We start from the raw sequence: 42,378 nt of genomic DNA on the forward strand, positions 1-42,378 counted from the left end.
GCTTCACTTCGCCATCTTCGCCCCGCGCCTCCGTCACGCAGCCGGGGAACAGGTCGCGGATGCGCGCGATGTTGGCGGCGGTCAGGTCGGGGGAGTGCATCTTCAGCTTGTCCATCGTGAGGCTTCTCTTTGCCGGCTTTCTGCAAGCCAAGGCGTAAAATGGTCGTAAGTGATTGATTTACCGGCCAGCTGCCGGCGCGGGCTTTCTGCAGCTTTCTGCGTTCATTCTGCAAGCGCCCAAGCCGGCTGGCCACGGCTGCCAGCGTTGTGGATGCGGCCCGCGCGTCGGAGCTTGGTCAGCAGGTTGTCGATCTTCTTGACCTTCTGCTCCTCGGTGAGCGCGTCACTGAGCTTGTCCAGCAGTAGTTGGTTGATCTCGGCGCGATTGGCGCGCTGATACTTCTTCAGGTATTCGGTGAGCAGCTTGGCGTAGTGCTCATCGTCGAAAGCGCGCGTGCGGATGTAGTCGGCCTTGCTGGCCGTTGCTGCCGCAATCTCCGCCGACACGAAGTAGTTCGGCTTGCGTCCTTCGATCAGCCCGGCCTTGCGCAAGCGGGTGGCGGCGACATCGGGGATCGGCAGCTTCTTCTGCACCCGGTCGAGCGCCAGCACGTCGGCGAGCGGCAGGTCGGTCTTCTGGATGAGCAGGCGCGAATAGGCGATGTCCACCACACCGCCGTAGAGCGTCATCCTGACTTCGCCTGGCTCGCTCAGGTCGTAGTCCGGCATAGGGAAATAGCGGCGGGCCTGGCCCAGATACATGTCGCGGATGCCGTAGCCCATCGTGTCGATCATGTTCAGCTCGACCATCGCCTGGACGAGGAACGGATTACGGTAGCGATGCGGGGTCTTGTGGCCGGCAACGTAATCATCCGGCTTTCCCTCGAAGAAGCTGCCCTGGTTCTCGAACACCAAGCGGTCGGGCTGTTCCTTCACCACTACCCGGCCGTTGCGTCGATAGTCCTGATGCGCAATGCAGTTGTGCAAGGCTTCAAGCACGATCTTCTGGTCGTACTTCGGCACTTCCACCGGTACCAGCTCGTTCTGCGGCAGGATGCGCAGCTGGATATTGCGGATGCGCTGGTAAAGCGCTGTGGTGGTGAGCAGAAACGGCAGGCCGAAGTGTTCGTAGGCGCGCTCGCTGCCCTCAAGACTCCAGGTCATTTGCGCCGGATGCGGCGACAACAGGTAAGCAGCCTCCGCTTTACCTAGTAGCAGCAAGGCGGTTCGGGTGATCTGACCTCCTTGTGTAAGTCGGGCACGATCCAGGAAGGTGGACAGAGGCCAGCCCATCACTTCCGGCAGGCCGATGCGGTTGGCGTATTTTCTGGCGAACGACTCGCGCGCCTTGGCGACGGCCGTTTCGTCCAGGTCGGCCAACGTGGCGGCAGGAACGACTTGCGCGGACCAGTCCTGTGACAGCGTCTGACCACGGATCTCATCCAGCTTGTCCAGGCCGAGCGGGCTCAGGCTCTCTCCAGCACGGGCGTAGTAGTGGCCCTTCCACGCAATCGGCATGCCCAGCGGAGCGGCAGGAATTTCGAACAGGAGCACGCGGCCGTCTGCGTGCTGCAACTCATGAATCTCGCGAAAGGTGACGCGAGGTTCGGCATCGGCGGCGATCTGCTGTTTGAGGCTTTGCAGGCGATCCATCTGCGTGCGGTAGTCGGTGCCGACGACCGCACGGGTCTTGTTGTTGACGCCGAACACCAGCCAGCCGCGCTCGGCCCCACGCAGATTGGCTTCGTTGGCCAGCGCGGAGAAATACTTGCCGATGTCGTCGGTGCTGTAATCGTTGCTGGCCTGCTTGAACTCAACTACCTCGTTCTCCCAGGTGGTGATGAGTTCCTGCAGCAAGGCAGTGAGGTCTTTAGGGGCCATGGTGTTCAGGAGGTATGGGTCAGGCTATTCGGCAAGTGCGTAGTCAGGTGACCGACGATCACTTTTCCACTGGCTTCGTGATAGTGGAAATACAGGCGGAACAACGTGGCCGGATCGAAGCCTACGCCCCACTTCAGGTGGTCTTCCAGCCATATCGTTTTCCCCTCATAGAGACGGCGATATGACTGCTTGTAGCGGTGATTGTTCAGCGCCTCGCCCACAGGTTCGCGCTCCATTCCAAGTTCTGCGAGCGCAGCGATTTCGGCGTGGAACGGCGCATCATCCCCCGGGTCGCGCTGCTTCATGGGAATGAAATATCGGACCAAGTACTCGAGTGCCTTGTAGGCAAAAGGAATGTCCTTGAATGGGGACGTCCTTACCGCCTTGAGTGCCTTCTCGTGGAGCACGAGTTTGCCGTCTCCGTAGCTATCAACCCATTCCTCAAGTTCGTCCCAGTTGTCCGGGTAATAGCTCTCTTCGTTCTGGGAAGTGTCATCAAGCGCCTCGTCTGCCCACTGGTTGTTGAGCCTGTAGTTCAGCTGACGAACCTCTTCCGCAGCGGCGCTGCATTCCAGTCGCTTAGCCTGCAATTCTTCCCTGAGCTGTTCAATCTGCAGGGTGAGCTTGGCGTTTTCTTCTCGGTACATGCCGAGCATTGACTGCTGCTCGTCGCGTACTTCCTGAAGCTGGCGGATCTTTTCGTCTTTGCTGGAGACAGCATTCTCGGTTTGCTGCCGAAGCTCGAGAATGCGCTGCTCCGAGGAAGCCATGCGCTTGGCTGCCAGCAGATTGCGGATGGATTGAAACGATGGCGCACGCTCATCCAGATCTCCCGCCTCAAGGCTGATCGCGCAAGCCTCCTCGAAGATGTTGTTGGCCAACCACGTGGGCAGCTGCACACCCTTCAGGGCCCAGGTGGGGTGTTCATAGGGGCTGGCATCTGCGGTGAAGCCAGGGCGATACAGGCGTACGGCATTGCCGAACACCGAGCGCTCACGCCCGAACACACGAACCATCCTGTTGGATATGGCGTGATCGATGCAGATCACATGCGCAACCCCTGCAAGCCGCCGGGCAAGGCGATCCGCTGAAGTGTCCACCTTGCCTGAGATGACGATTACCGGCTGCGTGCGATGAGGGTTGAGAAGAAGGCGGCCAAGCCAAGTGCTGTCGCCTTCCTTCTTCAAGTGCAGCGCGGTATTGCGCAGTTGCTCGCCGGCATCCTGCAAGCCAACACTCTCGGAGATGGCAACGACCAAACGCGGCACACCGCTGATGACTGGGGGCGGTGCATCCTCGCTGCTGCGCACCTGGATCAGACGCAAGCTGATGGCAGGTACTGGATGCCCGATCAGGGTTGCCTCTACACGCCATATCGCGCCAGTGCCCATTGTGCTGCGGTTGTCGAACCGCATCGTCCAGATGGAATGGCCATCGGTCTCAACGGTCACTTCACCGGCAGAAGACTCGATATGGGTGTTCTCAGTGGAGCTTTCGAGGCTGACACCGCCACTTCGCAACCATGCAAGGATTCGATCCTTGGCTGCCTCGAAGAGGGTACTCGAACTTTCACCGCCCCTTCCCAGCTTAGCCGCGAGTGCCAGCACGTTGACCGTGCCGGCACTGCGGGAGAGCCTGGAGCGGTTGCGGACAAAGATGCTCGAACCCAATTGGGTGCCTGCCTCTTCGACCGGCGCGGACGAAGAGGCGACCACAAGGGCTTCGGCAGATTCGATCTTGGCGCTTTCAGCAGGCTTTTCAACAGATGCCGGTTCAATCGCCGCTTCGGGCATGGCCAGACTTTCGACAACCGCAGCAGAAGCCGATTCGGTGGATCCTGCGCTTTCGGCTTTTTCAGACTGGGTAGCGACATCCTCGACCGTCATTTTCTTCAGTTCACGCTCTGTTTCTTGGGCTGCGGCGTGACTGAACCAGAGCAACAACTGAAGACGATCTTCATCTTCAGAAGCCTCCGTATTGGCGGGCGGTTGTAGCGCCAGTAGGTCGGCGCTCATGACGTTCTCATCCCAAACGAAGCTGTCCGTACTCGCCTCCTCTTCGATCTTGAAGAAGCGGCCCGATGCGAGATCAACTCCGCTGTTGCCAGACAGCCTGACGGTTTGTACCGCCTCGCCTTCGACGATGTCGTTGCTTCGGCAGGCAATCACCCTGGCGATGTCCCCCGCATCCTCCTTGCTATCGGCCAAGTGCAAGAACTGCGACAACCTCGAGTATCCGTCCCGGAGCCTGGCGAACAGCTCGTCGTCTGCGGCTATGTACTTTCCGGTCTCGGGGACGGAGGCGGCGAACCACCAAGCACCGGGAGCACAATGTTGGGGCTCCTCCTGAGATTGACGAAAGTCAATCGGGTCGCCAACTGAGTAGCCACAGGAAGCCAACATCCGGCGGGCAATCAGCGCCCCCAGACGGGTGGGAACTGCCACAAGCAACTTACTGCCAGGCGCGCGCGTGATCAGCTCGCTATGGACGGCCGTGAGCTCATCGAAGTCCTTTGGGTAAAGCATCACTACATCGGGAGGTGAGCCCAAGGACTGAAGATGCTTTTGCCAACTCCTGACGATCTGTTGAGGCGGCTGGAACAACAGCGGCTTTGGCGCCTTTCCATTCGGAGGCCTGTGGGGAAAGCACACCGTCAGACTGAATTTGCTTGGCTTGTGGATCTTTGCGTAGAGAGACCACCAACGACCACCGTCTGCAGCATGACCAGGGTCAGATGTGATGAGCAGTAGACTGCTGTCGTTTGAAGCAATGACTTCGGGCGCAAGCGTCGACAAGGCAAACAACGGAGCACCGAAGGTTGATGCGAAATAGTGCTGCCCACTCTCGCCAAGCCTGCTGATGAATTGTCCGGAGCTTACGTGCTGAATCGCCGCGACGTAGTCGGCCACGGTTGATAGATTGGCGGATTCGTTGTTGGCCTTGGTGTCCATCATCACACTCGAATCAGTTGCCCCGGGACGGAAATCGTTCGAGGGTGTAGCCACCAATTCCGTTTCCGGTGGCGGTCAACGGACGTTGCATCGGATGGATGATGTTCTTGCGAGCTCCACCAAGGGATACCGCAATACGCGAGTATGGCGTTTCCAAGTCGGGGTAGTCTTTTTCAAGCCATGACGGGAAGGCCTTGGCGGGAACAACCGGAATGGTGATGCCATGTGCAGTAATGGTTCCCTCGGCCAATTTCTTCGCCATTGGTAGCGCGGCACCACCGCCGGTTAGTACGATGGTCAGGTATCGGCTGGGATTGGCGCGCACCCAGTGCACCCAATCAGGATGGGCATCCTGCATGGTTTTCACCAACTCAGAGCGAAGCGAATCGCCGAAGGCTTTCACCGCGTCCAGTTGCAGGAAGTCATCCAGCGAAACATCAACGGCATCGTTAGTGTAAAGAACCACCAATGCAGAGCCTCGGTTGAACAAGACTTCCTTGTAGTGGCGAATATCACGATCCAGTGCATGGATGATATTTATGTAACGTGGGTGCTGGGCATTCACCTTGGCTTTGCTCAGAGTGTAGGCCTTCAGGATGTTGTCCAGATGGTTGCCAGCCTCGGTGATGCCGTGAGCAGTGCCATCCACCTCGCCAGCAACGGACTTGAAGCTGCCGTCCTCGTTTTCGGTGACATGGAGACGGTACAGGCTGAAGTCACTGGTGCCGGCGCCGATGTCCACCACCAGAGCCAAGGAGTCATGCGAGCCGCGCCAGCTCAGCAGGGAGCCTGCAACGCCCAGAGGTTCGGTCACGCTGCCATCAATGAAGGGATAGTTGCGCTTTTCCGAACGTAGTGACTTAAGAGCGGCGAGAAAGCTTTCCAGCGGGAGGCCTTGATGGAGATCATCGCCGAAGGTGTCAGCCAGCACTTGGGCTTCACCCAGGAGTTGCTTCAGCTTTGCTTCCACCAACCTAGCATTGACTCTTGGAAAGCACGGCATGGCGAAGCGACGCTTGAAATTGGGTGCGACCTCAGCGGCATCAACGTCATGCAAGACTGCGTAGTTGACTGCCCACGTGAAGAAGCTGAGGTAGGCGAGGACAATATCCTCGTAAGTCAATAGATACGATGTCGGATTGAATCGAGAATCAAGCACCTCTCCGAGATTTCCCTCAGAGAGAGCACGCTTGATGTTGTCCATGCGCAAATGATCGCCTTCAGTCACTTTCTGCGACTGTTCGACTGCCTTCTGTCCGAACCAAAGCACGCCATCGGCATCAATGAGAACAGACGACACCAGCATGTATTCGTCAATATTTTCCTGATCACCGGGAACGCCAAGTTTCAACACCTTAATGTCTTCAAGGTCATCGTCATCGTCGTCGTGGACGAAGGTTGCCTTGGACATGGCTGTGCCGAAGTCAAGACAGACGCGGTAATCCGCATTGCTATCCGGCAGAGAAAGCGTGGAAAGATTCAAGTGGATTTCAGGCGCAACAGGCTGCGCCGGATCGGGCTTGAATTTTTGCGGCTGCTCATTGGCTTCCGCCGCTGTGGGATCAAGCCTTCGGGTCGGAGCAATGGGCTCTGGTGCAACTTCATTGATGAAATGATCCAGTGCCTCCAATTCCTTCAGCGTGATGAGCCCGGCAAGTCGGTACTTGCCATCGCTGCCAATTTCGATGCGCTCACGCAGGTTGGAAAGAATAACTTTTGCGGTCGTGTTGTCCATGCTTATTCCTCTGGCTCCACGCGAGGCTTGACCAATGTTTTCTTCTTTCCGCCGAACTCTTTTTGGATGCCATCGCGCACGACTTTGACCTGGCGAATACCAGATCGATGGCCGCCCTCCATGTCATGTTCGATGGGGTTGTAATCCACGATTTTCCCGAGCAGGTCTGTTTTGCTCAGCTTGCGCATACGTGCCAACCGCTCGGCGGCCTGCGCAATGCTTTCATAGCCTGTGGCTGCACGCTGTACAGTCGGCGCTTGGTATGGGTCGGAGATTTTCAGGATCGGCACCACGGCCCGATTGAGCTTATCCATGATGTCGCGGTTCGCATCGAGCTGAATGAGCAGCTCCCCGATCTGCTGATCTTCTGTATTACCTAGCTTGTGCTCGGCAGCGCGCTCACTTTCGGTTACACGACCGAGCTTCATCCAGTAGTCGGCCACATCTGGAGAGATATCGACTGCATCCTTGAAGTGCTTCTTGAGGGCGCGGGTAATGTCGGCATGGGTAGGCCAAGCGGCCTCCATGGCCTTCAGGATTTCCTTGTCTGTGCGATTCTGGCGAGAAAGAACGAGCGCAGCCTCGAGCAGGTTGACTTGAACTTTGTGGATCAGGAGCGAGGATTCAATGAACCGTGTCCATGAACCCGTAGAAAGCAACTTCTTTCCATCCTGCAGAAGCCGGTAGGTTTCAGCTTGCAGGGCGTGGGAGAAGCGCAGTTCGATCAAGCGCACCAAAACCCCTAATGAGGCCTCGATGCTGGCGTTGAGCGCTTCCGAATCTGCATCAACTGCGCCTCGCACGAAGGCTTGCACGCAGGTGGAAAGTGCTGATCCAGGCTCCTGTCCGACATCGCCATCGTAGTTGCGGGAGACTTCAGCCAACGATTCGAAAATGCGGCGCACGCGCTTGATGCGTGTGTCGGCAGACTCTACGGTTTTGAGGGTGCCTTGCGGCTCAGTAAGCTGACGGATGCCGTCTGCCAGATTCTCACTCTTGCTCAGCAAAATGCGGAGCAATTCCTTGCGGGTATTGTTGGCCGTGTCGATCGCAAGCGCCTCGCGGGCGCAATAGGCCAGAAGCCATGGCTCATCTGTATAAGCCAAGGCCTTGGCGGCGTATTCCTTTTCGTCGCCGTCGGACAACGTCTCGATACTGGCGGGTTCCTCGGAGAAAATTTCGCTCACGCGGGAATAGACTTCCGATTCCCGGCCTCGCGCGACGGCCGCCAATCGCCCCAGAATTGCAGCGGCGAAGAGTTCTTCTCCGCTAGGCGCTGTCTCCGTTAGGTTGACCACGGCTTCGACCACCTGGCCCAACTGCTTATCTCTCAGCAACGCCTGATGCTGCTGTTGCTTCATGGCCTGGGTAAGCAGGCCATTGAGGGTTTTCAGGTCGGCTGCTTCGAGGATCTGGTTGACCGTAACTTCAGCAGGGGCATTCATAGTGGGCAACTCATTGGCCTTAAACGTCGGATCCAGCTTGCGGTAGCCCAGCTGATCCAGTTGAGTGCGCAGCTTCCGCACAGTGGCATTGAGCTCAATCTTGCGATTGAACTGTTTTTCTTTCTCAAGAGCTGAGACGATCTTGTCCAGTTCGCGCTTTGCGGCTCCAATCTTGTCAAAACGCTCAATCAGGGCGCGCAACGGCTCATTGGGACGTGCAGGCAGGGGAATCAGGCACAGCAGCAGGCGTTCGTAGAGGACGGCCAGGTTCAGCGCCGTCGGAAGGTCGGTACGCCCGCTGTCCGTGGGCAACCATGGCGTGGCGAAATACTCCGAGAGCAGCAGCTTGCCCGTGACATCGCCGCCCCGAGGGCGCTTGAAGCTGGCGATGACCTGCACGCGGCCATCATGGTGGAGCTCGAACAGGATCGGGTGGTTGATCGCCCCATCAATGCAGCGCAACACGTCTTGATGCAGCTCCGGTGTTTTGAGCTGGATACTGAAAATCTGGATTTCCGACACGCCGTCCTTGGCTGAGAGATTGATCGTCTCCGTCGCCAGCTTGGCGAGCCAGGTGATCTGCTCGACTTCCTTCACGAACAAGTCTTTCAGGCGCGAGCTCACCGCCGCATGTTCGTAGAACTTGGTCTTGGGAACGACACGATTGACGGCTGCTTTCGCAGGCCATGCGATCAGAGCCGGGGACGCCTTGCCACTGCTCACGCTGTCTCCTGTACCACGAGGAAGGAGATCAGCTCGAAATCATCCAGCCCGCTGATGGTCTGGGTCAGGGCGCTGGTCTTGCCGCCGGAGAATAGGCTGTCGATGTCCTTCTCTTCCTTGAGTTCGATCATTGAGCGGATGGCTTTTCCCAGCAGCTCGGAGTAGGGCTGCATCTTGCGTCCATCTGCCGTGGCTTTGTTGAACTTCTGACACAAGTCCGCGATGGGTTCTGATTGACCCTTGCAGCAGGTACGCGCCAGATCGAGAAGGCGCTTGACCTCGGTGTGGTCATGGATGGTCCGGCCATCGTTGCCCATGTAAATCAGGTAGTACGGATGCAGGCGATTGTGCTGCGGCAGGTTTGCTGGTGGATTCACTGCACCATTGCGGTTGCGCAGAGTAAAGAACACGCCTGGCTGCAAGCCACGCTCCGGGTTGGCCGCAACAATCGCGTGCAGGCCATTGGGCGCGCTCTCCAGGTCGCCATGGGTCTTGACGTAATTCAGCAAGTCCATGCGGAAGTCGTTGAGACCAAGATCGGTGATGGCTACGCCCGTCTTGAGATCCTCCAGTTCGATCACTTCTTCCTGCAAACGCCGCAACTGCTCCTTGCGATAGGACATGTCGTTCGCTTGCGCAGAGAGGACGTTGTCATCGCCGGTGGCGGTCACATCCACTAGGGTCATGCGGCTTTCGACGCGCTCCTTGAGGCGGATGTACTCGTCCAGCGAGATGTCAGGCCAATAGTTCGCCAGCTGGATGCACTGATTGGGTGAACCGATGCGATCCACGCGACCGAATCGCTGGATGATGCGCACCGGGTTCCAGTGGATGTCGTAGTTGATGAGGTAGTCGCAATCCTGCAGGTTCTGACCTTCGGAAATGCAATCCGTACCGATCAGCACTTCGACATCGTTTGGCTCGTTGTGTAGCACCAGCGCTTTGTCTTTCGAGCGTGGCGAGAACAACGTGAGCAATTCCTGGAAGTCGTAGCCACGGCCCAGCGTGGACTGTGGCGCACCCTTGCCTGTCACCTTGGCGGTGTGCAGCTTGAGATCCGTCAGGGCTGGCGTCAGGTTCCTGTAGAGATAGTCCGCGGTATCGGCGAAGGCGGTGAAGATCAGCACCTTCTTGTTGCCGGGGTTGATCGGGTTGGCGATTTTTTCCAGAACATGTGCCTTCAGGTGTTGCAGCTTGGCATCGTGTTCCGGCGTGATGTCACGCATGGCCTCAAGCAAGGCTTCGATGTGCTCGAGATCCTGGTTCAGGTCGAATTGCCAACGCGGCAGATCCATGTCAGCCAAGTTGATCTTGACCTTGCCTTCGATGCTGCGGTCCAGTTCGTCGTCCGGCAGATCGTCTTCGTCGCCCTCCAGTTCATCGAGGACTTCGGTGTAGTCCTCGACGCTGCCACCTTCCACCTGGCGGAAGTTGGCGATCTTGTCCAAGGTGCGGACGTGATTCTTGCGGAGGGACTCAAGCGTCAACCGGAAGGCCTCGACCGAGCTTTCCAACCGTTTGAGCAGGTTGACCGTCATCAACCGCTGCAGGCTCTTTTCGCGGTCAGCCTGGCGCAGCGTGCCCTTGTTGCCGCCGACCTTGGTGTCGTAGATGTCTTCGTACTTCCTGATCCTGCTGGGCAGGATGTAGCTGACTGGCGCGTAGACCGACATCCTGATCTGGGTAAGCAGAGCGAAGATGTCATTGAAGCTCATCGTCCCGTCTTTCTCGGACAGGGGTTGATGGAAGGAGAGAGGCTTGCGGCGTTCCGGGAATTGGCCGATGTCGCTGGTGTCGTAGAAGGTCTGGATGTGCTTGCGTGAGCGCGCGATGGTCACGCTGTCCAGCAGCTCGAAGAAGTCGAAATCCAGTCCGTCCAGAATGGCACGGGGCGTGCGTTCTTCCGGAGGCAACTTCGACCAGGTGTTGAAGGCCTTCTGCGCGTTGCGGAACACCTCCTCCACCGTCTTGCTGGTGCGCAGCTTCTTGCTCAAGTTCTCCGAGTCGCCCTCATAGGCCAGCGCCAACTGGTTGCGCAGATCGTTGAAGCGGTTGTTGACCGGGGTAGCGGAAAGCATCAGTACCTTGGTCTTCACGCCGGTACGAATGACCTGATTCATCAGGCGCTGATAGCGGGTTTCTCGCTCCTTGACCGCATCGTTGTTGCGGAAGTTGTGCGATTCGTCGATGACAACCAGGTCGTAGTTCGCCCAGTTGATCCGATTGAGCGGGATGCCATGCGAATCACCGCTGGTGCGGTTCAGGTCGGTGTGGTTCAACACGTCGTAGTTGAACCGGTCACGCGCAAGAATGTTCGTCTTGAGGTTGTGGCGATACGTCAGCCAGTTGTCCGCCAGCTTTTTTGGACAAAGCACCAACACGGACTTGTTGCGCAGCTCGTAGTACTTGACCACCGCCAATGCGGTGAAGGTCTTGCCCAAGCCCACGCTGTCGGCAAGGATGCAACCGCTGTACGTCTCCAGCTTGTTGATGATGCCGGTGGCCGCGTCCTTCTGATAGTTGAAGAGCTTGTTCCAGATCAAGGTGTCCTGATAGCCGGTGCGGTCGTTCGGGAGAACGTCCTCGTCAACCTCATCGAGGAATTCATTGAAGATGTTGTAAAGCATCAGGAAGTAGATGCTTTCCGGTGAGTTTTCCTTGTAGACCGTGTCGATGTGATCGCAGACCTGCTTGGTCACGTCCTCGAGCTTGTCCGAGTCGTTCCAGATCTGCTCGAACAGGCTCAGGTACGTGGCGGTGAAGCTGGGCTCGTCGATCTTGTTGACCAGATTCGATACCGCATTGCCTTGCTGGTAGCCCAGATCGACAGCTGTGAAGCCATGCAAAGGCATGTAGGCTGCGGCTGCGCCGTTGGCCTCACTCTGCACGCAGGCGAATTGCTGCATGGGTGACTTGCTGCGGTTGCTCTTGAACCTGGCCTTGCGCCGCAGCCAATCCGCACACTCGCGGGCGATGGCGCGCTGGGTGAGCTTGTTGCGCAGCTGTATCTCGAATTCGCTGCCGTACAGGCTGCGCTCGCGTTCCAGCTTGGGGATGTGGAACTCGCGACGCTCCTTGCGGATATTGTCCATCATCTCCTCGGCCACGAAGGACGGCGAGGTGAAGATGAACTCCAGTTCGTCGATCTGCTCAAGCTCGGCCTTCAGGGCTTCGTAGGCATACATCGAGAAGCAGGACGCCGCCACCTTGAGCCTGGCTCCAGGACGGAGACTTTGCTTGAGGTCATCGCCGAGCAAGTGGCTGATGTTGTCGATGATCTCCATCAGCGCCGCCCTTTCTTCGCCGTGGCTGGCTTGGCAGGTGCGCGCTGGTTGGAGTTCTGGTCGATCCAGTGCTCCAGCTCCGAGCGGCGGAAGCGCCAGGTGCCACCAAGCTTGAAGGCCGGAATCTCGCCACTCTGGGCAAAGCGATAGACCGTGCGCTTCCCGGCCTTGAGGAAGGCAGCGACCTCATCCAGTGTCAGGATTTCCCCTTCCAGGTTGGTTGTCCCCATGACCGACATCCGCTGTTTGGCAGGAGTTGCCAAGTCTGGCCAATCCTACATCGACAGCCGCCACTGGGGTCTACTGCAAGCGAGGTCTATCTGACATCCTCGGAGCCTCGGAGTCTCTGCTGCCTTGAACGTACGGCAGGTGAAGCAGGCACTCCAAGCGTGTCCACCGTGATCCAGCGCTATCTCCTCAATCTGTGAGTCAGATAGTGAGTCACAACCAAATCCACATAAAGACAATAACCAGTAGAAACAATAGGTTATTCGATTCAATTTGGATGCTGGTGGGCCCACCACCGCCCGGCGCCGCTCGTCGACCACCGCCGGGCACGCTTGCCGGTCCCCGGATGCGGCGGACCGTGGAGCCCATCCTCACGTGATGCGGCTGGATGTCCATTCCACGAGCCAACAGCCAGGAGAAAGCCACGAACAGCAATGCCAGCAGGGCGGTGCTTGTGCCGATCTTCGTATCCGCCGGGGGGCTCGCCGCCTGCGCCAGCACCCCACGCGATGCCAACACCTTCGGGCGCGGCGTGTCGGGCGAGGTGCAGAGTGTGGAATGAGGAACGATCGAGGCGGTGCGCGCCGTGGCGATCGAGAGCGGGCGCCGCCTCACCAGCGACACCCCCGCGGTCGAGTTCACCGTGCGCCTGGAGTCGGGCAAGTCGATCGTGGTCGTGCAGCCGGGTTCGGTGGGCGACTACCGCGTCGGCGACCGCGTGCGCGTCACCAATGACGGCTCGCAGACCCGGGTGGCCCGCTGAGCCGCACGCCCGCGTAAACACGGCGTTGATCCGGAAGCGTGGCCGGCACTTGCAGCCGGCCGCGCGTCCTTGATACGGGCCAGTCCCGCTAGAACCACCAGCGCACGCCTGCCACCCAGCGGGTCTCGCGCGTGGCTTCGCCCTCGTCACGGCGATAGTCGGCGGTGCCGCCGAACGTGCGCTCGTGCACCACGCCCAGGTAGGGCGCGAAACGCCGGGTGACCTCGTAACGCAGGCGCAGGCCGGCCTCGGCCGAGGACAATCCGGATCCAATGCCGCGCACCGGGTCGTCCTGGCCACGCAACTCGAGTTCCAGCACCGGCTGCAGCACCAGGCGGTTGGTCAGCAGCAGTTCGTACTCCGCCTCGGCGACGAGGGCGCTGTGTCCGCGCTCGCCGATATAAGCGGTCGCCGATACCTCGAACTTGTATGGCGCCATGCCCTGGACCCCGATCACAGCCCAGTCCTGCGATGGTCCTGGCGCGAAGTCATGGCGGATGCCGGCCACCACGTCCCACCACGCGCTGATGCCGCGGCCGTAGAGCACTTCCAGGTCGGCAGCGGCGGTGCGGCCATGTTCGCGTTCGCCCTCGCTGCGCAGCCACAGCCGCTGCGTGTCGCCGCCGATCCAGGCGCTGCCCTCCCAGGCCTGGCCGGTGCCCGGATCGGCGTCCCAGGCCTCGAACCGGTTGAAGCGCACCAGGCTGTTGATCGATGCGCCATGCGCGTGGCCTTCGTGCAGGTGCGGGAAGGCCGCGGCCCGGTCGGCCTCGGTCGGCACCGGGATTGGCTCGCGCGGCAGCGAGGCCGCTGGCGACGGCGATGCGGCATGGCCGGCATGCGGGACATGCGCGGCATGGGGATCGGCATTGGCTGCTTGCGGGGCCAGGGTTGCGTGATCGCCCGTGGCGGCCGCGCCATGATCGCCATGCGCGTGCGCCGTCCGGGGTTCTGCCTCACCAGAGCCTGCAACCGCCGCTGTGTCGGCTGCGTGCGCGTGCGCCGGATCCGCCTGACCCTGGCGGTGCGCGGCGTGCGTCGCAGGTTCGCCATGATGGTCTGCGTGTGCGGCGTGATCCTGTTGCTCATGGTGGCCCGCGTGGCTGGCGTGGCCGGCGCCGTGCGCCTGGGGCGCGGCCGCAGCGGGCAGCGCGACCAGTGCGCCGATTGCCAGGACGAGCATCGATGGCCGGCTCATGCGCGTTCCTCCACGCGCACTTCGCGCATCATGCCCGCTTCCATGTGGTAGAGCAGGTGGCAGTGGTAGGCCCAGCGGCCGAGTGCGTCGGCACGCACGCGGTAGCTGCGGCGCGTGCCAGGCGGCATGTCGATGGTGTGCTTGCGTACCTGGAACGCACCGTCGGCATCCTCCAGGTCGCTCCACAGTCCGTGCAGGTGGATCGGGTGCTGCATCATCGTGTCGTTGACCAGCACGATGCGCATGCGCTCGCCGTAGTTGAGCCGCAGCGGCTCGGCGCTCGAGAACGGGATCCCGTCGAACGACCAGGCGAACTTCTCCATGTGCCCGGTCAGGTGCAGCTGCACTTCGCGGCCGGGCTCGCGGCCGTCGGGGTCGTCGAACAGGCTGCGCAGGTCGGCATAGGCGAGCACGCGGCGGCCGTTGCCGCGCAGGCCGATGCCGGGATCGTCCAGGCGCGGCCCGGTGGGCGAGGACTGCATGTCCACCAGCGGGTTGCCGCGTTCGCTGGGCGGATGCACGACCGCACCGGCGCCATGGGAGGACGCCGCGTGCATCGAGTGGCCCGGACCGGCTGCAGTCGCTGCGTGGCTGGCGTCGGCAGGCGGCGACATCGCCGCGCCGCAGCCGCCTTCCGCGCCATGCGCCATCGCCGCACCACAACCGCCTTCGCCGCCGTGCTTCATCATCGCGCCGCACCCGCCCTCGGCCGTCGAGGGTCCATGGCCGGCGTGCGCGCCGTGGGCCATGTCCTCCATGGTCAGCAGGGGACGCGGATCGTTGGCCGGCACCGGTGCCGCCAGGCCATGGCGTACCGCCAGCGTGCCGCGGGCGAAGCCGGTGCGGCCCATGTCCTGGGCGAAGATCGTGTAGGCGTCCTGGCCGGACGGTTCGACGATCACGTCGTAGGTCTCGGCCGCGCCGATGCGCAGCTCGTCGACCGTCACCGGGTGCACGTACTGCCCGTCGGCCGCGACCACGGTCATCTTGAGCCCGGGGATGCGCACGTCGAAGTAGGTCATCGCGCCGGCATTGACCAGGCGCAGCAGCACCTTCTCGCCGGGCCGGAACAGGCCGGTCCAGTTGCCCGCCGGCGGTTGCCCGTTGAGCAGGTAGGTGTAGGTGTGGCCGTTGACGTCGGACAGGTCGCTGGGGGTCATCCGCATGCGGCCCCACATGCCGCGGTCGGCGAGCGTGGCGCGCAGGCCGTCCTCGCCCACGTCGCGGGCGAAGTCGCCGACGGTGCGCTTGTAGTAGTTGTCGTAGGACGGGGCTTTCTTCAGCCGCCGGAACAGCGCCGCAGGTTCCAGGTCGGTCCAGTCCGACAGCAGCAGCACGTGCTCGCGGTCGTAGCGGTACGGGGGCGGCTGCATCGGATCGACGATGATCGCGCCGTACAGGCCGGCCTGCTCCTGGAACATCGAATGGCTGTGGTACCAGTAGGTGCCCGACTGCCGCAGGGTGAAGCGGTACAGCCAGCTCTCCCCCGGCGCGATGCCGTCGAAGCTCATGCCCGGCACGCCGTCCATGTTGGCCGGCAGCAGGATGCCGTGCCAGTGGATCGAGGTAGGCGCGTCGGCGAGCCGGTTGGCCACGCGCAGGGTGACCGTGTCGCCCTCGCGCCAGCGCAGCAGCGGCGCGGGCAGCCGGCCGTTGACGGTGATCGCCTGGCGCGGTTGGCCGGTGATGTTCACCGTGGTGGCACCGATGTCCAGGTCGAACTTGGTGCCGGTTAGGACGCCGGTGGCGGCGGGCGAGGCGAACGCCGGCGCGCGCAGCAGGCCGCTGCCCCCGGCAAGCCCGGCGAAGGCCAGGCCCTGGACGAAGCGTCGGCGCGACAGCGCCGCCGGAAAGGAAGGCGGGAAGGAACGGGTATCGGTCATGACGGATCCAGCGGTGTCCCGCGCAGTCGATGCGCAGGCTCGGGACGAGGGACCGCGCGGGCGCGCGGCGGCGGCTCGGGGACGTGTCAGCCGATCGGCGGGCGATTGGGTGGCGCCGATGCCGGTCCGCCACGGGCGACCGAACCGCGGGCCTGCGGGCGGTTGAACGGCGTCGCCGTCGGCACGGCGCATGCCATGCCCGCCAGCGCGGGCGCTGCGGAGGGGCAGGCGCATGCGGGGCCGCAGGGGTGGGTGCCGTCGCCATCCGCGCAGCAGTCGCCGGCCGACTTCGTCCCGGCGGGCTTGTCCTGCCCATGGTGCAGGTCCATGTCCGCGGTGGTCGCCGGTGCCTGGTGGCAGGGGGACGACACGTGCCGCTCGACCGCTGTGGGCGCCGCCGACGTGCTGACGCCGGCCGCCGCATGGGCGTGCGCCGGCGCGCCTGGCAGCAGGGCCAGGACGAACACGAACACAGCGAGGCGCGACAGGAGGTTCATCGGTGGGGGCAGGACGGCTGCCGCCACGGTAAGCCAGGAAGGTCGATCGATCAACGCACGGCGCATGAACAACGTGGCCAGCCTGCGGCGGCCCGCGTACCAGCGGGGCCCCCTCTGGCGGCGCTCACGCGTCGGCGCGGGCGTTCTGCGTTGCCGGTACCTGGGCGGCCAGCCAGGCACGCAGCGAGGCCGGCTTCACCGGTTTGGTCAGCAGTCGGTAACCGCGCTGGCGGGCGTGGCGCTTGAGGTCGTCGCGGCCGTCGGCGGTGAGGAGGGCGCCTGGAATGGCCCCGCCGGCGGCGCGCAGCGCATCGAGCGCATCGAGGCCGTCTAGGCGGTCGTGCAGGTGGTAGTCGACCAGCATCGCCTGCGGCGCGCTGTCGACCACCCGCGCCAGCGCCTGGTCCACGGTGCTGGCGGTGATCGCGGTGGCCTGCCAGCGCGAAAGCAGGGCGCGCATGCCGTCCAGGATCTCCTGGTCGTTGTCCACACACAGCACCCGCAGTCCGGCCAGCGAGCCCGGATCCGGCAGGCCGGAGGCCGACCGTGGCGCCGGCATCGGCGGGGCCGCGGCGGCGCGCGGCACGGTGATCGAGAACATGCTGCCGCGCCCCACCGCGCTGCGCGCGTCCAGCCGGTGCTCGAGCAGGCGCGAAATGCGCTGGCAGATCGACAGGCCAAGCCCGAGGCCGCGCTCGCCCCAGTCGAAGGGCTGCTGGTAGCGGTGGAACTCGTCGTAGATCTGGCGCATGTGCTGCTCGGGAATGCCCGGACCGGAATCCCAGACCTGCAGCGCGACTTCGTCGCCGTGCACGCGCATGCCCAGCACGATCCGGCCCTGGCGGGTGTAGCGCAGGGCGTTGGCGAGGAAGTTCTGCAGCACGCGGCGCAGCAGGCGACGATCGCTGCGGACATGGCAGGCACGGGCGTGCACGCGCAGGTCCAGCCCGCGGCCGGCCGCCACCGGCGCGTACTGGGCGGCCAGTTCGCGCAGCAGCTCGCCGGCGTCGAACGCGCGCACGTCCGCCTGCAGCGCGCCGGTGTCGAGCCGGGAGACGTCGAGCAGGCCGTCGAGCAGTTCCTCGGCCGCGCGCAGCGAGGCGTCCACGCGCTCGGCCAGGTGCTGCTGCTCGTCCGGCTGGCCGCTGTCGCGCAGCGCCGAGGCGAACAGGCGCGCGGCGTTGAGCGGCTGCAGCACGTCGTGGCTGATCGCGGCCAGGAAGCGGGTCCGCGACTGCTGGGCGTTCTCCGCCTCGCGGGTGCGCTCGGCCACGCGCTGCTCCAGGTTCTCGTTGGCTTCGCGCAGCGCCTGCTCGGCATGCTTGTAGGCGGTGATGTCGTTGTAGCTGGTGACGTAGCCGCCGCCGGGCAGGGCCTGGCCGCGCATCTCGATCACGCTGCCGTCGGCGCGCACCCGCTCGAACACATGCGGCCGGCCGTTGCGCATGTGCTCGATGCGCCGGCGCACCTGGACCTCGATCTCGCCGTCGCCCAGTTCGCCGCGTTCGGCGTTGTAGCGGATCAGGTCGGCGACCGGACGGCCGACGTAGAGCATGCCCGCCGGATAGCCGAACATCTGCTGGTAGCGGCGGTTCCACGCCACCAGGCGCATGTCCGGATCGACCACGCTGACGCCGGCGCTGATGTTCTCCAGGGTCGTGGAGAGGATCTCGCGGTTGAAGCGCAACTCCTGGCCGGCTTCGTCGAGCAGCGACATCACCTCGCTCAGGTGCATGCCCGAGCCGCGCAACACGCTGGTCAGCACCAGGCGCGCCGAGGCGGCGCCGATGGAGGCCGCCAGCAGCCGCTCGGTGAACTGGATCCAGGCCCGGTCGGCGGCGGCGGCCGGCTGCAGTTCGCGGCCGAGCGCGATCGCCTGCTCGGCGAAGGCGCGGCGTGCATGTCGTTCGCCGACGATCCGCACCGCCAGCGCGAGCAGGTCGCCGATGCTGACGTTGCCCGGCCACTCGGTCGGCACCAGGGTCTGCCGCTCGGCGTAGGGATCGAGGAACGGCGCGATCCGCAGCCGTTCGTCGACGCTGGGCCGCCAGCGCGCGGACACCAGCATCATCACCGCGCTGTTGAGCAGCAGCGACCAGAACGTGCCGTGGGTGAGCGGGTCCCAGCCGCTGAGGCCGAACAGCTGCTGCGGGCGCAGCCAGTGCAGCCCGAACGGGCCGGCCTCGATCCAGGCCTGGTCGAAATGCCCGGAACTGGACAATGCCGGCAGCAGCAACGTGTAGATCCACGTGGCGAAGCCGACCAGCAGGCCGAACTCGACCCCGCGCCGGCTGGCGCCGCGCCAGTACAGGCCGCCGATCAGGCCGGGCGCGAACTGCGCCACTGCGGCGAAGGCCATCAGCCCGTAGGCTGCCAGGGTGGTGTCGCCGCCGATCCAGCGGTAGTACGCGTAGGCGGCCAGCGCCAGCAGCAGGATCGACAGGCGCCGCACCCACAACACCAGCGAAGCGACGTCGGCAGCCGCATGGCGTTCGCCCCAGCCGCGGCGCAGCAGCACCGGCATCACCAGGTCGTTGCTGACCATCGTGGCCAGCGCGATGCTGGCCACGATGACCATGCCGGTGGCGGCGGAGAACCCGCCGACGTAGGCCGCAAGCGCCAGCGCATCGCGGCCCTCGGCCAACGGCAACGCCAGCACGAAGGTGTCGCTGGACACGCCGCCGTTGCCGCCGAACAGCGCCACGCCCGCCGAAGCGATCGGCACCACCATCAACGAGATCACCAGCAGGTACGCGCCGAACATCCAGCGCGCCTTGCGGATGTCTGCGACGTCGCCGCATTCGACCACCGCCACCTGGAACTGGCGCGGCAGGCAGACGATGGCGAGGAAGCTGAGCAGGGTCTGGGCGAGGAAGCCGACCGGCGGCGACTCCTGGAACAGGGTCCTGGCCGAGTCGGCGATCCGGATCTGGTGCCCGCCCAGCCAGCTCCAGGCGAACAGGCCGACCGCCACCATCGCCACCAGCTTGACCAGCGATTCCAGCGCGATGGCCAGCATCATGCCGTGGTGGTGCTCGGTGGCGTCGACCTGGCGGGTGCCGAACAGGGCCGCGAACAGGGCCATCAGCAGGGCCACGTACAGCGCCGGGTCGGCGGCGATCCCGACCTGGCCTGCATCCTGGCCCGACAGCACGGTCAGGCTCATCGCCACCGCCTTGTACTGCAGCGCCACGTAGGGCACCACGCCGACCAGCGCGATCACGGTGACCAGCGCGGCCAGGCGCCGGGAACGGCCGTAGCGGGCGGAGATGAAGTCGGCGATGGACACCGTGTTCTGGCTGCGCGCGATCAGCGCCAGCCGTTCGATGGTCCGCCAGCCGAACAACAGCAGCAACAGCGGCCCGAGATAGATCGGGAGGTAGCCGATGCCGTTGCGCACGGCGCTGCCGACCGCGCCGTAGAACGTCCATGACGAGCAGTACACGGCCAGCGCCAGGCTGTAGACCGCCGGCCGCAGCCACGGCCGGTCCGGATACATCGGGCGACGGTCGCCCCACCACGCCACCGCGAACAGCAGCGCGGCGTAGCCGACCGACACCAGCAGCAGGATCCAGCTCGGGACCAAGGCGGCCCTCCCTCACCCGGGGCCTGCGAGTGTACTGCGGCGCATGGTCGTGGCGTCCGCCGGCGCGCTTGCCTGCACGCGCCAGCGGCGGCAAGCTCGCCCCTGATGTCGAACCAGGCGCCACGCCGGGTGGGCCCGGTGGCCCGCCAATGCGCGCGCCACCGCAGGGGCGAAGCGCATGCAGCACGACGGCACGGCCACTACGACGCATCCAGGGAAGGGCGACGGCGATCCGCGCCTGCCGCTGCGCGAGAAGGCCGGCTACGGCATCGGCGATTTCGGCTTCAACCTCTACTGGGCCAACATCTCCGCGTTCCTGCTGATCTTCTATACCGACGTCATGGGCCTGGCCGCGGCGGCGGTCGGCACCATGCTGCTGGTGACCAAGATGTTCGACGCGGTCACCGATCCGCTCATGGGCGCCCTCGCCGACCGGACGAGCACGCGCTGGGGCCGCTTCCGGCCATGGATGCTGTGGGGTGCGCTGCCGCTGGCGGTGGCCGGCGTGCTCACCTGGACCGTGCCGGGCCTGGAGGGCGGCGGCCGCCTGCTGTGGGCCTATGCCACCTTCAGCCTGATGATGCTGGCCTATACGGTGCTGGCGATGCCGTACTCGGCGCTGTCGGGCGTGATGACCGCCGACAGCCAGCAGCGCACCACCCTGATCAGCTTCCGCTTCATCGCCGCGTTCGCCGGCACCACCGTGGTGAACTGGCTGACCCTGGACCTGGTGCGCTTGCTCGGCCGCGGCGACGAGGCCCTGGGCTGGCAGCTGACCCAGGGCCTGTACGGGCTGGTCGCGATCGCCTGCTTCGCCACGGTGTTCCTGTCCACGCGCGAACGCATCGAACCGCCGCGCCAGGCGCAGCGCACGCCCGTGCGGCAGGACCTGCTGGACCTGCTGCACAACCGGCCCTGGCTGGTCCTGTTCGCGCTCGCGCTGATCATCATGGTCACCATCGTCATGCGCAGCGGCTCGCTGGTGTACTTCCTCAAGTACCACGTCGAGCGGCCGGAACTGACCGGCGCCTTCCTCGGCAGCTACTCGATCGCGCTGGCGATCGGCGCGGCGTCGACGCCGCTGCTCACCCGGTTCGCCGACAAGAAGCGGCTACTGGCCTGGCTGATGGCCGGCGTCGGCGTGCTCAGCTGCGCGATGTACTTCGTCCCGCGCGACGCCATCGGCGCGCTGCTGGTGCTCAACTTCGCGATCGGGCTGCTGCTCGGTCCGAAGTCGCCGCTGGCGTTCTCCATGTACGCCGACTGCGCCGACTACACCGAGTGGAAGACCGGGCGGCGGGCCACCGCGATGACCTTCGCCGCGGCGACCTTCTCGCAGAAGCTGGGCGGTGCGCTGGCGTCGGCGCTGATCGCCTGGGGCCTGGCGGCAATGGGCTACGTCGCCAACCAGGCGCAGAGCGATGCCTCGCGGCTGGGGATCGTGCTGTTGCTGACCGTGGTCCCGGGCGTGGTGGCGCTGCTGGCGGCCTGGGTGATGCGGTTCTATCCGCTCGACGACCCGGCCCTGGCCCGGATCCAGTCGGACCTGCGCGCGCGGCGCGAGGCGGCGGCATGAGCGCCGCGCCCTGCAGGTTCGAGGCCGACGGGCAGCGCGTCGTGCTCGACAGCCCCACCGCCATGCCGCAGGCGTCCACGTTCCTGTGGAACCGGCGCATGCTGCTCCAGCTCAACTGCCGGGGTTACGCCACCGCGCAGTTCATGCAACCCGAACCGGCCAAGTACGCGCATGCGCCGACGCTGGAAGCCAGGACCTTCATGCAGCCGGAGCAGCCGTACTACGCCCACCACCCGGGGCGCTTCTGCTACGTCAAGGACGAGGACGGGCCGCTGCTGTTCTCCGCGCCGCATGCGCCGGTCAACCGCGCACCCGACAGTTTCGCGTTCTCGGTCGGCACGGGCGACGTGGCGTGGACGGTGGCGTGCGATGGCATCGAGGTGGAACTGGCGGTGCTGCTGGCCGCCGATGACGTGGCCGAGCTGTGGACGCTGCGCGTGCGCAACCGTTCCAGGCGTACCCGCCGGCTCAGCCTGTATCCGTACTTCCCGGTCGGCTACATGTCGTGGATGAACCAGTCCGGCGCCTGGCGCGCCGACCTGGGCGCGATCGTCTGCCAAAGCGTCACCCCCTACCAGAAGGTCGCCGACTACTTCCGCCAGCGCGATTTCCTCGACCGCACCGTGCTGGTCGCCGAGCGCATGCCTGATGCCTGGGAAGCCAACCAGGCTGCGTTCGAGGGCGAAGGCGGGCTGCACGCGCCCGATGCGATCACCGGGCAGGAGCGCCTGTCCTGCGGCGATGCCCTGTACGAGACGCCGGTGGCGGCGCTGCAGTACCGGGTGGCGCTGGAGCCGGGCGAAGAGCAGGAGTACCGCTTCGTGTTCGCGCCGGCGCGCGACGACGCGCAGGTCGCCGCGCTGCGCGCGCGCCACCTGTCCGCGCGCGATTTCGCCGAGGCCGCCGCCGCCACGGCCTCCTACCTGGACGAAGGCCGTGGCTGCCTGCGCATCCGCACGCCCGATCCGTGGTTCGACGGTTTCGCCAACCACTGGCTGCCCCGCCAGGTCTACTACCACGGCGATTCCAACCGCCTGACCACCGACCCGCAGACGCGCAACTACCTGCAGGACCACATGGGCATGGCCTACCTGCGCCCGGCCACGGCGCGCGCGGCCATCCTGCATGCGCTGTCGCAGCAGGAAGCCAGCGGCGCGATGCCCGACGGCATCCTGCTCGTGGAAGGCGCGGAGCTGAAGTACATCAACCAGGTGCCGCATACCGACCATTGCGTGTGGCTGCCGGTGTGCCTGCAGGCGTACCTGGACGAAACCGGCGACGACGCCCTGCTCGACGAACCGGTGGTCGACCGCGATGGCCGCGGCGCCAGCGTGGCCGAGCGGATTGACCAGGCCATGCAATGGCTGCTGCGGCAGCGCGACGAGCGCGGGCTGAGCTTCATCGCCCAGGGCGACTGGTGCGATCCGATGAACATGGTCGGCTGGCAGGGGCGCGGGGTCTCCGGCTGGCTGTCGCTGGCCAGCGCGCATGCGCTCGGCCTGTGGGCGGACATCTGCGCGCGCCGCGGGCGCGCGGCGGAGGCCGCGGAGTTCCGGCAGGGCGCACAGGCGTTCAACGACGCGATGAACGCCCACCTGTGGGACGGCGACTGGTACGGCCGCGGCATCACCGACGATGGCGTCGCCTTCGGCGTGGCCGCCGATGCCGAGGGTCGCATCTACCTCAACCCGCAGAGCTGGGCGATGCTCAGCGGCGCGGCCGATCCGCAACGGCGCGGGCGGTTGCTGGCCGCGGTCGATGCGCAGCTGGTCTCGCCGCACGGCGTGGCGATGCTCGATCCGCCCTACACCGGCATGCGCGACGATGTCGGCCGGCTGACCCAGAAGTTCCCCGGCTCGGCCGAGAACGGCGCCGTGTACAACCATGCCGCCGCGTTCTACCTGCACAGCCTGTACCACGTGGGCGAGGCCGACCGGGCCTGGCAGGTGCTGCGCGCGATGCTGACCTGGCCGGATGCGGCCGAGTGCGTGCAGCGCGGCCAGCTGCCGGTGTTCGTGCCCAACTACTACCGCGGTGCCTGGCGCCTGCATCCGCGCACCGCCGGCCGCTCCAGCCAGCTGTTCAACACCGGCACCGCGGCCTGGCTCTACCGCTGCCTGGTGGAGCGTCTGTTCGGCCTGCGCGGTGATGGTGCGGGCCTGCGCATCGAACCCCAGCTGCCGTCGCACTGGACGCGTGCGTCGGCGTGGCGGCGGTTCCGCGGCGCCGAGTTCGAGGTCGAGATCGAGCGCGTCGCCGACGCGACCGAAGCGCGGGTGTGGGTCGGCGGCGCGCTGCTCGCCGGCGGCCGCCTGCCCTCGGTCGAGGCCGGGCGCCGCTACCGGGTGCGGGTGGAACTGCCGGCATGAGCGGAACCGCAGCCGTGGCCGTGGTGATGGGCGTGTCGGGAAGCGGCAAGACCACCCTGGCGCGCGCGCTGGCCGCTGCCTGGACGGCGACGTTCCTGGACGCGGACGACTTCCACAGCGACGAGGCGCGGGCATGGATGGCCAGCGGCCGGCCGCTGACCGACGCGATGCGGGTTCCGTGGGTCGAGCGCATCGCCGCGGAGCTGCGGCGGCGGGTCGCCGCGGGCGAACGGGTCACCCTCGCCTTCTCGGGACTGCGCCGCGGCCACCGCGACCTGCTGCGCGCCACCGGACTGCCGATGCGTTTCCTGTTCCTGGAGGGCGATGCGTCGCTGATCGCCGAGCGCATGCGCGCACGCAGCGGCCACTACATGCCGGTGTCGCTGCTCGACAGCCAGTTCGACGCACTCGAGGATCCGCGCGGCGAAGCGGATGTCACCGCGCTGGCGGTCGCACTGGCGCCGGAGGAGCAGTTGGCGCAGGCGTTGGCGGCGCTGGTGTAGGGTCGGCGCAGGCGCGGCGACCGCCAGCGTGCGCGCGAGCAGCATTGCGGGCATCGCCTTTGCATAAGGCACGGGCAGGCCAGCGGAAGTCGATCTGGCATCCACCTCGGTGTCGCCGATGAGGATCGGCTCCTACACGGGGGGTGCGGCGGGGTCGTCGCCGAGCCAGTCGCGGGCAATGGCTTCGGCCTGCACGCGCAGTTCGGGGATGGCGATGCTCTCCCAGGCCTCGCCCACGCGCAGGCTGCCGATCACGCGCAGGTCGTCCTGCGCATCGCCGGTGGCGTCGAGCATCCGGCCTTCCCGGTCCGTGGCCAGGCCGATGCCATGCGCGCCCGCGCATGCATGGCCATCGCCGAGCAGCTGGTCGAGCAACGGGTTGCGCATGGCCTGCACGCGCATTTCCAGGCCGGTGGCATTGATGACGTGGTCCACGTCCAGCGCCAGCAGGCCGCCGTTGCGGGTGCGCGCGGTGAGCTGCACGCAGCGCTCGCCGGCCAGCGCCATGTCCAGCCGCGCGCGGTGCAGGTGCAGGCGGCCGGCTTCGCGCAGGTCCTGCAGCACCGCATGCACCGCCGGGGCGACCCGGTGCCGGTGGATGTCCCAGTGGCGTGCCGCATGGCGCAGGAAGCGGCGCTGCTCGGCCGCCGGCAGCGAACGCCACAGCGCCTGGCCATGCGGCCGCACCCGCTCCATCACCGCCTGCCATGGCAGGCCATGCGCTGCGGCGGCGCGCATCTGCCGGCGCAGTGCGCGCAGCCGTTCGCGCGTGCCCAGCGGATGCAGCGCGTCCACCTCGAACGCGTGTACTTCGTGCGTGCATGCGTGCGACAGCGGCAGCAGCCCATGGCGCGACAGCAGGTGGACCTGGCCACGATGGCCGTTGGCGGCCAGCGTCACCACCGCGTCGGCCATGCTCAGGCCGGTGCCGACGATGCACACGTCCGCGGCGGCGTCGATCGTGGCGACCCCGGCATAGTCCCAGGCATCGACCAGGCGCGGCCGCGCGAGCGAACCGGACCCGCGCACCGGCAGTGGCCGCGGCGCGTTGCCGGCGGCGAGCAGCACGCGGGTCGCCTCCGCCTGCCCGCCCGGCCATTCCAGCCGCCAGGTGTCGTGCCGGCGTTGCAGCGTGGCGATCCGTTGCGGCACCACCTCCAGCGTGGCGACGCTGGCCGCGCGTGCGGCTTCCAGGCGATCGGCCAGGTAGGCCGCATAGTCGCGCCGCGGCGCATAGCCGCGCGCCAGTGCTTCCCGGCCGCTACCGGCGTGGCCGGGGCGCGCCGCCAGCCAGTCGAGGAAGTCGTCGGGCCGGTCGGCGAACGCGCTCATCCGCCCGCTCGGCACGTTGAGCAGATGCTCGGGACGTTCGGTCGAGTAGGCCACGCCGCGGCCAGGTCGCCCGCCCGGCTCGAACAGGACGATCCGCAGCGGCGAGGCGGCCCGTCGCAGGCACTGGATCGCGGCCAAGGTGCCGGAGGCGCCTCCACCGACGATCGCGATGTCGAAACCGGACTGCATGCGGACGATTCTACCGGTCGGCCCCGCGGCGGCGGGACTACATGAACGAATCGGCCAGGCGCGAGAGCCCTTCTAGGCTGCGCCGCCAGGACGGCCGCCGGCGCCACTGGTCCAGCGACAGCATCTCCGAGTGCAACAGGTAATCGGCCTCGATCTCGTGCATCCGCGCCACCACGCGCGCGTCGTAGCAGAGCAGGCCGATCTCGGCGTTCAGCGCGAACGAGCGGATGTCCAGGTTGATCGAACTGACCAGTGCGACCGAGTCGTCCACGCTCAGGTGCTTGGCGTGCATGAAATGCGGCTGGTACAGCGCGATCCGGACCCCCGCCTCGAGCAGCTCCTCGTAATAGGACTGCTGCGCCAGCAGCAGCAGGCGCTTGTTGTTGGTCGCCGAGAGGATCAGCTGCACGTCCACCCCGGAGAGCGCGGCAATGCGCAACGCGCTCATGGTCGCGTCGTCGGGGACGAAGTACGGCGTGGTCAGGACCAGCCGGTGCTGGGCCAGGTGGATCAGCGAGTTGACGGTCTCGCCCGCGTTGCCGAACGGATAGGCCGGACCGCTGGGCAGCAGCTGCGCGGCCACGTCGTCGGCGTGCACCGGGCGCAGCGGCGAGACCTCGAGCGTCTCGCCGGTCTCCAGGTACCAGTCGCTGGCGAACACGGCCTCCATGTGCGAGACGATCGGCCCGCGCGCGCGCGCGACCAGCTCGCGGTTCGGATGGCCGGGGACGAACACCGCGTCGGCCAGGTTCTGCGAACCGACGTAGCCCACGTGGTCGTCGATCACCGCGATCTTGCGGTGGTTGCGCAGGTCCATGCGGCTGCTGCGCCGCCAGCGCAGGCCGCCGGGCATCATCCGGTGCACGTCCACGCCGGCCGCGCGCAAGGGCGCGGCGAAGCGCCTGTAGCCGCGCTTGGCGCCGACCGCGTCGAGCAGCACCCGGCAGCGCACGCCACGGCCGGCCGCGCGCCTGAGCGCATCGGCCACCGCGGCGCCGACCGCGTCGTCGAACATCAGGTAGTACAGCAGGTGCACGCGCTCGCGCGCCGCGTCGATGTCGGCGATGAGCGCGGAGATCGAGCCGTCGTAGTCGTCGAGCAGTTCGACCGCGTTGCCGCGCACCGGCATGAAGTCGCCCATCCGCTCCACCAGCGGCACCGTTTCCGCGGCAGGCCCGGTCGGCGGCGGCTCCCAGCGCAACGCGCGCTGCGGCAACTGGCCCTCACGGATCGCCGCCGAGGCCTGGTCCTGGCGCCGGCGGCGCTGCCTCGAGATCCACGGCTGGCCGACCAGCAGGTACAGCGGCAGGCCCAGCAGCGGCAGGAAGAACACCAGCAGCAGCCAGCTGCGCGCCGCGGCGGGCACCGAGCGGCTGGGGATCCACCACAGCGCGGCCAGGCGGATGCTCCAGTCCAGTGCCAGCAGGGTGGTGCCGAGCGTCCAGTAGTCCATGGCGCGGCCGGTTCGGGGCGGGAGCCCCGATTCTGCCCGGAAACCGCGCCGCCGGCGCCACAACGCAAAAGCCCGCCTGGAGGCGGGCTTTGCGGATCGAACCGGGCGCGGGCCCGGCAGCCGGAAGGCTTATTTGATCTTGCCTTCCTTGTAGATCACGTGCTTGCGGATGGTCGGATCGTACTTCTTGATCTCCATCTTGCCGGGCGTGTTCTTCTTGTTCTTGTCGGTGGTGTAGAAGTGGCCGGTGCCGGCCGAGGAGATCAGGCGGATCTTGTCGCGCTTGGAAGCCATGGTCGATTACTCCTCAGATCTTCTCGCCGCGCGCGCGCAGCTCGGCCAGAACGGAGTCGATGCCGTTCTTGTCGATGGTGCGCAGGGCAGCGGTGGAAACACGCAGCTTCACCCAACGGTTCTCGGAGGCCACCCAGAAGCGGCGCTCGTGCAGGTTGGGGAGGAAACGGCGGCGGGTCTTGTTGTTTGCGTGCGAGACGTTGTTGCCGGTCTGCACGCCCTTGCCGGTAACTTGGCAAACGCGGGACATACGCACCTCGAAAGGTCTGGTGTCGCCCATAGCCCGGGAGACGGCGGCCCCGCGGCCTTTCCCCCGTTGCCTGGCAAAGGCGGGATGGGCCGTACGCGATGCGGGAAGGGATTCGACCGTTGTGGCGGCCCCGGATCGCGCTCCCGGGCCGCCGATCCGGACGGGCCGGACACAGCGAGCCGCGCATTATGCCGGGGCAAGTGGCTGATTGCAACCGGGAATCCCGCCCGGACGCAGGCCGGCTGGCCGTGCTTCAGGGCGCCCGGGGCGACCCGCCAGCGGGCTCGCCGGCCCTGGCCGCATCGATGAAGGCGCCGATCCGCGCCTCCAGCACCGGCAGCGGCACCGAGCCCTCGGCCAGGATGGCGTCGTGGAAGGCGCGGATGTCGAAGCGCTCGCCCAGCTCGGCCTCGGCCCGGGCGCGCAGGCCGACGATGGCGATCTCGCCCAGCTTGTAGCTCAGCGCCTGGCCGGGCCAGGAGATGTAGCGGTCGACCTCGGTGGTGATCTCGTGCTCGGACAGGGCGGTGCGCTCGCGCAGGTAGGCCAGGGCCCGGTCGCGGCTCCAGCCGTAGTGGTGGATGCCGGTGTCGATCACCAGGCGGCTGGCCCGCCACATCTCGTAGGTCAGCCGGCCGAAGTCCTCGTACGGCGTCTCGTAGATGCCCATCTCCTTGCCCAGCTTCTCGGTGTACAGCGCCCAGCCCTCGCCATAGGCGGAGATGTAGCTGTCGCGGCGGAACGCCGGCAGCGCCTCCTGCTCCTGGCTCAGCGCCGCCTGCAGCGCGTGGCCGGGGGAGGACTCGTGCAGGGTCAGCGCCGGCAGGTTGTACAGCGGCCGCGAGGGCAGGTCGTAGGTGTTGACCCAGTAGGTGCCCAGGCCGCCGCGGCCGGCGGTCCAGAACGGGGCGATGTCGTCGGGCACCGGCACGATGGTGAAGCGGCCGCGCGGCAGGGTGCCGATGTAGCGCCCGATCTGGCCGTCCACGCGCTTGGAGATCCAGGCGGCACGGTCGAGCAGCTGCTGCGGCTCGGCCACGTAGAACTGCGGGTCGGTGCGCAGGAAGCGCAGGAAGTCCTGGAACCGGGTCGCCTCGCTGCCGCCCTCGAAGCCGAGCTGGTCGATGATGGCGTCCATCTCGCCCTGGATCCGCGCCACTTCGTCCAGGCCGATGCGGTGGATCTGCTGCGGGGTCAGGTCCAGCGTGGTGTAGCGGCGGATCTGCTGGCGGTACCAGGCCTTGCCGTCGGGCATCGCGCTGGCTGCCAGGGTGGTGCGGGCCCGTGGCACGTATTCGTCGTGGAAGAACACCCGCAGGCGCGCGAAAGCCGGGATCACCGACTCGGCGATCGCCGCCCGCGCCGCTTCGCGCAGCGCCTGCTGTTCGGCGGTGGGGATCCGCGCCGGCAGGTCCTTGAACGGCGCATACAGCGCCGATGCGGCCGGGTCCTCCAGGTCGGCGACCGCGGCGATCGAACCTTCGCGTCCCTCCAGCACCGGGCGCGGCACGCTGAAGCCGCGCGCCAGGCCGTCGCGCATGTTCGCCACCTGCTGGTCGAAGTAGCGCGGGACGTCGTGGAGGCGTGCGATGTAGGCGCGATATGCGGCCGCGGTCTGCATCGGCCGGCGGGCCATGAAGTTCAGGTTGGACCAGAACGAGCTGTCCGAGTTGAACGGCATCTGGTAGCCGCGCAGGCGGACGTCGTCGGCCAGGTCCTGGACCTGGGCACGGTAGATCGCCAGGTTGATCCGGTTGGCTTCCGACAGTTGTGCGGTGTCCAGCGCATCGAGCTGGCGCAGCACGTCGCTCCAGACGTCCAGGCGCGCCTGCTGCGCCGCGGCCGAAACGTCCGGCAGGCGCGGATTGAGGTTGCCTTCCTCGGCGACGCTGTCCTCGTCGCCCAGGCCGTTCTGCGCCTGGCGCCAGGTCCATTCCTTGCCGTAGATCGCCTCGAAGCGGGCGTCGACCTCGTTGGCGGTGGCTGCGACGGGCGGCCCGGCATGCGCCGCGATCGCTGTGGGCAGGGACAGGGCGAGCAGGAGGGCGACGGCCAGGGGACGGATCATGGAAGGTCGGTGCAGGCGGGCAGGCCCCGATGATCCCATCCCCATGCATCCGGGCCCATGGCCCGAAAGTCGTGAGGGCCCGTGACCGCGGTCGCGTCGCTACCGGCGGATCGCGCGGTTCGGGTGCCGCGGACCTGCATGCATGCGCAGCGCGCGGCCCCCGTTGATCGCAATCAATGCGCGCATGCGTACGGGCGATATGGTCGGGCCATCGTCCGGAGGGCCAACGAAATGCACCCCATACTGCGGGAAATCCTGCTCGAACCCGTCGGCTGGCTTGCCATCGGCGGCAGCCTGGTCATGTTCGGCCTGGGCATCGCCCTGGCGGTGTTCATCCGTCGCAAGGTGCGCGGTTCGCGCCGCGGCGACTAGCTAGTGCGTGCCGCGGTCGCGCCGCCAGCCGCGATGGCGGATGTCGAGCATGAGGTTGTACAGGGCGACGAAGGTCGGGAACAGGTTCTGCAGCACGCCCACCGAGTCCTGCTTCGCCGAGAACAGGAAGTAGCTCAGCGTCATCACGCTGCCGACCACGCTCATGTACCAGAACAGGCGCGGGATCACCGGCCGGCCGGCGCGCCGGGTGGCGACGAACTGCACCAGCCAGCGCGCACCGAACATCAACGCACCGGTATAGCCGATCAGCTTCCAGCCGGTGACGTGCAAGCCGCTCCAGGCCAGCCATTCCAGCTGCCGGTTCAGGTCGAACAGCCCTGCCTCCATCTCAGCGCTCCTCCACCGCCGTGCGGCGGCTGCGGGTGATCAGCCAGGCCACCCCGCGCAGGTCGCGGATGCCGACCAGCGCCCGGCCCAGGTTGTTGTACTTGGACACGCCGGTGGTGCGCGGCCGGTGCGCGACCGGCACGCTGACCGTCTTCCAGCCCGCGCGCTGGACCAGCGCCGGCAGGTAGCGGTGCATGTGGTCGAAGTACGGCAGGTCGAGGAACACCGCGCGTTCGAACAGCTTGATCCCGCAGCCGGTGTCGGGGGTGTCGTCGCGCAGCATCCGCGCGCGGATCGCGTTGGCCCAGCGGCTGGCCCAGCGCTTGGAGCCGGAGTCGCGCCGGTCCACGCGCCAGCCGGCGAACAGCTTGACCTCCGGCGCGGCGGCATCGCGGGCGGCCATCAGCTTCGGGATGTCGGCCGGGTCGTTCTGGCCGTCGCCGTCGAGGGTGGCGATCCACGCCCCGCGCGCGGCCTTGACCCCATTGCGCACGGCCGTGCTCTGCCCGCTCTGGCTGGCATGGTGCAGCACGCGCAGCTCCGGCACCTGCGCCTTGAGGGACTGCAGCACGGCGAGGGAGTCGTCCTTCGAATGGTCGTCGACATAGACGATCTCGAACGCGGCGCGGCCGCGCAGGGCGGCGACGATCTCGCCCACCAGCGGGGGGATGTTGTCGCGTTCGTTGAACACCGGGACGACGACGGAAAGCTCGGGTGGGTTCATGGCGTCGCTTGCGAAGGGGAGGGGATGTGGTTCAGGCCGCGTCGCCGAAGTAGTCGCGGCACCAGTGCACGACCGGCGGCAGGCCGGCTTCGATCGGGGTGCGCGGGTCGAAACCGAACGCCGCGTGCGCCCGCGAGGTGTCGGCCATGGTCTCGACCATGTCGCCGGGCTGCATCGGGCGGTACTCCTTGAGCGCGGGCCGGCCGGCCGCCTGTTCGATCACGGCGATGAAGCGCTCGAGCTCGACCGGCGTGTGGTTGCCGAGGTTGAACACCTCGTGCGGCACGCCTGCGCCGCCCGCCTGCCGGTCGAGCGCGCCCAGGATGCCGTCGACGATGTCGGAAACATGTGTGAAGTCGCGGCGCATGCGGCCGTGGTTGAACACCTCGATCGGCCGCCCGGCCAGCACCGCGCGCGAGAACAGCAGTGGCGCCATGTCCGGCCGGCCCCAGGGGCCGTACACGGTGAAGAAGCGCAGGCCGGTGGCGCGCAGCCCGTACAGCTGGGCGTAGGTGTAGGCCATCAGCTCGTTGGCGGCCTTGGTCGCCGCGTACAGCGAGCGTGGCCGGTCGATGCGCTGGTCCTCGGAGAACGGCGGGGTGGCCGAGTCGCCGTAAACCGAGCTGCTGGATGCGTAGACCAGGTGGGTGATGCCGCGGTGCCGGCACAGTTCGAGCACGTTGACGAAGCCGTCGAGGTTGCTGGCGACGTAGGCATGCGGGTTCTGCAGCGAATAACGCACGCCGGCCTGCGCGGCCAGGTGGACGACGCGGTCGGGGCGGACTTCGTCGAACAGCGCGGCCATGCCGTCGCGGTCGACCAGGTCGAGGTGGCGGATGTCCAGGCCCGGGCAGAGCGCGGCGACCCGGTCGCGCTTGAGCTGCGGATCGTAGTAATCGTTGTGGTTGTCCAGGCCGACCACACGCTCGCCGCGTGCGGCCAGGGCCTGGCAGGTGTAGGCGCCGATGAAGCCGGCGGCGCCTGTGACGAGGACGGTCATGGGGGAGCCCGTGGCAGCTGCCGGCATTGTCGCAAGCGCCGGATGAACAGGGAATCGCCCGTTGCGCCTGCGCTACACCGGGTTCAGCCCTGCCGCGGGCGCAGCCGTTCCAGCACGCCGTCGAGCGTATCCAGGTCGGTGTAGTGGATGACCAGCTTGCCCTTGCCGCCCTTGCCGTGGGCGATGGCGACCTTGGTGCCGAGCGATTCGGACAGCTCGGTCTCCAGCGTGGCGATGTCCGGCTGTTGCACACGCGCGGCGCCCGGCTTGCGCGCCGCGCCGCCGCCCGACGGCACCTTGCCGGCCGCGAACTGCTGGGCCCGGTGCTCGACCTCGCGCACCGACCAGCCGTTCTCGGCCGCCTCGTAGGCCAGCTTGCTGGCCAGTTCGGGCGACAGGGTCAGCAGGGCGCGGGCGTGGCCCATCTCCAGCCGGCGCGCCTCGACCAGGGCGCGGATCGCCGGCGGCAGGTCGAGCAGGCGCAGCAGGTTGGACACCGCCGCGCGCGAGCGGCCGACCGCGGCGGCGGCCTCGGCGTGGGTCAGCGAGAACTCGTCGATCAGCCGCTGCAGGGCCTGGGCCTCTTCCAGCGGGTTGAGGTCTTCGCGCTGGATGTTCTCGATCAGCGCCATGGCGATGACGGTGCGGTCGTCCAGCTCGCGCAGGACCACCGGCACCTCGCTCAGCCCGGCCAGCTGCGAGGCGCGCCAGCGGCGCTCGCCGGCGACGATCTCGTACTGGCCCGGCGCCAGCTCGCGCACCACGATCGGCTGGATCACGCCCTGGGCACGGATCGAGGCCGACAGCTCCTCGAGCTTGTCCGGGTCCATGTCCTTGCGCGGCTGGTACTTGCCCGGCTGCAGCTGCGCCACCGGCAGGGTGCGCAGCACGTCGCCCGGCTGCGGCTGCTCGACCTGCGCCGGCGCGGTGGCGGTGGCGGCGCCCTTCGGGCCGAGCAGCGCCTCCAGCCCGCGGCCCAGGCCGCGTTTCTTGGCCGTGCTCATCACGCCACCTCCGCCGGATGCGGGCGGCTGGCGCCGCGTTCGCGCTCGGTCTGGCGGCGGATCACCTCGCCGGCCAGGCCCAGGTAGGCCACGCCGCCGCGCGAGGCGGCGTCGTAGCCGACGATGCTCTGGCCATGGCTGGGCGCCTCGGCCAGGCGCACGTTGCGCGGCACGATGGTGCGGAACACGCGATCGCCGAAGTGGTCGGTCAATTCGGCCGACACGGCGTTGGCCAGGTTGTTGCGCACGTCGAACATGGTCCGCAGCACGCCTTCGATCTCCAGGCCCGGGTTGAGGCGCTGGCGCAGCGCCTCGATGGTCTCCATCAGCGCGCTCAGCCCCTCCAGTGCGTAGTACTCGCACTGCATCGGCACGATCACCGAGTCGGCGGCGGTCAGCGCATTGAGGGTCAGCAGCGACAGCGCCGGCGGGCAGTCGATGATGATGAAGTCATAGTCGCCGCGCAGCGGCTCCAGCGCTTCCTTGAGCTTCTGCTCGCGGCCGTCGAGCTCCATCAGCTGGATCTCGGCGGCGGTCAGGTCGATGTTGCCGGGCAGCAGGTCGAAGCCTTCGGCGGTGGTGACCCGGATCGAGCGCGCGTCGCGCTCGCCCAGCAGCACGTCGCAGGTCGAAGCGTCCAGTTCGCGCTTGTCCACCCCGCTGCCCATGGTCGCGTTGCCCTGGGCATCCAGGTCCACCAGCAGCACCCGCTTGGGCGCGCGGGCCAGGCCGGCGGCCAGGTTGACGGCCGTGGTGGTCTTGCCGACGCCGCCCTTCTGGTTGGCGATGGCGATGATGCGGGCCATGCGGGAGCTGCCTCGGTGCGGGACCGCCCAGGGTCCGGAACGGGCCATTATGCGGATTTCACGGCCCTCGTCCCACCTCGACCAGGTGCCGCTCCGCGCCCAGACCCGGCACGGCCAGCGGATGCACCGCCAGCGCGGTCCAGCCGGGCGGCAACGCGGCGATTTCCTCGACCGGGTTCACGCCTTTCATCGCCAGCAGGCGTCCGCCGGGGGCCAGCAGGTGCCCGCCGACCTCGAGGATCCCGGCCAGGGTGTCCATCGCGCGGGCGGTGATCTGGGCGTAGGCGCCCGGCTCGTCGACCGCCTCGGCGCGCGCTTCGGCGACCCGGGCATTGCCGAGCTTGAGCTGACGCACCGCCTCGCGCAGGAACCGGGCCTTCTTGCCGTTGCTCTCCACCAGGGTGACCTGCACATCGGCGCGGGCGATCGCCAGCGGAATGCCCGGCAGGCCCGGCCCGGTGCCCAGGTCGGCGAGCGCGCCGGGCTGCACGTAAGGCTGCATCGCCAGCGAATCGAGCAGGTGGCGGACGACCATCTCGTCCGGATCGCGGATCGCGGTGAGGTTGTAGGTGCGGTTCCAGCGCAGCAGCAGCGCCAGGTAGTCGAGCAGCGGCACGGCCAGTGCGCGGTCCAGGCCCAGCGTGGCCAGGCCATCGTCCAGGCGCTGGCGCAGGGCGGGGGAGAAGGGGGTGTCCATGGGAGGAAGTATCGCCGATGGCCTGCGTTGGCCGGAGCGCGTCCTGCACGAAGCTCGATCGCCACCGGCGACCCGACGCCCCGCGCCGGCGGCTGCGCCGGAATTTCCGCTTCGGCTGCGGGCGGCTCGACGCGCCGGCTGCAGCCCATGGCAAGTTGCGAAAGCTGGCCACGCAAGGGGCCCCTGGACCGTCGGGCTTCCGGCGGAAAAGGGTCGCCGATGGAGACTGGCTCCTACGGGGAGCGCGGGCGCCAGGCGAGGGCGGCGCGGTAGCCCGGCTGCGGCTCCCACTCCTGCAGTTGCCAGTGCGCCGGGTCGCCCAGTGCCGGATCGCACGCCAGCAGGCGCAGCGGCGCTTCGACGGAGTCGTCGGCGCCGCTGAATTCCAGCCGGTGCAGTCCGAACGCCAGGCCGCGGCCGTGCGCCTTGAGCAGCGCCTCCTTGGCGCACCACAGGCGCAGGAATGCGGCCTCGCGCACGGCCGGCGCGAGTGCCTGCAACCGCCGGGCCTCGGCCGGCGCGAAGAAGCGCGTCGCCAGTTCCAGGGCGCGCGGGCGCGGGCGCAAGCGCTCCAGGTCCACGCCCAGGACCACGTCGCGTCCCACCGCCAGCAGCAGCTGCTCGCCACTGTGGCTCCAGCCGGCATCGCGGTCCTGGTACGGCGCCAGCAAGCGCGGCCGTCCCCATTCATCGCGTGCCAGTGGCGGCGGTGCCTGTGGATCGCCCAGCCAGCGCGCGAGCCGGTCGCGCACCTGCGGCTCGCCGCGCAGGCCCGGTACGTGCGGCAGTGCCATCACGTCCACCGGGCCGAACCGCCACTGCTGCGTTTCCGGCTGCATGCTCAGCGGCCCCGGCCGATGCCCGCGCACGGATATACGGTCGCTTCACGCCCCCGCGCGTCTGATGTCCCGGCACATCCTGCGAGGCGGGATGGATTCCGTGGAAAAACCGAGGAGAGCGAGAGCATGGGTATCATCATCTGGTTGATCGTGGGCGGCATCGTCGGCTGGCTGGCCAGCCTGCTCATGAGGCGCGACGCACAGCAGGGCATCCTGCTCAACATCGTGGTGGGCATCGTCGGCGCGGTGCTGGCCGGCTGGATTTTCGGTGGCGGCATCAACGAGGCCATCACCATCCGTACTTTCCTGTTCTCGATCGTCGGTGCGGTCATCCTGCTGGCGATCGTCAACCTGTTCACGCGCGGCCGGGTGCGCTGAGGCCAATACCGGACAGGGGATGGCGGGGCCCGGCTTGCCGGGCCTCCGCTTTTACAGCGGCCCGACGCCTCGTGCGAAGGGCCCGTTCCACCGGCGCCGCCCGGTGCCACTCCACCCCGCGCGCGCTCACCGCGCCAGCTCGATCCAGGCTGGGGCATGGTCGCTGGGACGCTCCCAGGTCCGCGGTTCGCGATCGATCCCGGCCGCCGCGAGCTGCGGCCGCAGGGCCTCCGACACCAGGGTCAGGTCGATGCGCAGGCCCAGGTTGCGACGGAAGGCGGCCTGCCGGTAATCCCACCAGCTGAACACCCCGCCCTCCTCGTGCAGCAGGCGGTAGCCGTCGTGCAGGCCGGTGGCGAGCAGGTCGGCCAGCGCGGCGCGCTCGGGCGCCGAGGTGAGGATGTGGGTGTCGTTCCACACCGCCGGGTCGTGCACGTCGCGTTCGTCCGGGGCGATGTTGAAATCGCCCAGCACCACCAGCCGCGGATGCGCGCGCGCTTCCTCGCGCAGCCAGGCGTGCACCGCGGCCAGCCACTGCAGCTTCAGCTCGTACTTCTCGGTGCCGACGTCCTGGCCATTGACCACGTACAGGTTGACGATGCGCAGGTCGCCGATCGTGGCGCTGATCGCCCGCCGGTGCTCGTGCTCGAAGCCGGGCACGCCGACGACGACGTCGCGCGGTTCCTCGCGCGACAGGATCGCCACGCCGTTGTAGGTCTTCTGGCCTGAGAACACGCTGCGGTAGCCGAGCCCGGCCAGCGCCGTGTCCGGAAACTTGTGGTCCTCGAGCTTGGTTTCCTGCAGCCCCACCACGTCGGGGCCGAACGCGCGCAGCCACTGTTCCAGGTGCGGCAGGCGCACGTTGAGCGAATTGACGTTCCAGCTGGCGATCTTCATGGAGCCGATGCGCGTGGGGTCGGGCGCATAGCATAGCCCCGCGCCCGCACGCGGCGCCGGCTCAGCGCAGCAGCAGGTCGATCATCCGGCGGATGCGCGGATACGGCGGGTGCAGCAGGTCGGTGGCGCTGCGCCGAGCCTGCCACAGCACCGGCACGGCCTTGGTCATCGCATCGAAGCCGGCGCGGCCGTGGTAGGCGCCCATGCCGCTGGCGCCGACGCCGCCGAAGGGCAGGTTCTCGGCGGCGAAGTGCAGCAGCGTGTCGTTGACGGTCACGCCGCCGGCCACGGTGGCGCGCAGGATCGCCTCGACCTGGCCGCGGTCGTGGCTGAAGGGATACAGCGCCAGCGGCCGGTCGCGCGCGTTGATGAAAGCGATCGCCGCGTCGAGCGAATCCACGCAGCGCAGCGGCAGGACCGGGCCGAAGATCTCCTCGCGCATCAGCGCCAGGTCGTCGGGCGGATCGAGCACCAGCACCGGCGCGAACAGGCGCTGCGCCGGGTCGTGCAGGTCGGCCAGCGGCAGCACCTCGCAGCCGCGCGCGCGGGCCTCGTCGAGATAGCCCTGCAGCCGGGCGAACTGGCCGTCGTTGATGATGCGGCTGTAGTCGCGCGCGCCGTCGCCCAGGCCGCCGTAGCGCTCGGCGACCTGCGTCCGCAGTTCGCGCACCAGCGCATCGCGCCGTTCCGGTCCGACCAGCAGGACGTAGTCGGGCGCGATGCAGGTCTGCCCGGCGTTGAACCACTTGCCCGTGGCCAGGCGCGCGGCAGCGCGGTCGAGCGGATAGTCGGCGCAGACGATCGCCGGCGACTTGCCGCCCAGCTCCAGGGTGAGCGGGGTCAGGTTCGCCGCGGCGGCGGCCATGACCTTGCGTCCGACCGCGGTGGAGCCGGTGAACACCAGGTGGTCGAACGGCAGCGCGGCGAACGCACCGGCCAGGTCGGCACCGCCCTCGGCCACGGCCACGCGCGAGGCCGGAAAGACCTCGGCCAGCAGCGAATGCAGGAAGCGGGTGGTGCGCGGCGTATGTTCGGAGGGCTTGAGGAACACGTGGTTGCCGGCGGCGATCGCGGTGGCCAGCGGGATCAGCGCCAGGTTGACCGGGTAGTTCCACGGCGAAATCACCCCGACCACGCCCAGTGGCATGGGGCGCAGCTGCGCGCGCGCCGGCCACAGCCGCCAGCCGGCGCCGACCCGGCGCGGCTTCATCCAGCCGCGCAGGTGCCCGAGCAGGTGGTCGATGGCCGTCAGCACGGTCATGCCGTCGGCGAGCAGGCTTTCGTCGTGCGAGCGGTGGCCGAAGTCGGCCGCGACCGCCTCGGCCATTTCCGTCAGGCGCCGCTTGAGCGCGGCGCGCAACCGGCGCAGGTCGTCGCGACGCTGCGCGTAGCCGGGCGGGTGGGCCTGCCAGGCCTCGCGCAGCTGCCGCAACGCGGGCCGAAGGGCGTCGACGGAGGTCACCGGCTCCTGCTGCGGCCCGCCATCGCCGCCGTCGCCGACGGCGCGCCCGGTGGCGGTAGCCGCCGTGATCGCGGCGTTGGCTGCGGTGATCGCCGCGTTCGCGGCGGCGGTGGCGGCAGTGGCGGAGGTCGTCATCGCCGCAGTCTACGGCCAGCCATGGAGGGGAATTCAATACAATGGGCCATGGCCGGATTCCCCCCCTTGCGACCCTATCTCGACCAGGCCCCACGCCTGGGCGCGCGTGTCTACGTCGACCCCGCCGCCACCGTCATCGGCGACGTCGAACTGGCCGACGATGCCTCGGTCTGGCCGGGCTGCGTGCTGCGCGGCGACGTCAACTACATCCGCGTCGGCGAACGCACCAACATCCAGGACGGCACCATCGTCCACGTCAGCCACCACAGCCCGTTCAACCGGGCCGGGCATCCGACCCTGATCGGCGCCGACGTCACCGTCGGCCACGGCACGATCATCCATGCGTGCACGATCGAGGACCTGTGCCTGGTCGGCATGGGCGCCTGCATCCTCGATGGCGCCACGGTGAAGAAATACGGCTTCGTCGGCGCCGGCGCGGTGGTGGGCCCCGGCAAGGTGGTCGGCGAGGCAGAGCTGTGGCTGGGCAACCCGGCCCGTTTCGCCCGCAAGCTGAGCGACCGCGAGATCGAAAGCCTGCACTACTCGGCCGCGCACTACGTGCGGCTCAAGGATCGCTACCTGGGCATCGGCGACTGACCGTCCGGCGCGGGCTGCCGGCGTCTGGCGGTACCGAGCTGCGACTGCCGGTCCGATCGGCTGCAGGCTGCCGACGCAGCGCGTTGCCTGTTCCGCTCAGGGCGCAGTCGCCGCTTCCAGCGCGGCCAGGATCGCCATCGCCGCCTCGCGGCTGCCGCCGCACATCTCCGGGCCCGGTCGCAGCGACGCGCAGAACGCGGGACGTTCCGGGCGGCCGAACAGCCGGCAGCGCAATGCCTCGTCCAGCTGCACGCAGGGCACGCCCGCCGGCTTGCCCTGGGGCATGCCGGGAATGGGCGAGTTGATCGAGGGCGCCGTGCAGCAGGCGGCGCAGCCGCTGCGGCAGGCCGGTGGGGTGTCCATGGCGCACAGTCTATGCGCTGGGCAAGCGGGTGGCCGGGCCGCTAAAGTCGCGACCGGGGAGAACGACGAGGGAACGCATGCCGCTACAGGCCGTTGCCGGGCACGGGGGTGTGCAGGCCACCGCGTCGCCGGCCGTCGCCATGCTGGACACGTACCGCGAGGTGCTCACGCCCGAGGGCGTGGTCCTGCACCTGCCGGCCGCCGGGCCGGTGCCGCGCGCGCTGGCCTGGCTGATCGACCTGTTGCTGCGCGGGGCCATCCTGCTGGCGCTGTCGATGGTGCTCGGCGCGCTGGGCGGACTGGGCGGAGGGCTGTACCTGGTCGCGCTGTTCCTGGTGTTCTGGGCCTATCCGATCGTGCTGGAGGCGGCCTGGCACGGCCAGACCCCGGGCAAGCGCGCGCTGGGCCTGCGCGTGGTCGCCGGCGACGGCGCACCGGTGGGCTGGCTGCCGGCGGTGGTGCGCAACCTGATGCGGACGGTGGACATGCTGCCGTTCGCCTACGCCACCGGCCTGGTCGCCTGCCTGTGCGACCGCCATGGCCGGCGCCTGGGTGACCTGGTCGCCGACACGCTGGTCGTGCACGTGGCGCCGAGGCGCATCGATCCGGTGCTGCCGCCGGTGCCGCCGCAGGCGCCGGGCCAGTCGCTGTTGCCCGACGAACAGGCGGCGATCGTCGCCTTCGGCGAGCGTGCACCGCGGCTGTCGGCCGCGCGCCAGGCCGAGCTGGCCGCGTTGCTGCAACCGCTGACCGGCACCGCCGGCGGCGAGGGCGTGCGCCGCCTTTACGGGATCGCGAACTGGCTGCTGGGGCGCCGCTGATGTCGCCTCGAAGCGGAGCGGACCGGTGAAGCAGGAGCAGTTCGTCGTCCGCCACCGGGCCGAGTGGGACGCCTTCGAGCTGTGGCTGCAGGCGCATGGCGACGGTGGCCGCCGCCGGCCCGGCACGGCCCCGGTCGGACTGGACGACGGCGAGGTGCCGGCGCGTTACCGGCGGCTGTGCCAGCAACTGGCGCTGGCGCGGCGCCGCGGCTACAGCACGCCGCTGCTGGAGCGGCTGCAGGGCCTGATGCAGCGCGGCCACGCCGTGCTCTACCGCGCGCGGCCGCCACGCTGGCGTCGCGCCGCCGAATTCCTGGTCGCCGGCTTCCCGCAGCTGGTGCGCAGCCAGGCCGGCTGCATGTGGGCTTCGCTGGCGCTGTTCGCGCTGCCCCTGGTCGGGCTGTTCGTGCTGCTGCAGTGGCGGCCGGAACTGGTCCACCACGTGCTCGACCCGCGCCAGATCGCGCAGATCGAGGCCATGTACGACCCCGCGGACGCGCGCCACGCGCTGGGCCGGGACGCCGGCAGCGACTGGCAGATGTTCGGGCACTACGTGATGAACAACATCAGCATCGGCCTGCGCACCTTTGCCGGTGGGCTGCTGGCCGGGGTCGGCACGATCCTGGTGCTGATCGCCAATGGCGTGAACATCGGTGCGGTGGCCGGCCACCTGCAGGCGATCGGGCACGGTGATCCGTTCTGGCGCTTCGTCGCCGGGCACGCGCCGCTGGAGCTGACCGCGATCGTGATCGCCGGAGGCGCCGGCCTGCGCCTGGGCCTGGGCCTGGTCGCGCCGGGGCGGCGCCGGCGCCGCGACGCGCTGGTGCACGCCGGCCGCATCGGCGCGCGCCTGTGCCTGGGAATCACGGTGATGCTGCTGCTGGCCGCGTTCGTCGAGGCGTTCTGGTCCTCGACCCAGTCGGTCCCGGCCTGGGGCAAGTACGCCGTGTCGGCGGTGCTGTGGCTGGCGGTGATCGGCTGGCTGTGGCGCGGCGGCCAGGGCGCGCCCCCGGGGGAGGACGCCGATGCGCCCTGAAGACCTCGACGTCGCCTTGCGCCCGCGCTCCCCGTGGGAAGCGATGGAACTGGGCACCGCGCTGCTGCGCCGCCACGCCGGCGCGATCTGGCGGCCGTGGCTGCTGGCCACGCTGCCGGTGCTGGCGCTGCTCAACGCGCTGGCCTGGTGGACGGACCTGTTCTGGCTGGCGGCGGTGCTGCTGTGGTGGCTCAAGCCGGCGTTCGACCGCATCCCGCTGTACGTGCTCTCGCGCGGCGTGTTCGGCACCAGCCCCACCACCGCGCAGGTCCTGCGCGCGCAGTGGCGGTTCGGTCGCGGCGCGCTGGCAAGCTACCTGCTGTGGCGCCGGTTCTCGCTGGCCCGCTCGCTGCTGATGCCGGTGGACATGCTCGAAGGCACCGCCGCCGCGCAACGCCGTGCGCGCCGGCGCGTGGTCGGCGGTCCCGCCTACGCGCAGGGCGCGCTGCTGACCTGGACCTGCTGGCTGTTCGAGTTCGCGCTGACCCTGGGCGTGCTGGCGGCGGTGTTCATCGCCATTCCCGCCGACCTGCTGCCCGACTCGGTGCGCTCGTTCTGGCGGGTTGACCTGCCGGGTGATTTTCGGACCAGTTGAAAGTTGAGAGGATGGCTCCCGACAGAGCGAGGAGCCCATGCGCAAGTCCCGATTCACCGAAGACCAGATGGTCAAGATCCTCCGCGAGGCCGACAA

General features: G+C 67.6%; 38 protein-coding genes (1 of these 38 cut by a window edge). 12 read left to right on the forward strand and 26 right to left on the reverse strand.

Annotated elements, in window-relative coordinates; genetic code table 11:
* From CSC66_RS17565 to CSC66_RS04190, 7 genes are all read right to left on the reverse strand, one after another.
* Positions 1-115, reverse strand: partial view of a site-specific DNA-methyltransferase gene (locus CSC66_RS17565; RefSeq protein ID WP_162376113.1) — the 5' end (the start) only. 1,898 nt of this gene lie to the left of the window's left edge; the window shows 115 of its 2,013 coding nt (coding positions 1-115); its start codon is at positions 113-115; the stop codon falls past the left edge of the window.
* Positions 116-222: 107 nt separating this feature from the next.
* A complete protein-coding gene (locus CSC66_RS04165; RefSeq protein ID WP_162376114.1) occupies positions 223-1,881 on the reverse strand; it encodes an RNA-binding domain-containing protein in 1,659 nt (552 codons plus the stop codon).
* A 5-nt stretch (positions 1,882-1,886) separates the two neighbouring features.
* Positions 1,887-4,832 (reverse strand): hypothetical protein, encoded by a 2,946-nt coding sequence (locus CSC66_RS04170; RefSeq protein WP_162376115.1) that lies wholly within the window; start codon positions 4,830-4,832, stop codon positions 1,887-1,889.
* A 13-nt stretch (positions 4,833-4,845) separates the two neighbouring features.
* On the reverse strand, positions 4,846-6,567 hold the full coding sequence (locus tag CSC66_RS04175; RefSeq protein WP_162376116.1) for a hypothetical protein: 1,722 nt from the start codon (positions 6,565-6,567) through the stop codon (positions 4,846-4,848).
* 2 nt (positions 6,568-6,569) lie between these two features.
* Positions 6,570-8,735, reverse strand: a complete 2,166-nt coding sequence (locus tag CSC66_RS04180) for a DUF4391 domain-containing protein (protein ID WP_162376117.1) — start codon at positions 8,733-8,735, stop codon at positions 6,570-6,572.
* The gene (locus tag CSC66_RS04185) at positions 8,732-12,019 is read right to left on the reverse strand and encodes a helicase-related protein (protein ID WP_162376118.1); all 3,288 of its coding nucleotides are present in this window, start codon (positions 12,017-12,019) and stop codon (positions 8,732-8,734) included. The genes CSC66_RS04180 and CSC66_RS04185 overlap by 4 nt, the downstream gene beginning before the upstream one ends.
* Entirely contained in the window at positions 12,019-12,282 is a 264-nt protein-coding gene (locus tag CSC66_RS04190) for a helix-turn-helix domain-containing protein (protein ID WP_425501026.1), read from the reverse strand. Before CSC66_RS04190 ends, CSC66_RS04185 begins: the two co-directional genes overlap by 1 nt.
* Before the next feature lie 353 nt (positions 12,283-12,635).
* On the opposite strand from CSC66_RS04190, the gene CSC66_RS04195 reads away from it, so the two are divergent.
* Positions 12,636-12,809 carry a hypothetical protein gene (locus CSC66_RS04195; protein ID WP_162376119.1) on the forward strand — a complete coding sequence of 58 codons (174 nt, stop codon included), beginning with the start codon at positions 12,636-12,638 and terminating at the stop codon, positions 12,807-12,809.
* A 24-nt stretch (positions 12,810-12,833) separates the two neighbouring features.
* Positions 12,834-13,010, forward strand: a complete 177-nt coding sequence (locus CSC66_RS04200; protein WP_162376120.1) for a hypothetical protein — start codon at positions 12,834-12,836, stop codon at positions 13,008-13,010.
* An 88-nt stretch (positions 13,011-13,098) separates the two neighbouring features.
* Here the strand turns inward: CSC66_RS04200 and CSC66_RS17780 are convergent, their stop codons facing one another.
* Positions 13,099-13,710 (reverse strand): copper resistance protein B, encoded by a 612-nt coding sequence (locus CSC66_RS17780; RefSeq protein WP_379655865.1) that lies wholly within the window; start codon positions 13,708-13,710, stop codon positions 13,099-13,101.
* A 21-nt stretch (positions 13,711-13,731) separates the two neighbouring features.
* On the opposite strand from CSC66_RS17780, the gene CSC66_RS17785 reads away from it, so the two are divergent.
* A complete protein-coding gene (locus tag CSC66_RS17785; RefSeq protein WP_379655866.1) occupies positions 13,732-14,259 on the forward strand; it encodes a hypothetical protein in 528 nt (175 codons plus the stop codon).
* Here CSC66_RS17785 and CSC66_RS04210 read toward each other — a convergent pair.
* The 3 genes from CSC66_RS04210 to CSC66_RS04220 all read right to left on the reverse strand — a co-directional run bounded on the left by CSC66_RS04210 (position 14,205) and on the right by CSC66_RS04220 (position 20,174).
* The gene (locus CSC66_RS04210; RefSeq protein ID WP_162376122.1) at positions 14,205-16,091 is read right to left on the reverse strand and encodes a copper resistance system multicopper oxidase; all 1,887 of its coding nucleotides are present in this window, start codon (positions 16,089-16,091) and stop codon (positions 14,205-14,207) included. The genes CSC66_RS17785 and CSC66_RS04210 overlap by 55 nt on opposite strands.
* Positions 16,092-16,177: 86 nt before the next feature.
* Positions 16,178-16,588, reverse strand: a complete 411-nt coding sequence (locus tag CSC66_RS04215) for a hypothetical protein (RefSeq protein WP_162376123.1) — start codon at positions 16,586-16,588, stop codon at positions 16,178-16,180.
* A gap of 124 nt (positions 16,589-16,712) precedes the next feature.
* The gene (locus CSC66_RS04220) at positions 16,713-20,174 is read right to left on the reverse strand and encodes a hybrid sensor histidine kinase/response regulator (protein ID WP_162376124.1); all 3,462 of its coding nucleotides are present in this window, start codon (positions 20,172-20,174) and stop codon (positions 16,713-16,715) included.
* A 178-nt stretch (positions 20,175-20,352) separates the two neighbouring features.
* On the opposite strand from CSC66_RS04220, the gene CSC66_RS04225 reads away from it, so the two are divergent.
* Genes CSC66_RS04225 through CSC66_RS04235 form a run of 3 tightly spaced genes read left to right on the forward strand, consistent with a single transcriptional unit; the run spans position 20,353 to position 24,622 of the window.
* Positions 20,353-21,750 (forward strand): MFS transporter, encoded by a 1,398-nt coding sequence (locus CSC66_RS04225; RefSeq protein ID WP_162376125.1) that lies wholly within the window; start codon positions 20,353-20,355, stop codon positions 21,748-21,750.
* On the forward strand, positions 21,747-24,119 hold the full coding sequence (locus CSC66_RS04230) for a GH36-type glycosyl hydrolase domain-containing protein (protein WP_162376126.1): 2,373 nt from the start codon (positions 21,747-21,749) through the stop codon (positions 24,117-24,119). The genes CSC66_RS04225 and CSC66_RS04230 overlap by 4 nt, the downstream gene beginning before the upstream one ends.
* Positions 24,116-24,622, forward strand: a complete 507-nt coding sequence (locus CSC66_RS04235) for a gluconokinase (protein ID WP_238394263.1) — start codon at positions 24,116-24,118, stop codon at positions 24,620-24,622. Before CSC66_RS04230 ends, CSC66_RS04235 begins: the two co-directional genes overlap by 4 nt.
* 132 nt (positions 24,623-24,754) lie before the next feature.
* Here CSC66_RS04235 and CSC66_RS04240 read toward each other — a convergent pair whose 3' ends face one another.
* From CSC66_RS04240 to CSC66_RS04260, 5 genes are all read right to left on the reverse strand, one after another.
* Complete coding sequence (locus CSC66_RS04240; RefSeq protein WP_162376127.1) at positions 24,755-26,143, reverse strand: FAD/NAD(P)-binding protein; 1,389 nt, start codon at positions 26,141-26,143, stop codon at positions 24,755-24,757.
* Positions 26,144-26,180: 37 nt separating this feature from the next.
* A complete protein-coding gene (gene cls / locus CSC66_RS04245; RefSeq protein WP_162376128.1) occupies positions 26,181-27,596 on the reverse strand; it encodes a cardiolipin synthase in 1,416 nt (471 codons plus the stop codon).
* A gap of 129 nt (positions 27,597-27,725) precedes the next feature.
* Positions 27,726-27,890, reverse strand: a complete 165-nt coding sequence (gene rpmG / locus CSC66_RS04250; RefSeq protein ID WP_013536507.1) for a 50S ribosomal protein L33 — start codon at positions 27,888-27,890, stop codon at positions 27,726-27,728.
* Positions 27,891-27,903: 13 nt separating this feature from the next.
* A complete protein-coding gene (gene rpmB / locus CSC66_RS04255) occupies positions 27,904-28,140 on the reverse strand; it encodes a 50S ribosomal protein L28 (RefSeq protein ID WP_162376129.1) in 237 nt (78 codons plus the stop codon).
* A 253-nt stretch (positions 28,141-28,393) separates the two neighbouring features.
* On the reverse strand, positions 28,394-30,208 hold the full coding sequence (locus CSC66_RS04260; protein WP_162376130.1) for a DUF885 domain-containing protein: 1,815 nt from the start codon (positions 30,206-30,208) through the stop codon (positions 28,394-28,396).
* A gap of 231 nt (positions 30,209-30,439) precedes the next feature.
* On the opposite strand from CSC66_RS04260, the gene CSC66_RS04265 reads away from it, so the two are divergent.
* A complete protein-coding gene (locus tag CSC66_RS04265) occupies positions 30,440-30,580 on the forward strand; it encodes a hypothetical protein (RefSeq protein WP_162376131.1) in 141 nt (46 codons plus the stop codon).
* On the opposite strand, the gene CSC66_RS04270 is transcribed toward CSC66_RS04265, so the two are convergent.
* From CSC66_RS04270 to CSC66_RS04300, 7 genes are all read right to left on the reverse strand, one after another.
* Positions 30,581-30,928 carry a lipid-A-disaccharide synthase N-terminal domain-containing protein gene (locus tag CSC66_RS04270; RefSeq protein WP_162376132.1) on the reverse strand — a complete coding sequence of 116 codons (348 nt, stop codon included), beginning with the start codon at positions 30,926-30,928 and terminating at the stop codon, positions 30,581-30,583.
* 1 nt (position 30,929) lies between these two features.
* The gene (locus tag CSC66_RS04275; RefSeq protein ID WP_162376133.1) at positions 30,930-31,652 is read right to left on the reverse strand and encodes a glycosyltransferase family 2 protein; all 723 of its coding nucleotides are present in this window, start codon (positions 31,650-31,652) and stop codon (positions 30,930-30,932) included.
* A 31-nt stretch (positions 31,653-31,683) separates the two neighbouring features.
* Complete coding sequence (locus tag CSC66_RS04280; RefSeq protein ID WP_162376134.1) at positions 31,684-32,652, reverse strand: NAD-dependent epimerase/dehydratase family protein; 969 nt, start codon at positions 32,650-32,652, stop codon at positions 31,684-31,686.
* Positions 32,653-32,735: 83 nt separating this feature from the next.
* The gene (locus CSC66_RS04285; protein WP_162376135.1) at positions 32,736-33,656 is read right to left on the reverse strand and encodes a ParB/RepB/Spo0J family partition protein; all 921 of its coding nucleotides are present in this window, start codon (positions 33,654-33,656) and stop codon (positions 32,736-32,738) included.
* Positions 33,656-34,462, reverse strand: a complete 807-nt coding sequence (locus tag CSC66_RS04290; RefSeq protein ID WP_162376136.1) for a ParA family protein — start codon at positions 34,460-34,462, stop codon at positions 33,656-33,658. The genes CSC66_RS04285 and CSC66_RS04290 overlap by 1 nt, the downstream gene beginning before the upstream one ends.
* Before the next feature lie 58 nt (positions 34,463-34,520).
* Positions 34,521-35,159, reverse strand: coding sequence for a 16S rRNA (guanine(527)-N(7))-methyltransferase RsmG (gene rsmG / locus CSC66_RS04295; RefSeq protein ID WP_162376137.1), 639 nt, complete (start codon positions 35,157-35,159; stop codon positions 34,521-34,523).
* A 233-nt stretch (positions 35,160-35,392) separates the two neighbouring features.
* A complete protein-coding gene (locus CSC66_RS04300; protein ID WP_162376138.1) occupies positions 35,393-35,998 on the reverse strand; it encodes a 4'-phosphopantetheinyl transferase family protein in 606 nt (201 codons plus the stop codon).
* Between the two features lie 126 nt (positions 35,999-36,124).
* On the opposite strand from CSC66_RS04300, the gene CSC66_RS04305 reads away from it, so the two are divergent.
* Positions 36,125-36,376 carry a GlsB/YeaQ/YmgE family stress response membrane protein gene (locus CSC66_RS04305; RefSeq protein ID WP_162376139.1) on the forward strand — a complete coding sequence of 84 codons (252 nt, stop codon included), beginning with the start codon at positions 36,125-36,127 and terminating at the stop codon, positions 36,374-36,376.
* 126 nt (positions 36,377-36,502) lie between these two features.
* Here CSC66_RS04305 and xth read toward each other — a convergent pair whose 3' ends face one another.
* Together xth and CSC66_RS04315 are read right to left on the reverse strand one after the other, a co-directional pair.
* Complete coding sequence (gene xth / locus CSC66_RS04310) at positions 36,503-37,273, reverse strand: exodeoxyribonuclease III (protein WP_162376140.1); 771 nt, start codon at positions 37,271-37,273, stop codon at positions 36,503-36,505.
* Positions 37,274-37,334: 61 nt separating this feature from the next.
* Complete coding sequence (locus CSC66_RS04315) at positions 37,335-38,870, reverse strand: coniferyl aldehyde dehydrogenase (RefSeq protein WP_162376141.1); 1,536 nt, start codon at positions 38,868-38,870, stop codon at positions 37,335-37,337.
* Between the two features lie 48 nt (positions 38,871-38,918).
* On the opposite strand from CSC66_RS04315, the gene CSC66_RS04320 reads away from it, so the two are divergent.
* Entirely contained in the window at positions 38,919-39,467 is a 549-nt protein-coding gene (locus CSC66_RS04320) for a gamma carbonic anhydrase family protein (protein ID WP_162376142.1), read from the forward strand.
* Positions 39,468-39,563: 96 nt separating this feature from the next.
* On the opposite strand, the gene CSC66_RS04325 is transcribed toward CSC66_RS04320, so the two are convergent.
* On the reverse strand, positions 39,564-39,830 hold the full coding sequence (locus tag CSC66_RS04325; protein ID WP_162376143.1) for a YkgJ family cysteine cluster protein: 267 nt from the start codon (positions 39,828-39,830) through the stop codon (positions 39,564-39,566).
* A gap of 140 nt (positions 39,831-39,970) precedes the next feature.
* Between CSC66_RS04325 and CSC66_RS04330 the strand changes: the two genes are divergently transcribed.
* From CSC66_RS04330 to CSC66_RS04340, 3 genes are read left to right on the forward strand one after another with little or no spacing between them, the layout of a single operon-like run.
* Positions 39,971-40,651, forward strand: a complete 681-nt coding sequence (locus CSC66_RS04330) for an RDD family protein (RefSeq protein ID WP_162376173.1) — start codon at positions 39,971-39,973, stop codon at positions 40,649-40,651.
* 25 nt (positions 40,652-40,676) lie between these two features.
* Complete coding sequence (locus CSC66_RS04335) at positions 40,677-41,687, forward strand: stage II sporulation protein M (RefSeq protein WP_162376144.1); 1,011 nt, start codon at positions 40,677-40,679, stop codon at positions 41,685-41,687.
* Positions 41,677-42,282 (forward strand): hypothetical protein, encoded by a 606-nt coding sequence (locus CSC66_RS04340; RefSeq protein WP_162376145.1) that lies wholly within the window; start codon positions 41,677-41,679, stop codon positions 42,280-42,282. The genes CSC66_RS04335 and CSC66_RS04340 overlap by 11 nt, the downstream gene beginning before the upstream one ends.
* Positions 42,283-42,378: the final 96 nt, after the last annotated feature.

The sequence above is a fragment of the Pseudoxanthomonas kaohsiungensis genome, assembly GCF_010211765.1.
In the GTDB taxonomy this organism is placed as follows: domain Bacteria; phylum Pseudomonadota; class Gammaproteobacteria; order Xanthomonadales; family Xanthomonadaceae; genus Pseudoxanthomonas; species Pseudoxanthomonas kaohsiungensis.

Bases quoted from the DNA above. Each gene is read 5' to 3' on its own strand.
- CSC66_RS04225 (WP_162376125.1), top strand. From the start codon at position 20,353: ATGCAGCACGACGGCACGGCCACTACGACGCATCCAGGGAAGGGCGAC.
- CSC66_RS04185 (WP_162376118.1), bottom strand. From the start codon at position 12,019: ATGGAGATCATCGACAACATCAGCCACTTGCTCGGCGATGACCTCAAG.
- rsmG (WP_162376137.1), bottom strand. From the start codon at position 35,159: ATGGACACCCCCTTCTCCCCCGCCCTGCGCCAGCGCCTGGACGATGGC.
- CSC66_RS04300 (WP_162376138.1), bottom strand. From the start codon at position 35,998: ATGCAGCCGGAAACGCAGCAGTGGCGGTTCGGCCCGGTGGACGTGATG.
- CSC66_RS04305 (WP_162376139.1), top strand. From the start codon at position 36,125: ATGGGTATCATCATCTGGTTGATCGTGGGCGGCATCGTCGGCTGGCTG.
- rpmG (WP_013536507.1), bottom strand. From the start codon at position 27,890: ATGGCTTCCAAGCGCGACAAGATCCGCCTGATCTCCTCGGCCGGCACC.
- CSC66_RS04260 (WP_162376130.1), bottom strand. From the start codon at position 30,208: ATGATCCGTCCCCTGGCCGTCGCCCTCCTGCTCGCCCTGTCCCTGCCC.
- CSC66_RS04240 (WP_162376127.1), bottom strand. From the start codon at position 26,143: ATGCAGTCCGGTTTCGACATCGCGATCGTCGGTGGAGGCGCCTCCGGC.
- CSC66_RS04235 (WP_238394263.1), top strand. From the start codon at position 24,116: ATGAGCGGAACCGCAGCCGTGGCCGTGGTGATGGGCGTGTCGGGAAGC.
- rpmB (WP_162376129.1), bottom strand. From the start codon at position 28,140: ATGTCCCGCGTTTGCCAAGTTACCGGCAAGGGCGTGCAGACCGGCAAC.
- CSC66_RS04165 (WP_162376114.1), bottom strand. From the start codon at position 1,881: ATGGCCCCTAAAGACCTCACTGCCTTGCTGCAGGAACTCATCACCACC.
- xth (WP_162376140.1), bottom strand. From the start codon at position 37,273: ATGAAGATCGCCAGCTGGAACGTCAATTCGCTCAACGTGCGCCTGCCG.
- CSC66_RS04285 (WP_162376135.1), bottom strand. From the start codon at position 33,656: ATGAGCACGGCCAAGAAACGCGGCCTGGGCCGCGGGCTGGAGGCGCTG.
- CSC66_RS04270 (WP_162376132.1), bottom strand. From the start codon at position 30,928: ATGGAGGCAGGGCTGTTCGACCTGAACCGGCAGCTGGAATGGCTGGCC.
- CSC66_RS04215 (WP_162376123.1), bottom strand. From the start codon at position 16,588: ATGAACCTCCTGTCGCGCCTCGCTGTGTTCGTGTTCGTCCTGGCCCTG.
- cls (WP_162376128.1), bottom strand. From the start codon at position 27,596: ATGGACTACTGGACGCTCGGCACCACCCTGCTGGCACTGGACTGGAGC.
- CSC66_RS04320 (WP_162376142.1), top strand. From the start codon at position 38,919: ATGGCCGGATTCCCCCCCTTGCGACCCTATCTCGACCAGGCCCCACGC.
- CSC66_RS04275 (WP_162376133.1), bottom strand. From the start codon at position 31,652: ATGAACCCACCCGAGCTTTCCGTCGTCGTCCCGGTGTTCAACGAACGC.
- CSC66_RS04175 (WP_162376116.1), bottom strand. From the start codon at position 6,567: ATGGACAACACGACCGCAAAAGTTATTCTTTCCAACCTGCGTGAGCGC.
- CSC66_RS04315 (WP_162376141.1), bottom strand. From the start codon at position 38,870: ATGACGACCTCCGCCACTGCCGCCACCGCCGCCGCGAACGCGGCGATC.
- CSC66_RS04340 (WP_162376145.1), top strand. From the start codon at position 41,677: ATGCGCCCTGAAGACCTCGACGTCGCCTTGCGCCCGCGCTCCCCGTGG.
- CSC66_RS04230 (WP_162376126.1), top strand. From the start codon at position 21,747: ATGAGCGCCGCGCCCTGCAGGTTCGAGGCCGACGGGCAGCGCGTCGTG.
- CSC66_RS04290 (WP_162376136.1), bottom strand. From the start codon at position 34,462: ATGGCCCGCATCATCGCCATCGCCAACCAGAAGGGCGGCGTCGGCAAG.
- CSC66_RS04265 (WP_162376131.1), top strand. From the start codon at position 30,440: ATGCACCCCATACTGCGGGAAATCCTGCTCGAACCCGTCGGCTGGCTT.
- CSC66_RS17785 (WP_379655866.1), top strand. From the start codon at position 13,732: ATGCGCGTGGCCTTCGTGCAGGTGCGGGAAGGCCGCGGCCCGGTCGGC.
- CSC66_RS04195 (WP_162376119.1), top strand. From the start codon at position 12,636: ATGTCCATTCCACGAGCCAACAGCCAGGAGAAAGCCACGAACAGCAAT.
- CSC66_RS04280 (WP_162376134.1), bottom strand. From the start codon at position 32,652: ATGACCGTCCTCGTCACAGGCGCCGCCGGCTTCATCGGCGCCTACACC.
- CSC66_RS04170 (WP_162376115.1), bottom strand. From the start codon at position 4,832: ATGGACACCAAGGCCAACAACGAATCCGCCAATCTATCAACCGTGGCC.
- CSC66_RS04330 (WP_162376173.1), top strand. From the start codon at position 39,971: ATGCTGGACACGTACCGCGAGGTGCTCACGCCCGAGGGCGTGGTCCTG.
- CSC66_RS04325 (WP_162376143.1), bottom strand. From the start codon at position 39,830: ATGGACACCCCACCGGCCTGCCGCAGCGGCTGCGCCGCCTGCTGCACG.
- CSC66_RS04210 (WP_162376122.1), bottom strand. From the start codon at position 16,091: ATGACCGATACCCGTTCCTTCCCGCCTTCCTTTCCGGCGGCGCTGTCG.